General features: G+C 65.4%; 28 protein-coding genes and 1 pseudogene (2 of these 29 cut by a window edge). 11 read left to right on the plus strand and 18 right to left on the minus strand.

Features of this window, described 5'->3' with window-relative positions; all coding sequences use genetic code 11:
• Nucleotides 1-337, plus strand: partial view of an MBL fold metallo-hydrolase gene (locus EBB59_RS04870; RefSeq protein WP_122101025.1) — the 3' end only. Its footprint begins 554 nt before the window's first position; only the last 337 of its 891 coding nucleotides appear in the window; its start codon lies beyond the left edge, outside the window; it ends in the stop codon at nt 335-337.
• Nucleotides 338-737: 400 nt separating this feature from the next.
• Here the strand turns inward: EBB59_RS04870 and upp are convergent, their stop codons facing one another.
• Nucleotides 738-1,370, minus strand: coding sequence for a uracil phosphoribosyltransferase (gene upp, locus EBB59_RS04875; protein ID WP_122101026.1), 633 nt, complete (start codon nt 1,368-1,370; stop codon nt 738-740).
• Between the two features lie 106 nt (nt 1,371-1,476).
• Nucleotides 1,477-4,323: a TonB-dependent receptor gene (locus tag EBB59_RS04880; protein WP_122101027.1), complete on the minus strand. Its 2,847-nt coding sequence runs from the start codon at nt 4,321-4,323 to the stop codon at nt 1,477-1,479.
• 311 nt (nt 4,324-4,634) lie between these two features.
• Between EBB59_RS04880 and EBB59_RS04885 the strand changes: the two genes are divergently transcribed.
• The gene (locus EBB59_RS04885) at nt 4,635-5,987 is read left to right on the plus strand and encodes a purple acid phosphatase family protein (RefSeq protein ID WP_245979058.1); all 1,353 of its coding nucleotides are present in this window, start codon (nt 4,635-4,637) and stop codon (nt 5,985-5,987) included.
• Nucleotides 5,988-6,040: 53 nt separating this feature from the next.
• Nucleotides 6,041-6,634 carry an inorganic diphosphatase gene (locus tag EBB59_RS04890; protein ID WP_245979059.1) on the plus strand — a complete coding sequence of 198 codons (594 nt, stop codon included), beginning with the start codon at nt 6,041-6,043 and terminating at the stop codon, nt 6,632-6,634.
• A 75-nt stretch (nt 6,635-6,709) separates the two neighbouring features.
• Here the strand turns inward: EBB59_RS04890 and EBB59_RS04895 are convergent, their stop codons facing one another.
• On the minus strand, nt 6,710-8,197 hold the full coding sequence (locus tag EBB59_RS04895; RefSeq protein WP_122101077.1) for an aminotransferase class III-fold pyridoxal phosphate-dependent enzyme: 1,488 nt from the start codon (nt 8,195-8,197) through the stop codon (nt 6,710-6,712).
• 126 nt (nt 8,198-8,323) lie between these two features.
• On the opposite strand from EBB59_RS04895, the pseudogene EBB59_RS14205 reads away from it, so the two are divergent.
• A pseudogene (locus tag EBB59_RS14205) lies at nt 8,324-8,476 on the plus strand (AsnC family transcriptional regulator); the annotation flags it as partial.
• A 94-nt stretch (nt 8,477-8,570) separates the two neighbouring features.
• On the opposite strand, the gene EBB59_RS04905 reads toward EBB59_RS14205, so the two are convergent.
• The 13 genes from EBB59_RS04905 to EBB59_RS04965 form a co-directional block, all read right to left on the minus strand.
• Nucleotides 8,571-9,689: an acyltransferase family protein gene (locus tag EBB59_RS04905; RefSeq protein WP_122101030.1), complete on the minus strand. Its 1,119-nt coding sequence runs from the start codon at nt 9,687-9,689 to the stop codon at nt 8,571-8,573.
• Between the two features lie 3 nt (nt 9,690-9,692).
• Nucleotides 9,693-10,454 carry a thioesterase II family protein gene (locus EBB59_RS04910; RefSeq protein WP_122101031.1) on the minus strand — a complete coding sequence of 254 codons (762 nt, stop codon included), beginning with the start codon at nt 10,452-10,454 and terminating at the stop codon, nt 9,693-9,695.
• Nucleotides 10,455-10,468: 14 nt separating this feature from the next.
• Nucleotides 10,469-13,822, minus strand: coding sequence for a non-ribosomal peptide synthetase (locus EBB59_RS04915; protein WP_158601714.1), 3,354 nt, complete (start codon nt 13,820-13,822; stop codon nt 10,469-10,471).
• Nucleotides 13,819-17,817 carry a non-ribosomal peptide synthetase gene (locus tag EBB59_RS04920; protein WP_122101033.1) on the minus strand — a complete coding sequence of 1,333 codons (3,999 nt, stop codon included), beginning with the start codon at nt 17,815-17,817 and terminating at the stop codon, nt 13,819-13,821. Before EBB59_RS04920 ends, EBB59_RS04915 begins: the two co-directional genes overlap by 4 nt.
• Nucleotides 17,814-22,199, minus strand: a complete 4,386-nt coding sequence (locus EBB59_RS04925) for a type I polyketide synthase (RefSeq protein WP_122101034.1) — start codon at nt 22,197-22,199, stop codon at nt 17,814-17,816. Before EBB59_RS04925 ends, EBB59_RS04920 begins: the two co-directional genes overlap by 4 nt.
• A gap of 12 nt (nt 22,200-22,211) precedes the next feature.
• On the minus strand, nt 22,212-27,683 hold the full coding sequence (locus tag EBB59_RS04930; protein WP_122101035.1) for a non-ribosomal peptide synthetase: 5,472 nt from the start codon (nt 27,681-27,683) through the stop codon (nt 22,212-22,214).
• Nucleotides 27,680-31,069, minus strand: a complete 3,390-nt coding sequence (locus tag EBB59_RS04935; protein WP_122101036.1) for a non-ribosomal peptide synthetase — start codon at nt 31,067-31,069, stop codon at nt 27,680-27,682. The genes EBB59_RS04930 and EBB59_RS04935 overlap by 4 nt, the downstream gene beginning before the upstream one ends.
• Nucleotides 31,066-39,750 carry a non-ribosomal peptide synthetase/type I polyketide synthase gene (locus tag EBB59_RS04940; protein WP_122101037.1) on the minus strand — a complete coding sequence of 2,895 codons (8,685 nt, stop codon included), beginning with the start codon at nt 39,748-39,750 and terminating at the stop codon, nt 31,066-31,068. The genes EBB59_RS04935 and EBB59_RS04940 overlap by 4 nt, the downstream gene beginning before the upstream one ends.
• Nucleotides 39,751-39,982: 232 nt before the next feature.
• Nucleotides 39,983-40,996, minus strand: coding sequence for an AraC family transcriptional regulator (locus tag EBB59_RS04945; protein WP_122101038.1), 1,014 nt, complete (start codon nt 40,994-40,996; stop codon nt 39,983-39,985).
• A gap of 129 nt (nt 40,997-41,125) precedes the next feature.
• Nucleotides 41,126-42,319, minus strand: coding sequence for a thiolase family protein (locus EBB59_RS04950; protein WP_122101039.1), 1,194 nt, complete (start codon nt 42,317-42,319; stop codon nt 41,126-41,128).
• Nucleotides 42,312-43,082, minus strand: coding sequence for a 4'-phosphopantetheinyl transferase family protein (locus tag EBB59_RS04955; protein ID WP_158601715.1), 771 nt, complete (start codon nt 43,080-43,082; stop codon nt 42,312-42,314). Before EBB59_RS04955 ends, EBB59_RS04950 begins: the two co-directional genes overlap by 8 nt.
• A 91-nt stretch (nt 43,083-43,173) precedes the next feature.
• Nucleotides 43,174-44,409, minus strand: coding sequence for an MFS transporter (locus EBB59_RS04960; RefSeq protein WP_122101041.1), 1,236 nt, complete (start codon nt 44,407-44,409; stop codon nt 43,174-43,176).
• 10 nt (nt 44,410-44,419) lie between these two features.
• Entirely contained in the window at nt 44,420-46,504 is a 2,085-nt protein-coding gene (locus EBB59_RS04965) for a TonB-dependent receptor (protein ID WP_122101042.1), read from the minus strand.
• Between the two features lie 317 nt (nt 46,505-46,821).
• Here EBB59_RS04965 and EBB59_RS04970 point away from each other — a divergent pair, with 317 nt between their 5' ends.
• The 4 genes from EBB59_RS04970 to queA all read left to right on the plus strand — a co-directional run bounded on the left by EBB59_RS04970 (nt 46,822) and on the right by queA (nt 52,864).
• Nucleotides 46,822-47,712: an ATP-binding cassette domain-containing protein gene (locus EBB59_RS04970; protein ID WP_122101043.1), complete on the plus strand. Its 891-nt coding sequence runs from the start codon at nt 46,822-46,824 to the stop codon at nt 47,710-47,712.
• Nucleotides 47,709-51,077, plus strand: coding sequence for an ABC transporter permease (locus tag EBB59_RS04975; RefSeq protein WP_122101044.1), 3,369 nt, complete (start codon nt 47,709-47,711; stop codon nt 51,075-51,077). The genes EBB59_RS04970 and EBB59_RS04975 overlap by 4 nt, the downstream gene beginning before the upstream one ends.
• Nucleotides 51,078-51,289: 212 nt before the next feature.
• A complete protein-coding gene (locus EBB59_RS04980; RefSeq protein ID WP_122101045.1) occupies nt 51,290-51,721 on the plus strand; it encodes an Lrp/AsnC family transcriptional regulator in 432 nt (143 codons plus the stop codon).
• A gap of 117 nt (nt 51,722-51,838) precedes the next feature.
• On the plus strand, nt 51,839-52,864 hold the full coding sequence (queA, locus tag EBB59_RS04985; RefSeq protein ID WP_122101078.1) for a tRNA preQ1(34) S-adenosylmethionine ribosyltransferase-isomerase QueA: 1,026 nt from the start codon (nt 51,839-51,841) through the stop codon (nt 52,862-52,864).
• A 103-nt stretch (nt 52,865-52,967) separates the two neighbouring features.
• Here queA and EBB59_RS14070 read toward each other — a convergent pair whose 3' ends face one another.
• Together EBB59_RS14070 and EBB59_RS14075 are read right to left on the minus strand one after the other, a co-directional pair.
• On the minus strand, nt 52,968-54,230 hold the full coding sequence (locus EBB59_RS14070) for a TonB-dependent receptor (protein ID WP_211327690.1): 1,263 nt from the start codon (nt 54,228-54,230) through the stop codon (nt 52,968-52,970).
• Entirely contained in the window at nt 54,211-55,398 is a 1,188-nt protein-coding gene (locus EBB59_RS14075) for a TonB-dependent receptor plug domain-containing protein (RefSeq protein ID WP_211327691.1), read from the minus strand. Before EBB59_RS14075 ends, EBB59_RS14070 begins: the two co-directional genes overlap by 20 nt.
• A 320-nt stretch (nt 55,399-55,718) precedes the next feature.
• Here EBB59_RS14075 and tgt point away from each other — a divergent pair, with 320 nt between their 5' ends.
• The 3 genes from tgt to secD all read left to right on the plus strand — a co-directional run.
• Nucleotides 55,719-56,849: a tRNA guanosine(34) transglycosylase Tgt gene (gene tgt, locus EBB59_RS04995; RefSeq protein WP_122101046.1), complete on the plus strand. Its 1,131-nt coding sequence runs from the start codon at nt 55,719-55,721 to the stop codon at nt 56,847-56,849.
• A gap of 104 nt (nt 56,850-56,953) precedes the next feature.
• The gene (yajC, locus tag EBB59_RS05000; protein ID WP_122101047.1) at nt 56,954-57,298 is read left to right on the plus strand and encodes a preprotein translocase subunit YajC; all 345 of its coding nucleotides are present in this window, start codon (nt 56,954-56,956) and stop codon (nt 57,296-57,298) included.
• Nucleotides 57,299-57,351: 53 nt separating this feature from the next.
• Nucleotides 57,352-57,671, plus strand: the 5' end (the start) of a protein-coding gene (secD, locus tag EBB59_RS05005; protein WP_122101079.1) for a protein translocase subunit SecD. The gene runs 1,555 nt beyond the window's last position; only the first 320 of its 1,875 coding nucleotides appear in the window; it begins with the start codon at nt 57,352-57,354; its stop codon lies off the right edge, out of view.

The following is a 57,671-nucleotide window of genomic DNA, read 5'->3' on the forward strand; positions in this document are numbered from 1 at the left end:
CTACAGCCAGGGGCATACGCCGGGGCTGATGCTTGCCGAGATCGTCGGCCCCGAATGGGTGGATGGCGAGGCGCGTGGCGGCGTGGCGTTCTGCGCCGACCTGATTCCCGGCCGGCCGTGGGTACACGTGCCGATCACCATGGGCTACGACCGCAACGCCGAATTGTTGATCGACGAGAAGCGCGTGTTTCTCGAAGAAATGCTGGCGCGCGACGTGCATCTCTACTTCACACACGACCCCGATTGCGCGTTGGCGCGGGTGACGCGCGACGCGCGCGGGCGCTTCGGCACCACCCACGAGGTGGCGGAACTGAAGGCGCGTGCGCTGGCGGCGTGAAGTGATTTGCGGCAGCGGGTTCCGGTGGCCATCGGATCCTGACGGTGCGGCATGTCGCGCAGACTGGAGTGGCTCCCCACTGGGGTTTCCGAATGAGGACGCGTTCGATGTTCCGTGGCCTGCTTGCCGTCATGTGACTGCTGCTGGCGATGCCGCCACAGGCACTGGCTGGCTGCGCCGACGGCCAACGTGCCGTCGCAGGTATCGTCGTTGCGTGCCACCACGATGGCGGCCCGGGTGGCGTGGTGTAGTGTTTCCGGGCCGGGCCGGGCCGGGCATGGCGCCATGCGCCCACGATGTCGGTACCGTCTTCCTACGGCATGAATTGCCGGGTGATACCGATGCCGCGCGCGTGCTGTCGGCCCAGGATTCGGCGGAGGCGCATTGGTGGCGGGACGCTTCAGTCGCCGCGCGTGCCGAAGATGCGGTCGCCGGCGTCGCCCAGGCCGGGACGGATGTAGCCATGTTCGTCCAGCCGCTCGTCGATGGCGGCGGTATAGACCTCGACATCGGGATGCGCGGCTTCCAGCGTGCGTAATCCCTCCGGCGCGCAGACCAGGAAGACGCCCTTGATCCGCCGCGCGCCGGCGCGCTTGAGCATCTCCACCGCGGCGATGAGCGTGTTGCCGGTGGCGAGCATCGGGTCGAGGATCAACGCATCGCGTTCGTCCATGCGCCCGGCCATGCGCTCGAAATAGGGCAGGGCTTGCAGGGTTTCCTCGTCGCGTTGCAGGCCGAGCACGCTGACCTTGGCGCTGGGAATCAAGGACAGCACGCCCGGCAGCATGCCCAGCCCGGCGCGCAGGATCGGCGCCAGAGTGATCTTGGCCCCGGCGATGCGCCGTACTTCCACCTTGCCGGCCCAGCCCCGTTCGATGGCCGGCTCGGTATCCAGGTCGGCGGTGGCCTCGTATGCCAGTAGGGTGCCGAGTTCGCCGGCCAGTTCGCGGAACTCCCGGGTGGAAAGCGAAGCATCGCGCAGCAGGCCGATCTTATGCTGGACCAGCGGATGGCGGACTTCGATGACTTTCATGGGGGTACCCGGCGTTGGAATGCGGCCATTCTGCCGCAGCCACGCGCGTTTCAAAACGACGGAGGCCGGAATTTTCCGGCCTCCGCGTCGGGGCGTCGCGTCATGATCAGTATTCGAACTTGACCCCGGCCAGCCACGAGCGCCCGAAGCCTTCCATCTCCAGCACCTGGCCCCTCGCGCCCTGGAAGCGCACCTGGCGGCTGTCGGTCAGATTGTTGGCTTCGGCGAAGACCTGCCACTGCTTGTTGAAGCGGTAGCTGGTGCTGAAATCGACGCTGGCGCGTCCGTTCCAATACACGTTGAGCGCCGGCTGGGCGATATCGAAGGTCTGGATGAACTTGCTGCGGTAGGTATAGGCCAGGCGCGCGTTGAAGCCGTACTTTTCGTACGACAGCGCCAAGTTGTAGTTGTGGCGCGAGGTGCCCGGCAATTCGGTCTTGCCGCCGCCAAAGGGCAACTCGGCGCTGGACTTGGCCCAGGTGTAGTTGGCGTACACGCCAAGGCCGTCGAACGGCGAGGGCAGCTTGTCGAAGGTCTGCTGCCAGGCCAGTTCCAGCCCGTGTATGCGGCCATTGCCACCGTTCTCGGGCCGGGTGATGCGGGTGCGCGTGGCCGGTTCGGTCGGCGTGGCCGGCGTGGCGAGGGTCAGGGTGGTGACGAACAGCGGGTCGCTGATGCGCTTGTAGAAGAGCGCGGCCGAAAGCAGGCCGAGCGGGCGCAGATAGTGCTCGAAGGAGACATCCAGGTTGTGCGCGTAGGCGGCTTTCACCGCCGGATTGCCTTCGCTGACGTCGCGCAGGGCGATGCCGCCGGCATCGACTTCGCGCTCCCCGAACGTCCGGTATGGCGCGGTGTGCATGAAATCGGGACGGTTCAACGCGGTGGAGTACGAGGCGCGCAGGATGCTGTCCTCGTCGAATTCGTAGCGCAGGTGCGCGCTTGGCAGCCAGTGGCCGTAGCCGCGGCTGACGCGTTGCGGCGTGGCGGTTCCGGTCTGGGTGTCGAAGTGGCTGGCCTCGCCGCTCAGCCGGGTGCGCTCGTAGCGCAAGCCGGTGATCAGGCTGAGCGCGTCCCAGCGCGCGTCGAGGCGGAAATAGGCGCCGTGGACGTTTTCGCTGGCGCGGTAATCGCCGGTGATCGAGCTTTGGATCTGGCGCTTGCTGTTGGCGCTGCCGGTGAGCGGGCCGGCGTATCGCCGGAAGATGTCGCGGCAGAAGCGGCGGCCGGCGTGGAAATACCCGAAATTGTCGGAAGGGCCGAGATCGCTGCACAGCATGTCGGACATGCCGATGCCGAGTCTGGCGAAATCGGCAGCGTTGTCATTGCGGTAGCGCTCGTCGTCGAAGGACTTGTCGCGCAGGCGCGCGCGCAGGCCGAATTTGATGTCGCCATCATGGCCAAGCCAGGTCTGGGCGCGGGTCAGGTCGAGGCGTAGGCCGGTTTCCCGCTCGTCGCCGAATTCGTAACGGTCGTTGAGGCGGCGGAAACCGAACCAGCTTTCCGGCAGCGCCACGCCGGTGGCGGGGGCGTCGGCGCGGCCTTGGATCGCCCAGACCGGGAAGTCGGGATTGCCGTAGTCGTAGCGCATGTTCGGCCGCACGCTGGAGCGGAAGACGTACTGCATACGCGGGCTGGCCTCCTTCTCGGCCTTGCTCCGCGATGCCTGCCATTCGGCCTTCCAGTCGCCCAACCAGTGCTCGCCGCCCAGGTTGAAGGTCTTGATGGTCTTGTCGTAGGTGCGCTCGCGCAGTTCCTTGTCGAAGGTGGCGCGCGCGGTGCCGGACGTTTCGTTGGCGGCCGCGCCATGCCTGTCCATGGTGATGATCAGGTTGTCGCGGAACTCGTGGTCGCGGAAGCGCGAACTGGAGGCGATGAAATACACCAGGTTGTCCGGGTCGATGCGGAAATCGAAGCGGCCGGTCACGCCGGTGCGGGTACGGGTGCCCTCGTAGTCCTTGATCTGCACTTCCTCCGGCAGGATGCGGCCGGCATCGGTGAAATACAGTGTTTCCACGTTGTCGGTGAAGCGGCCCTGCCTGCTGTGCGAGGCGGAGACCAGCACGCCGATGTTGTGCTCGGCGCCGAAGCGCTGGCCGAGGGTGGCGGCGGCGCGCTGGTTGTCGCCGTTGCCGAGCTGGAACTTGCCGGCGCCCAGCGAGGCGCGGAGGATCGTGCCGTCGCGATCGAGCGCGCTCTGAGTCTTGATGTTGATGTTGCCGGCGATGGCGTCGGCGTCCATGTCCGGCGTCAGCGCCTTGGTGACTTCCAGCGCGGCGATCACGTCGGAGGGGATGGTGTCGAGTTCCACGCCGCGGCTGGCCTGGTCGGGGTTGGCCAACTGCACGCCGTCGATGGAGACGGTGGTGAACTCCTTCGGCGCGCCGCGCACGGTGACGTAGCGGCCCTCGCCCTGGTCGCGTTCGATCGAGACGCCGGGGATACGCTGGGTCGACTCGGCGATGTTGTTGTCGGGAAATTGGCCGAGCAGGTCGGCCGACACTACGTTGACGTAGTGGCCGCTGGCGCGCTGCTGGTTCAGCGCCAGCGCCTGGGCGCCGCGCTGGCCGCGCACCACTACGCGCTCAAGGCTGCCGGCATCGGTGGTGCTGCGCAGGGTGACGTCGGCGCGGGTGGCGGCGCTGGGGCTGATCGTGACTTGCGAACTGTGGGGCTGGTAACCCAGGTAGTCGATGGTCAGCGTGTGCGTGCCGGCGGGCAGGCCGTGGAGGCGGAAGCCGCCGTTGCCGTCGGTGCGCGCCTGGCGGCCGGCGATGTTGACGATGGCGCCATCCAGGTATACGCCGCGCGCGGCTTCCTTGACCTGCCCGAACAGGGTGCCGGCGCTGGCGGCCATGGCAAGCGAATCGGCCTGGGCGTCGCCGGCGCGCGCGAGCTGCGGGAATGCCAGGGTGGAAGCGATCGCCAGTGCGAGGGCGGAGCGGTACAGGTGCATGGAATCTCCAGGTGGATGGCGGCGGCTCCCGTGGCATCGTGTTGCGACCAGCGGGTGGGGGGCGAACGATGGGCGTGGCACGATGCGCGCGTTCCATGTGCCGGTTGAGCCGGCCAGCGAGTGTGGGGTGGCTCCATGACGCTTCGGTGATCGATTTATTGCTTTTTTCCTGCAAGCCTTCCGGTGAAAACTGCTTGCAACACGGCATCGCTAGGCTGGCGAATTCGTCGTGAGACAAGCCGCCGCCGCCATCACCGAGCCAATCCGTGAGCCGATTCCCTCTTCTGATTCCTCTTTCGTGCGCCGCCGCGCTGGCGCTGTCGATCGCCGGCGGCAACGCCTTCGCCCAACAGCCGGGCGGTAACGAACCCAATTTGGCGGTGCCGGCCGATACGCGCCGCTACGTGGCCAGCGAAATGCCCGACCGCATCGTGGCGACGCCGGCGCAGGACGCCTCCACCGGCTTCGCGGTGAACTGGCGCACCAACGACGAGGTGGATTCGCCGGTGCTGGAAATCCTCGTCGCCACCGATTCGCCCGACGTCGGCCAGCCGCGCCGCGTCGTCGCGCGCACACGCGCCTTCAGCGCCAATACCGGCAAGGCGCACGCGCATCGCGCCGATGTCGATGGCCTTCGGCCCGATACGCTCTATATGTTCCGCGTGCAGGGCGCGGGCGCCTGGAGCGGCTGGCGGCAGTTGCGCACCGCCGCCGCGGCCGGCAAACCGATGACCCTGCTGTACTTCGGCGATACGCAGAACAAGAACCTGAGCCACGTCGGCCGGGTGGTGCGTGAAGCGATGCGCCACGCGCCCGATGCGATGCTGGCGCTGTATGCCGGCGACCTGGTCAGCGAGGCGACCGACGACAACGAATGGGGCGAGTGGTTCGAGGCCGCCGGCGACCTGCCGGGCGTGATGCTGGTCGCGCCGGCGCCGGGCAACCACGAATACTGGGAGGAGTTCGAGGACACCCCGCGCGAAAGACGTGTCCTCGGCGGGCACTGGAAGCACGGCTTCGCCCTGCCGGACAATGGCGCGCGTGGCGCGCACACCCGTGAGACCACCTACTGGTTCGACGCCCAGGGCGTGCGCGTGGCGGTGCTCGACGGTACTTCCGCGCTCGATCTCGGCAGCCTGCGCGAACAGGCGCGCTGGCTCGACGGCGTGCTGGCCGCGAACCCGAATCCGTGGTCGATCGTGCTGATTCACCAGCCGATGTATTCGCCGCGCGGCCGTGGCGCCAGCGACGAACTGCGCGCGGGGCTGATGCCGGTGATCGAGAAGCATCGGGTCGATCTGGTGCTGCAAGGACACGACCACACCTATGGCCGCCGCAGCGGCGACCGGCCCGGACAAACCTTGCCGCAGTACATCGTCACCGTGGCCGGGCCGAAGCAATACCGCTTGTCCGAAGCGGCCCGGCGCGGCATGGCGCCGACCGCGGAGGACACCCAGCTCTTCCAGGTGCTGCGTATCGATGGCCAGCGGCTGCGTTACCAGGCGCGCACCGTCACCGGCCGGCTTTACGACGATTTCGAGATCGTCCGCGCCGCCGATGGCCGAAAGCGGCTCGTCGAGCACCGCGAAGGCCGCATCGCCGAGCGCGATTGCGCGCATCGCGATGCCACCCTGGGCGGCCGCAAGGATCGCTGTTGGGAATGAGCCGGCGCGGCCGCGCCCTTCATCACCGCCACTGGAACCCCCGCATGCTCCGGATGTCGACGCTTGCCTGCTGTCTCGCGCTTCCCATCGCCGCCATCGCCGCGCCGCCGGCCTGGGTGCATCCGTTCCATGCCGCGCAGCCGGAGAACGCGCCGGAAGAAGCGCGCGTCGCCATCGAGATTCCCGCCGGCGGTTTCACCAAGTACGAGATCGGTGAGGACGGCTTGTTGCACGTCGATCGCTTCATCGCCATGCCGATGGCTTATCCGGCCAATTACGGCGCCATGCCGCGCACCCTGGCCGGCGATGGCGATCCGCTGGACGCACTGGTGCTGAGCCGCGCGCCGCTGCATCCCGGGGCGCTGATCCGCTTCCGCCCGCTGGGCGTGCTGCGCATGGTCGATGGTGGCGAGGCCGACGAGAAGATCGTCGGCGTGCCGGTGGACAAGGTGGACGCCAGTTATGCCGGCATCCGCGATCTCAAGGATTTGCCGAAGGCGGAAATCGACCGCATCGAAGCCTTCTTCCGCGTCTACAAGCAGTTGCCGGCGGGTGGAAAAAAGATTGAATTGAACGGCTGGGGCGATGCGGCGGAGGCGAAGCGTTTGATCGGCGAGGCGTTGCAGCGTTTCGAAGGCCGGCGCTGACCCTTGGGGTGGGCGCTCGCGCAAAGAGGAACGCCGGGGATATCCCGGCGTTCTGGTGTCGCGGCGGCGGAGCGGTCAGGCCGTTTGCGCCACGCGCGGGCCTTCCAGCAGTGCGCGTTTGATCATCGCCACCAGCAGGTCCAGTTCGGCCTCGTCGTAGGCGAAATGCGGGGTGAAGCGCAGCGAATTCTCGCCGCCGTGGATCACGCCGATGCCCTGTTCGCGCATCCATTCCTCGGTGCTGCCCGCGCCGTAGCCCTTGAAGCCGGGCGCCAGTTCGCAGGAGAACAGCAGGCCGGTGCCCTGCACCTTGGTGATGAGGCCGTTCAACTCCGCCTTCAGGGCTTCGAGTTTGCGCAACGCCTCCGCGCCACGGTCGCGGATGTTGGCGCGCAGCGCGGGCGTGAGTTGGCCCAGCACCGTGCAGGCCACGTCCAGCGCGCGCGGGTTGGCGGTCATGGTGTTGCCGTAGAGGCCGCGTTTGTAGAGGTGGCCGGCGTGCCCGGTGACGGCCAGCACCGAGAGCGGGTACTGGCCGGCGTTGAGCGCCTTGGAATAGGTCTCCATATCCGGGGCGACGATGCCCTCGAAGCCCGGGTAATCGACGATCGAGAGATAGCCGGTCGCGCGCAGCCCCGCTTGGATCGAATCGACCAGCAGCAGCGCGCCATGCGCGGCGGTGAGTTCGCGGGCGAGGTCGTAGAACGCGCGCGGCACGCCGCGGCCGGGGTCGCCTTCGCCCATCACCGGCTCCAGGAACATCGCCTCGATGAACCAGCCGTTGGCCTCGGCATCGGCGAACACCCGGCGCAGTGCCTGCGCGTCGTATGGCGGTACGGTGATGACCGAATCCTCGCCGCGGAAGCTGGCGAGATGCTGCACGTAGGTCTTGCGGCTGGAATCGGAATACAGCGCCGGGCGCTCGGTGCGGCCGTGGAAGGCGCCCTTCACCACCAGCCGCTTGATGGTCTTGCCGGCGTGGCGCGCGCCGGGGTCGGTCAGGGTCTTGGCGTTGGCATCGACGATGCGCGAGGCCAGCGATACCGATTCCGAGCCGGAATTGAGGCACATGAAATGGGCATACGGGCAGCCATCGCCAGTCTGGCCGATTTCCTTGCGCATCGCCCGGTCGAACTTCAGTTGGGCGATGTTCGGGGTCATGATGTTGGCCATCACCTGCGGCTTGGCCATCGCTTCGAGCACGGCCTGCGGCGTGTGGCCGAAGCCCAGCATGCCGTAGCCGCCGGAATCGTGCAGCACCGCGCCCTTCAGCGTGACGACCCACGGGCCGCGCGCGGCCAGCGCGACATACGGGTTCACCGTGTCGGCGGAATAGAAATTGACGAAGCCGGTCTGGATTTGCGCGGCTTGGGCGGGTTCGTCCAGGTCGAGCAGCTCGGGGAAGCCGGCCTTGATCTCGGCGTATTCGGCGGCGGCGGCGCTGACGGCCTCGGCCAACTGCGGGTGGGATTGGGCGAAGCGCTCGATGGTGGCGTCATCGAGGCCACTGGTGCGAATCTTGCCGTGGGCGCGCAGCGGGGCGAGGGTGTCGAGCAAGCTCATGCGGACTCCGAAATCGTAGTAAACCCCCATTATCTGGATTAATTCGTCGTTCGGTAGTATGGAATCCGACGAAATATCGACTAATTTCGTCGATACGACGAAATTACCCTGTTCAGCTTCCCACCGATGAAGATCACCGCCGCCGACCAGTCACTGTTGAGCCCGCTGCGCGAGAACGCCCGCGCCTCCACCGCCGGGATCGCGCGCCGGCTCAAACTTTCGCGCACCACGGTGCAAAGCCGGATCGACCGGCTCGAGCGCGCGCGCTTGCTCGGCGGCCCGCCCGAGTCGCCCGGTATCGGGCCGATTCGGGCGTATTGGGGGCTGGCGAACTGCCCCTCTCCAGGAAACGGGGCGAAGCCGCTTGCGCCGATTAATTGACGGCGGGTTGCGGGGTATCGATGTAGCGTCGGCGCAGGCCGAGGAAGGGTTTTTCGATGTTGTGCCAGGTGAGGCCCGACAACAGCAGCGTCACGGGCAGCACCAGCAGCGCGGTGGTGAGCAGGGCATCGGCATACGGGTTGCCGGTGGGGGTCAGCCACCAGTGGTTGCGTTGTAGTGTGCTGATGACGATGAAGTGCCATAGGTAGATGGAGAAACTGATCACGCCGAGCGCGGTGAGGGGGCGATGCAGACTTTCCGGCAAGCGTGCGCCAAGGCGACAGTAACCGAGGATGAAGAGCATGCAGCAGAGCGCTTCGGCGGGCGGGAGCAGGATGCGCCAGCTCGCATCGGTTGGCCAGCCGCCATGACGATTGAGCACGGTGGCGATGAGCAGCATGCCGAGGGCGCCGGCGGGCAGGTAGAGGGCATGTGGTCTCAGCCGGCCGCGGGCCATGAGATGGCCGGCCATCATGCCTATCAGGAATTGGTCGGCGCGCCCGAGCAGCGTCCAGTAGCTCATGTCGCGCGCGTTGGCGTCATGTGCCAGACCCACGTAGCGCAGCACCCACATCAATACCAGCAATGCCAGCAATACGCGCGGGCCACGTCGGTTCACCAGCAGCATCAGCGCAGGAAACAGCAGGTAGAACTGGCACTCGACCGCGATGGCCCAGAACATGGCGGTGAACGGCCATGCCGTCAGGCGGCCGTTGATGTTGCCCATCATGGTCAGGGTCTGCACGAAGGACAGGAAGTCAAATTGCTTCGGGAAGGCGCAGATCCCGGCGATGAGGAAAAGCAGGAAGAGCGGGTAGATGCGTAGCACCCGATTGCGGAGGAACTGGCCATAGTGGATATTCCGGCCGGTGCACGCGAAGGCGAACAGAAAGCCGCTCAACGTCATGAACAGCGCCAGCGACAAATGGGCCTCGAAGAGAAAAGCCAGCAGTGGATTGTCACTGCGGGGCCAGTTTTCGAAAGAGAACGGTGCATCGAAGCGGAACTGGTAGGAAAAGTTGTGCAGGCCGTGATAGAGAAGGATCAGCAGTGCGGCGAAGCCACGCAGGTGGTCGAGTTCTGGCAGGTAATGGATGTTCTGGCTCCGCATCGCTCATCCCTCCCGGTGTGCGGGATGGGCGATGAGCGTCATGTCCCGGGTCGCCAGCGAGGCGATTTCCGCGCCGCAATCGTGGATGAAGAAATGTCCGCCCTCCAGCAGGCTCAGTCGTATGGTGGCGTATGCGTTTTCCTGCCAGCGCATCAGGTGACGGTGGTCCACTTCGGGATCGTCACGGCTGCCGATCACGTGGATCGGGGTATGAATGCGCTTGTCGCCGTCGCCATTGAGCATGCGTTCGCTCAGCGTGAAGTCGGCGCGCACGATGGGCAGCATCAGCGCCATGAGTTCGGGATGCTCGAACAGTTCCGGGGGTGAACCGTTCAAGAAACGCAGCTCTTCGATCAGCGCCTGGTCGCTCATGCACAGGCGGTTGCGGCGGCTGCCGATGATGGGGGCCTGGCGCCCCGCGACGAAAATTTGCGTGGGAGACCGGCCACGACGTTCGGCGTAATGACTCAGATGGAACGCCAACCCGCCGCCCATGCTGTGCCCCAAGAGGGCGAACGGTCGTGTGCGGCGGGCCAGAAGCGCATCGAACAGGCGTTCCGCCAGCACGGCCGGTTCTTGCTCCAGCGTTTCGCAGATGCGGGTGCCACGTCCGGGCAGTTCCACCGGATGTACGGCGATCCAATCGGGAAAGTAGCGATCCCACTGGCTGTACAGGCTGGCGTTGCCACCTGCGTAGGGCAGGCAGTAGAGGTCCAGTTCGGGCTGTGGTTTACGGTTGGTGAAGGGCAGCCAGGGAGATGTCATGATGGGTCTTCCGGTCAGAAGGTCAGGTGCTGGCCGCGCGCCCGGCGCTGGCGGTGCGCGGGGAGGTTGTCGGCGCCGTCGCGTCCTAGGGCCTGCTCCAGCGCGCGCAGGCAGGGGAAGGCGAACAGATGCGTCACCGGGAAGGTGCGTTTCAGCCGTTGCTGTAGCTGGCCATGCGCCAGCACCAGCTTGACCGAGGTGGCACCGGCCTCGAAGAAGTTGTCGTCCAGCGCGAGCGTGGGTAGCCCGGTGCACTCGCGGAGAACTTCCAGCAGGATCTGCTGGTGCTCGGTGATCGGTTGCGCGGGCGTTGCCGTGGGTTGGACGGGTGGCAGGGCCTGACGATCGATTTTGCCGTTGGCGCTGAGCGGCAGCGTGGCAAGCGGCACCAGGTGCCGGGGCACCATGTAGGGCGGCAGACGGTAGGCCAGATATTCTTTCAGGGCTTGGTCGAGCCCGTCGCTGGCATCGGCCACGATGTAGCCGACCAGCATCTTCTGGCCGGGTCGGGATTGCACGGTCACGGCTGCCTGTCGTACTTGGGGGTGTGTTTTCAGTACCGCTTCGATTTCACCCAGTTCGATGCGATGGCCGCCGATTTTTACTTGGTGATCGAGGCGTCCGAGAAATTCGAGCGTGCCATCGGGCCAATAGCGGGCGCGGTCGCCGGTGCGGTAGAGGCGCTGTCCGTCGCGGGGGTGGGTGAAGAAGGCTTCGGCGGTACGGGTCGGGTCGCGCCAGTAGCCGCGTGCCAGCCCCGCGCCACCGATGTGGAGATCGCCGGCGACTTGATCCGGGCGGTCGTGAAAATAACGATCGAGCACCCGGTAGCACTGTCGGGACAGTGGGCGGCCATAGGGGATGGAAGGCCAGTCATCGGGTACCTCGGTGGCGTCCTGCCAGTTCGACCAGATTGCCGCTTCCGTCGCGCCGCCCAGGGCGATGATGCGGGCATTGGGCGCCAGTTTGCGCAGGCGACCCGGCAGTTCCAGTGGTATCCAGTCGCCACTGAGCAGCACCAGCCTCAGGTGCTCGGGCAGTGTCGCTTGCTGGGCTTCGCACCAGGTGACAAGCATGTCCAGCAGGGCCGGCACCGAGTTCCAGATGGTGACGCCGTGGGTATGGAGTTGCCGGTGCCAGTGTTCCGGATCGCGTTCGCTGCCTTCGCTGGGCATGACGATGCCGCCGCCCCAGGCCAGCGGTGCGAACAGGTCGTAGACGGAAAGGTCGAAATTCAACGCCGACAGGGCGAATACGCGATCGTCGCCATCGCCGCCGAAGCGCTGTCGCATGTCGTCGAGCGTGTTGCGTACCGCGTTGTGAGTCATTTCCACGCCTTTGGGCGTGCCGGTGGAGCCGGAAGTGAACAGGATGTAGGCGGCATGGTCGCCGTGGATGGGCGCCGCCGTCATGGGCGTGTCGGAAGGCGCGGCCGTCGGCGCGCCCGCGTCGATACGGGGAAGCCCGGGCTGGATGGCGGGCGCTCCCGAGGATTGCATGAGCGCTTTCGGCTGGGCTTGCACGATGAGCGCTTGCAGGCGGCCGGGGGGCGTATCCATCGAAACCGGCACGTACACCGCGCCGCACAGGTGGCAGGCCAGTACCGAGGCGATCTGTCCAGCGCCCTTGGGCAACTGGATCAACACCCGGTCGCCGAGGCAAACGCTGGCCTGTCGCAGCGAGGCGGCCAGTGCCAGGCTCCAATCGAGCAGCGCGGCATAGCTCAGTGTTCGATTGTCGGCGTCGGTGACGGCTGTGCGCCCAGGGTGTCGTTGCGTCTGGCGCAGAAAGGGTTCGATCAGCGTCCGGGCGGCATCGTCGCACCGTGTGTCCATGGCATTGATGCGCGCGCGTAGCGCTGCCTGCGCTGGCGGCGGCTCACGGTCCACGCGGCGCTGCCAGGCTCGTTGGTCGCGGCAGAGCGTGCGCAACGCGTCCAGGTAGCGCTCCAGCATGCATCGCATGGCGGGAACGTCGAGCGCGGATTCGGCCAGATCCCAGTTGAACAGCAGTCGATCGCGTTCTTCGCGCAACTGGTGATCGAAGGTCACTTGTGGCGTCTGGCTCAGGCCGTAGACCTCGCGCCAGCCGAGGTCGGCGAAGGACGTGCCGGATTCGCCCAGCAGCAGGCTTGTGAACACCACCGGCATCAGCGAGCCGGAAAAATCGTGCCGTTGCCGCGCGAGCTGGCGCAATAGATCGACACCTTCCACCAGGCTGTGCTCGATATGTTCGAGCAGGCGCTCCTGGGCGGCTTGCACCTGCGCCAGGAATGGCCGATCCATGTGGTCGAAGTCCAGCAGGGTGTTGTTTGTGAATTCGCCGAGTACCCGTTGCACCTCGGGGTGAAGCGGTTGGCGGTTGAACAGCGTCATGTTCAGCGTCACCGCCTCGTTGTCGCTCCATTGCGACAGCACATTGGCGAACAGGGTGGCCAGCGCGGTGGAAGGGGTCACGCGGTGGGTGCGGCAATGCGCCTTGAAGCGCAGCCAGTCGGCGGCTTCGATTTCTCCACGCAGTCGGGTGAAGCGTGTGCTGGCGACGTGGTGGCGCCCCGCGGGCAGTTGCGGCGCGGCGGGAAGGGTTGGCAGGCGCGTGTCCCAGTAAGCCTGGGCCGAGGCGCGACGTGCGGCAAGGGCTTCGCCGTGCAGGTATTGCAGATAGTCGCGGCATTGCAGTGCGGGGGGCGCGGGCAGTGTGGCGCCATCGATCAGCGAGAACCATTCCATGAAGAAAAGCTGGCAGCTCCAGGCATCCAGTGTCATCAAATCGATGCTGACGTGCAGCCGCAGCGCGTGGGGATGAAGACTCGCGCGGATCTCGAACAGCGGCCAGCGTTCGGTGGGCCGCACCTGGGATTCCATTTCTGAGCGCAAGGCGTGCACTGCGGCAGTGTCCGTGTTGCGAAGGTCGATGCAGTCGATGGCGTAACGCGGGACTTCCCGCAGCACCCGTTGAGTGCCGTCGGCATGGATGATCACACGCAGCATGTCATGGCGTTGGATGACGGTATTGAGTGCGTCTTCCGCCTGGGCCAGCGTCGCGGTGGGGTGCTCGAGTTCAACGTAGGAATGGGCCGCGACTCCGCCGTGATGCAGCGCCCGCGAGCGGCCGACCAGATAGGCCTGCTGGATCGGCGTCAGCGGAAAGGGCGCATGCCGTGTGGCCGGGTCGGGTAGCAGTGCGGCATGGGCGGGCTCGCCGGTGTGATCGAGCCGCGTCAGCAGATGCGCCTTGTGCAGGCGCAGGGCGCTCTTGAGGGTGTCGTCGAGCGCGCCGGCGGGCGCGCGAAAGGCCAATTGGTCGCCGTTGGCGCGGATTTCGATGCCGCGCCGATCGAGATTGTCCAGCAGTTCTTCCAGTGTCACAGCATGCCTTCCTCGTCGTCGCGCTCGAAGCTCAACGCCAGCGCCTGCTCGCTTGGTGGCGCGACGCCGCCGGCGAGGCTTGCCAGTGGCAGTTGCGAGGGGCCGAGCCGCAATGCCGCTCGTAGCTGCGTGCCGTGGACATCGCCCACATGGCATAGCGCCAGACCGGCGCGGCGCGCGGACATTTCCAGCAACTGCGCCATGGCGCCGGCTTCCAACTGGGCAAACGGCAGGCTGGCTTGTTCGTACAGTGGGGCGATGGCGGCCAGTTCTACCACCAGCACGACCAGCAGCGGGGCATCGCGCAGCCAGTCGCGGTTGGCGATCGACAGTTGCGCCAGGCCGTCCGGGGCATCGAACGGGCCGACGCGTTGCAATTGATGCCGTTGCGGGTGGTAGTAGTACGTGCCAGGCGCCAATGTCGTGCGTTCATGCGGTGGCGAGAGCAGGTAGGTCTGTACGGCGTTGAGTCCGCCGGCGGAAGCGTAGTGGTATTTGCGCCGCCCCTGATGGAAATAGCCGCGCACCGCGTTCAGAAGCATGCCCAGTTGCGCGGTGGTGATGGGGGAATCGTCAAAGTGGCGTGTGCTCTGGCGAAACCAGGCGGCTTCCGGTGGCGTGTCGTCGGGTAGGGCCAGGATGTCGCCCAGGTCTTCGCGCAGTGCGTGACGGGCCTGGGTGAACAGTTGCCGCGCCTGTTTGTCGTGGATCGCTTTCTGCGAACGCAGAAACGCCTCGGCGGTGGATTGTTCGGGGAACCACTGCATCGTGTCTTGTGCCTGAGTGGGCGCAAGGTGGCGGGCGATCAGCGTCACGATGTCGCCGACCGTCGGGCTGCGAGCCAGGTCGGGCAGGCGGGGGCGAAACGCGAAACGGGCTTCGATGTGCGTGGCGATGGAAATCAATTCCACCGAGCTTGCGCCGAGCTCGATCAGCGAGTCGTTCGGCCGCACCCGGTCGCGTTTGAGTACTTCCGCCAGCAGTGCGCAGACTTGTTCGGTAAGTGCGTTTTCGTTTTCGGCTGCCGGTGCGGCGGGCGCGCCGGGGGTTGCGGCCAGCGTTTCGAGCCGGACACGGTCGAGCTTGCCGTTGGCGGTCAAGGGCCATGCCTCCAGTACATGCCAGGCGCTGGGCACCATGTAGTGGGGAAGCCGCTCGGCCGTCCAGGCGGCCAGTGCGTCCCGTGCCGTGACTTGCCCGCTCACGAACGCCACCAGATGACGCTGGTGGCGTTCTCCGGCGGCGATCACCACCGCTTCGGTGATGGCGGGATGCCGTAGCAGCGTGGCGCTGATTTCGCCGGTTTCGACGCGGAAGCCGTTGATCTTCACTTGCTGGTCGCGACGGCCGAGGAATTCGATCAGCCCGCCGTCGCGGTAACGCCCCAAGTCGCCGGTGCGGTACAACCGCACTCCGGTAACGGGATGGCGGATGAATTGCGCGGCGGTCTTCTCCGGTTGCTTGAAATACCCGTCGGCCAGGCCCAGGCCGGCGATGTGGATCTCACCTTCCTTCCAGGGTGGCTGGATGCGCAGCCGTTCGTCGAGCACATACAGCTGCTGCCCGCCGAGGGCGTGCCCATAGGGGATGCTGGTCCAGTCCGGGTCGAGTGTGGTGATTGGGAAACACACCGACCAGATGGCCGCTTCGGTCGCGCCGCCCAGGCTGTACAGATGCAGATGTGGCCAGAGTTCGAGGGCCTGGCCGGGTAGCGTCATGGGTATCCAGTCGCCACTCATCATCACCGTGCGCAGCGGGATTTCCGGGGCCTGTGTCGGGTGCAGGCGCAGGTAATCCACCAGTAGTGCGAACAGGCTTGGCACGGTGTTCCAGATATTGACGTGGTGTCTCGCGCACAATTCAGCCCAGTGCGAGGGCTCCAGCGCCCGTTCCGGTTCAGGCAATACCAGCGCGCCGCCAGCCCCCAGTACGCCGAAGATGTCGTACACGGACAGATCGAAATGCAGGGCGGACAGGGCCAGTACGCGTGATTGCGCATCGGCGCCGAAGCGGGCGTTGATCTCCAGTACCGTGTTCAGCGCGGCCCGGTGGCTCAGCATCGCGCCTTTGGGCGCACCGGTGGAGCCGGAGGTGTAGATCAGATAGGCCAGGTCGTTGGCGCGTGCTGGTGGTGTGGCGGCCAGCAGTGTCGGATCGGGCTCGGCCGCGTCGGGCACTTCGATGCACAAGTGGCCGGTAAGCAGGCTTGGTTCGGCGTTGGCCGGGTTGGCGATAAGCCAGCGTGCGCCGATTTCGTCGAGAATGGCCCGGTTGCGGCTGGCCGGTTGATCCGCGGCGAGCGGCGCGTAGGCGCCACCGGCCAGCACGACGCCCAGGCAGGCGGCGATCTGCGCCGGGCAGCGTGGCAGCAGCACGGGGACGATATCGCCAGGGCGGAGTCCGTGTCGTTGCAGATCGTGCGCAATGGCGCAGGCGAGGCCGGCCAGTTGGCGATGGTTGAGAGAGGCGTCGCCCTGGATGATCGCGGGTTGTTCCGCATGTCGCCGCCACGAGGTGCGCCAGGGGTCGTGCAGACATTGGTGGGCTGTTTCCACGTCCGGGTGTAACGCCTGTACCGTGTCGTCGGGATGTTCGACGTTGCCGGTCGGCTCTAACAGATAGCCGTCTTCCCGCGCGGCGCGGTGAATGGCGAGGACATAGTGTTCCAGCATGGCTTCGGGCAGTTTTCCGGGGAAAGCGCCTTCGACCAGATCCCACTGGATCAGCAGTGCGCCTTCCATCTCGGTCAACTGGTTGTCCAGCAGTACCTGCGCGGTCTGTCCGCGCGCATGAACGGGGCGGCCGGGTTGAAGATGCAGGTGGCGCAACAGCCGGGCGTCGTTCTGCGTCAGGGTGGAGGTGAATACCACCGGCATCAGCATGCTGCCCACTTCGCCGGCGCGTTCGGCCAGGTCGGCCATCACGCGCATTCCACTGTAGTCACGATGCTCGATGTCGCGCCAGAGCTGGTGTTGGAGTCGCTCGACCTGAGCCAGCCGGGGCGAGGCTTGGCGCAGATCGATTTCGCATAGCAGCGTGGAGGTGAAATCACCGATCAGCCGATCCACGTGGGCATGCACGGGTTTGCGGTCGAACAGCGTCATGTTGAGGCAGAAGTGAGCGCTGTCGCTCCAGCGCGCCAGGGTTTCTCCAAACAGTGTCAGCAGCAGCGTGGAGGGGGTGATGCCATGTTGCTGGCAGCGTTGTTTCAGGCTTGCCCAGGCGTCGGCGTCGACGGTCTTGCGAAGGCGCCGGAACGTTGGCGTGCCGAGTGCTTCCAGCGGTCTCGCCAGTGGCAGTGCTGGGGCGCCGGGCAGGCTGTCGAGCCGGGCGCGCCAGTAGTCGCGCGCGTTGTCGCTGGCCTGCGCGCGCGCGGTCATCTCAAGGTAGTCGCGGAAGCTTATCTCCACTTCCGGCAAGGGGGTGTCGGGATCGTGGTAGAGCCGCGCGGCCTCATCCAACAGGGTGAGGAAGCTTTGTTGATCCAGAATCAGCAGATCCAGGCCGAAGTGAATGCGCCAGTGGCCATCGGGTAGATGGCTGAAAGCCAGGCTGAACAACGGCCATTGGTCGTGCGGGCGCACGCTGGTGGCGATCCGGTGACGCAACGCGTCCAGTTGTCGTTGCCAGTCGGGCGCGTCGCGCAGGTCGTGGATATCCAGGGGCAGGGGCGGTGTCCGCGCCAGTACCTGTTGTTGCCGGTGATCCAGTACCACCGTGCGCAGCATGCCGTGGCGTTTCACCAGTTGCCGCCAGGCGCGATGGTAATTGGAAGGGGTGAGGCACGGGCAGTCCAGTTCGTAATAGAACTGGCACGGCAGCCCGCCCAGTGTCAGCGCCGGGCTGCGGCCGAGCAGGTAGCTGCGCTGGATGTCGGTCAGTGCGAAGGGTTCGTGTTGCCGGCCTGGGTCGGTATCGGCGGGGCGTGCGGAGGGTTGCCCGCGAAGCAGCCGCCTCAGCAGGGCGTCGTCGGTGGGATGGATGGATGAACTCATGCGGAAGCGTTCTCTTGGTGTGCGTTGTCGCGTTGGTCCAGGCGTTGCGCCAGGCGGTGTCGTTCGTCGTCGCTGAGTCGGCGCAGGTGCAGATAGAGGCCGGCGATGCGCCGCGCCTGCGGCGTGGAGGACAACAGGGCGGCCAGCGCGCGGGGTGTGCGGTGCTGGATGAAGTCGGCCAGGCTCATCGAGGTTTCGTAGAGGCCGCGCAGTTGTGACAGGGTGCGTACCGCCAGCAGCGAATCGCCGCCCAGACGCAGGAAATCGTCATCGGTAGAAACGCGTTCGAGGCCCAGTTGCTCGGCGAAAATGCAGCACATGCAGCGTTCCAGATCGTCATCGGCATCGATGGATTCGATCCGCGCGGGCGCGGCGTCGGCCTGGCTGCCGCCGGCCTGGCGGTAGCGCGCGGCGGTGTCGGCTAGCGCTTGGCGTCGCTGTGCCAGCCCCATTTTCGACACCAGGACGCAGGGTAGGGCGCTGTCCTCGATGCGTTGGAGCAGTGCCAGCGCTTCCTCCACGGAGAACGCGCCGTGTTGCGCGTCGTGGAACAGCCCGTCGGTTTCGCTCAAGCTCTCGCCCAGTGCCCCGGAGGGCGCCCAGGCATCCCAGGCGATCGTCTGTATCGGGGTATTCGAGGGCTGGTGGGCGAGGCTGTTGAGGAACAGGTTGGCGGCGCCGTAATCGGCGCAGCCGATACCGGAGAGTTCCGCGGTGGTGGAGGAAAACAGCACCAGCTTGCCGCAAGACAGGCTGGATAGATGCGACAGCAGCGTCCAGGCGCCTTGCGCCTTGCTGCGCAGATTGCTGTCGGGCGCGTTGGGCGCGAGGTCTTCCAGCGTCTGGTTGATGTAGCGTCCGGCCAGGTGGTAGATGCGGTCGATCGTGCCGAATTGAGAGGCGAGCCGGGTGCAGAGCCGGGCGCAGAAATCCGCTTCCGCGATGTCGCCACCGATGTAGATCGGCTCGGTGCCCGCGGCGCGCAACGTGGCTTGCAGTTCGCGATGGCTTTCCTGGGTGGCCAGGGCGCTGGCGTGGCGGCTCACGATCACCAGGGTGCGGACTTTCCCGGCCAACGACCGGGCCAGGACTTGGCCCAGGCCGCCCGTGCCGCCGATCAGTACGACAACCTGGCCTTGCCGCTCGTCGTGTGCCGGGGGCAATGGCACGGGGGTCCAATATTGCCGCCATAGCCGGCCGTGGCGGGCGGCGAAATGCGGCACGTCGGCGGCGTTGTCGCGGGTCTCGGCGAACAGCGCCGCCAGTATCCCGGTGGGGAGTGGGTCGGGCGTTTCCAGCGTGCATGCCTGGATGCCGGGATATTCCAGCGCCCAGTTGCGTACCAGACCCACCGCTAGCGCCGCCCAGGGCGAGACGGATTCGTCCCCGAGCAGCGGTTGCAGTGGCGGTGTGATGAGCAGCAGACGTCCGCGCCAGTCGTGCCGTGCCAGCGTTTTTGCCAGCCGTAACAGGGCATTGAAATGGCGGGGCGAGGCGGTGTCGGCGGGGGGCTGTCGTGCGTCCGCCAGCGGCCAGGCGAACACGATGTCCGTGACGTCGCGGGTTTGTTCGCAAAGACGCTGCCAGTCCGCATCGTCATCCGGGTCGAGGGTGATGCGCGCGCCTTCCATCCGCCAAGCGTCGCCAGGCGTCACGGTGGCATGGGCGTTGTCCGGGGCGGTGAGGTGATCGGGAAGGAAATACAGCCAGTGCGCCGGCGCGGCGGTAACGCCCGCGGGTACGGGCCAACCGCGCCATTGCGGCGCTTGCACCCATTGCCCGGCCGGCAGTACGCCGGCGGCATTTGCTGCATTGCGCGTCAGTTCGGGCAGCAGGTGGGTTTGTCGTTGGAAGGGATACAACGGCAGCGGCACGCGCCGTCCGGGCCGCTTGTCGCCAAGGGTGTCCGCAAGCGCCATATCGGTGCCCGTCACCCATAGGCGGGCCAGGCAGGCTTGCATGTCTTGCGCCTGCCGCAATGGCGAGGAAAGGGTCGGGATGGTGTCGGCATCCATGTCCCGCCAGGTGCGTCGGGCCAGGTCGCTGAGCACTTGCCCGGGCCCGGTTTCGACGGCGAGGACATTGGGGAATTGCCGGGCCAGCGTGTCCAGGTTGTCGTGGAAGCGCACGGTTTCGCGCAGGTGCCGCACCCAGTAATCCGCGGTGATCGGTGTATCCGATGCGTGCAGGCCGCCGTGGAGGTTGCTCAGCATCGGCAGGGCTGGGGCATTGAAATGGATCTGTTCGCAACAGAGGCGGAACTCGTCGAGCATCGGCTCCAGCAGATGCGAGTGGAAGCCATGCGAAACGTTGAGTCGCAATGAGTCGATGCCCTGGCCGGCGAGGGTTTCGGCGAAACCTTCGATGTCCTCGGCGGTGCCGGATACCACGCAACGTTCGGCGCGGTTGATGACCGCCAGCGACAACTCGGCGGGCAGCAGGGTGTCGAGCCGCTCGGCAGACGCGCAGACCGAGAGCATCGCCGCGCCCGGTAGCTTGGAAACCAGGTGGGCGCGCTGGTGCACCAGCCGCAGGCCGTCCTCGAACGACATGACGCCGGCGATCACGGCGGCGACGTATTCGCCGATGCTGTGGCCCAGCAGTATGTCCGGTCTCAGACCGCGGCCGATCAGGCTGCGCGCGAGCGCATGACTGGTCAGGAACAGGCTGAGTTGGGTGTGCAGGGTTTCGCGCAGCGGCGCGTCGTCGTCGCCGAAGATGAGGGGGCGCACGTCGTAGCCGAGCAGCGGCGTCAGGTATTCGGCGCCGTGGTCGAGCTGTTGGCGAAACCGGGCATCCTCTCGGTAGAGCGTGCGGCCCATGCCGGCGAACTGGCTGCCTTGGCCGGGGAACAGCAGTGCGATCGGGCGCGGGCCGTCGTCGCGCATGATGTCGCCCTGTTCGATTCGCGAAGCGGCCTCGGCGCTGTCATGGGCCAGCAGCGCCCGGCGCGCCGACAGTGCGCGCCGGCCCCGCAGCAGACTGGTTTCCGCATCGGCCAGGCGGATGTCTTGGCGCAGTGCGTCGGCGATGGATTGGCCAAGTTGCTCGGCTTGTGCCGGTGTGCGTGCCGACCAGCACAGCATGCGTGGCGAGCCATTGTCGATGGTGGCCGTTCGTACTGGCGGTGCGCCGACGATGAGGTGTACGTTGGTGCCGCCAACGCCAAAGGAGCTGACCGCCGCGAAGGCGTTGGCCGGGTCGCCGGGCCAGGGCAGTGCCTCACGGTTGAAGCGCAGCCGTGAGGATGGCGCCAGTTGCGGATTGGGTGAATGGAAATGGCACAGAGGCGCGATCCGTCCATCGCGCACGCTCAGCACCGCCTTTATCAAACCGACGACGCCCGAAACGGTGTTCAAGTGCCCGATGTTGGCCTTGGCGCTGCCCAGGTAGCAGGGCGATTCGCCTTGCCCGTAGACCGCTTCGAGTGCCTGGAATTCGATCGGGTCGCCCAGTGGCGTACCCGTGCCGTGGGTCTCGATGTAGCGGATGTCGTTGGCGTCCAGGCCACTCAGCGCCAGTGCCTCGGCCAGCACGGCGCTCTGGCCTCGTGCGCTGGGGGCCGTCAGCCCGGCCTTGTCGAAGCCGTCGTTGTTGGCGGCGCTGGCGTGGATCACGCCGTGTATGGTGTCGTCGTCGCGCAGGGCATCGTCGAGCCGTTTGAGGACGACGGCGGCGACACCGTTGCCGCCGATGATGCCGTCGGCGCGTTCGTCGAAGGGCGCGATGCGTCCGCTGGGTGACATCGGCCCGCCGGCTTCGGCCGCGTAACCCTGATCCAGATCCAGGCATACCGCCGAGGCGCCGGCTATCGCCAGGTCACTTTCGGCTTGCAGCAGCGATTGGATCGCCAGATGCACGCCCAGTAGAGAGCTCGAACAGGCGCTCTGCACGCCCACCGCCGGGCCTCTCAAGTCCAGGTGATAGGCGGTGCGGGTGGCGATGAAGTCCTTGTCGCTGGCGATCAGCATGCGGAAGTATTCCGCGCCACCTTGATGGTAGTGGCGCGCGCCGACGTGCTTCATGACGTAATCATTGAAGCCGGCGCTGGCGAACAGGCCGATGTTCAGCGCCGGGTCGCGCCGGCAATAGCCGGCGTGTTCCAACGCGTGCCAGACGGTTTCCAGAAACACCCGCTGTTGAGGGTCCATCAGACGGGCGTCGCTGGGCGAAATACCGAAATGCTCGGCATCGAAATCGGCGGCGCCGGACATGGCGAAGCAATGCCGGACATATTCCGCCGGCACATCGGCGGGAGCGTTTTCGACCGGTTGCAGGGCGCAGTGTCCGGCCAGGGAATTGCGCCAGAACTGTTCCGCGGAGTCCGCGCCGGGCAGGCGGGCGGCGAAGCCGATCACGGCGATGGCGTCGGGATGATGCATGGAAGGTTCTCCTCACTCGATGGGGCGCGCGTGGCGGCGTTGCCGCCGTTGCCGGCCACGGGCCTGCGCTTGGCGCAGGGGTTCATCGTCGTCGGGCCGGTGGTAGCTGTCTGCGAGTTGGCGCAGGGTGGGGTGCTCGAAAATCGCCGCGATCGGGCGTTGTTGTCCGGTCAGTGCCGCTAGTTCGCGGCTCAATGCCACGGCGGTGACGGAATTTCCGCCCAGATGGAAGAAGTTGGTATCCGGGGCGATCCCTTCCACTTGGAGCAGCTTTTGCCAGATCGCCGCGATCTGCTGGATCAGCCCCGTCATGGGGGCGCTCCCGGCCGGGGCGGGTGGCGTGGCGGCCGCCAGTTGCGCGGCCATCGCCTGGCGATCGATCTTGCCGTTGGCGGTGATCGGCCACTGCGGCAGCACGATGCAGCGGGCCGGCAGCATGTAGTCCGGCAGGCGTGGCGCGAGGGCGCTGCGTAACGAAGCGCTGTCCCAGGCCGGGGAGGCGCTGGCGGGATCGGGTTTGAGCACGACGCCGATCCGTGTGTGCGGCGCGTCGTCGAAAGTGAGCGCCAGGGCGTCGCGCACGCCGGGCAGGGCGCGGCAGTGGGTTTCGATATCGCCCAGTTCGATGCGTTGGCCGTGGAGCTTGACCTGGAAATCGCGCCGGCCGACGAACTGGATGGCGCCATCCGGGCGCCGGTAGCCGAGATCGCCGGAGCGCAGCAGGCGCGTTTCGTCCTCGGGCAGCGGAGGGTGAACGATGAATTTCTCCGCATCGAGCGCTGGCTGGCCGTGATAACCGGGACTCACCCCGGCTCCGGCATGACAGATTTCGCCGACCACCCATTCCGGGCATTCCTCGCCCAGCGCATTCAGCAGGTACTGGCGCGCGTTGCTGAGTGGCTGGCCATAGGGGATGCGCTGCCCCGGCGCCAGATTGGTCTCGTCGATGACGTGGGCGATGTCCATCAATCCCACTTCCGTGGGGCCGCCGACGCTCACCAGTTGCGCTTCAGCCGCGCGCCGCCGCAACCGGCCGACCAGTTCGGTACTCACCCAATCGCCGCCAAGCAGTACCAGGCGCAGCGATGCGGGGATCGCGCCGTCGTGATCGAGCAGCATCTGCATGAAGGCCGGCACCGAGTTCCACACGCTGACCCGGTGCTCGTGCATCAGCGCCAGCCAGTGCGCCGGTTCGCGCCGCTTGGCGTGCGCCGGCATCACCAGGGCGGCACCGCTGGCGAGCGTGACGAACAGGTCGAATACGGACATGTCGTGATGCAGCGCGGAGATGCCGATCACCCGGTCGTCGCCCGACAACGCGAAACGCTGGCATAGGTCCAGGATGCGGTTGCATATGCCGCCCTGGGTGATGATCACGCCCTTGGGCGTGCCGGTGGAGCCGGAGGTGTACAGCAGGTAGGCGTGATCGCTGGCGGACACGTTGGCGGGCGGTGGCGGCTGTTGCGTGCGTATCGGGTTTGGCCGTAGGCGGGTGGCGTCGTTTCGCCAGGGCAATGCCTCGCCGGCATCGTCGGCCAGCAGCAGGCGCGCGCCGGAATCCCGCACGATCGCGTCGCGTCGCGACTGTGGCTGCCCGGGATCGATCGGGACATAGGCCCGGCCCTGGCGCAGTACGGCCAGCAGGCTGATGACCGCCAGCGGCGTCTTGTCCATGCACAGTGCGACCGGGCCGTCACTTTCCTGCAATTGCGCGGCGACGTTCTCGACTTGCCGGATCAACTCGCGATAGCTGTACGCGACGCCATCGGTCGAGAGGATGGCCGGGGCATCGCCGGCGATGGCGGCGCGCTCGGCTACCAGGCGGAACAGGTCGGTGGCCGGCAGCGGCGCGGCGGTGTCGTTGATGCGCCGCCGACATGCGTGTTGCGCCGCCGGCAGCGGCAGGGTGGCGGTCGCCCGCCACTGCGCGGGATATTCGCACAGGGCCAGCACTCGCTGGCGGAAGGCATCGAACATGCTGTCGATCAAGCCTTCGGGGAACATCTCCTCCAGGACGTCCCAGCTCAGTTCGATACCGTTGAGGTCGGGCCAGTACTGGCAATCGATCCATACTTGCGGCGTCTGGGTGCGCATCTCGGTGACGTGGCCGATCCGTCGAAGTTGATCGTGCAGGCTGCTGTCGGGCTGGTCCGGCAGGGTGGTGAAGACGTAGGGCATCAACGCGCCGTTGCCGAGCTGGCGCAGCAGCGATACGCCGCTGATGAGATCGTGATCGAGGTGTTGCCAGAGCCGTTGTTGCAGGCGCTGGGCGTAGTCGGTGAAGGCGTCCTCGGCGCGGCGTTCGCAGGGCAGCAGGGTGAAGGAGGCGAATTCGCCGATGATCCGTTCCACGTCCGGGTGCAGCGGTTGGCGGTTGAAGCGCGGCACGTTCAGGGTGATGTCGCTGTGCCGGCTCCAGCGTGAAAGCACTTGCGCATAGGTGGCGAGCAGTGCGCAGGCGGGGGTGAGCTGATGTTGCCGCGCCTGTTCGCGGAAGGCGGCCCACTCGTTGGCCGACAACGTGAAACGGCGTCGTTGCATGACACATTCGCCGAGCGCTTCCACCTGTGTGGCCAGCGGCAGTGCGGGCGCCGGGGGGAGTGTCGGCAGTTGCGCTTCCCAGTAGGCTTCGCAACGGCTCATGTCCTGACGGGAGGTGTGCCGCGCCAATGCGCGCAGGTAATCGGCGAAGGTCCAGTCCAGCGCGGGAAGCGGATGCTCGGGGTGCTGGTAGAGATCGGCCAGTTCGCGGAACAAGATCTGATAGCTGGCGCCGTCGATCGACCAGCCGTCGAACAGGCAGTGCAGTACCTGGCCTTCTTCGGTGTCCCACACTCGCAGCGTATGTTGCGGCCACTGGGTCAGGTCGCGGCGCGAACGCCAGAGGCGTTCACGCTCGCTCGTCAGCCGGGCATCGAGGGCGTCGCCGGTTTCCGTCAGCCGTTCGGTGTCGATGTCGGTTGCGATGGCGTCGGGCAGGATCCGTTGTCGGCCATCCCCGGTGACTATCGCACGCAGCATGGGGTGGCGTGTTGTGAGCGCCCGCCAGGCATGTCGCAGTCTTGGGATGTCCAGGTGGGCGTTACGCAGTTCGATCAGCACCTGGATCGGCATGGCGCCGGGCACGGCTTTGTCGCGGCCCAGCCAGTAGGCCATCTGCATGTCGGTCAGTGGGAAGGGGGCGTCCTGCGCTTCCGTGCCGATGGATGGCATGAGCGTGTCGTCGTCGGCGGCGCGGACGGGGGCGGTGCGCAGCCATTGGTGTAGGCCGTTCAGGCTGCCGGCGACCAGGATGTCGCTCATCGCCACGCCGACGCCCAACCGACGCCTGAGTTCGCTGGCGATGCGGCTGGCCAGCAGCGAAGTGCCGCCGAGCGAGATGAAGCTGGCGTCGTCACGACGTTGTTCGGGGTCGATGGCGAGAGAGTCCCACCATATCCCGCTGCCAAGGCGAACGCGTTCGTCGGGGTCCGTCACCATGGTGCTCTTGGGCGCGGCCATGACGGGATCGGCGGTGATGTCGTCGGGCCAGTGGCGACGGTGCATGAAGGCATAGCGCGGGAGTCCCCACAACCGGGGCAGCCGGGCGTCGATGCGGGGCGGGGGGCCGCCTTGCAGGAAGCGCTCGGGCGAGCCGTCACCGTCGGTGTCATTGAACGTGGAGGCATCGCAATGCACGGGTTCGGCGTTGTCCAGTGCCTGCAGGGCTTGAGCTTCGTCGGGGCAATGCAGTGCGATGCGCCAGGGCAGCGCGCTGCAACGACGAGTCGCGGCGGCCAGCCATGTCGGTAAGGGATGCTGGGCGCACAGGGTGGGGAGTGCCTCGCGCCAGGCGGCGATTTGCGTCCGCAGGCTCTCGCGGCTGTGAGCGCTCAGACATAGCCAAGGCCAGTCGGGGAGGTCGTCGTTCGCTTTGGCCGGCGCGGGCGCCGCGGCCAGAACGGCGTGGGCGTTGGTGCCGCTGAAACCAAACGAATTCACCCCGCCCTGGCAGTGGGCCGGTAGCGTGGCGCTTTGGGTGGCTATTACCAGACGGCTGCCATCCAAAGCCAGATGCGGGTTGATGCCGGACATCGGCGGCTGCGTGGTCCAACGGCGATGGTGCAGTGACAGTGCCAGGCGCAACGCGCCGGCCAGTCCGGCGGCGGATTCCAGATGGCCGACGTTGGCCTTCACCGAGCCAATCAGGCAGGGCGGCTGGGTGTCGTCGCGGCGCGGGAAAACACGGGCAAGCGCGTTGACCTCGATCGGATCGCCCAGCGCGGTGCCGGTGCCGTGGCATTCGAATACCTGGATGGCATCGTCGGCGAGCGAGGCGGTGGCGAGTGCCTGGCGTACCAGGTGTTGCTGGCTGTCGCCGTTCGGAGCGGTCAGGCCGTTGCTGCGGCCGTCCTGGTTGACGGCGGTGGCGCGGATGACGGCGATCGGCGGCTGGGCGCCAGGTGGTGCCGCGCGGCTGAGGAACAGGGTCACTTGGCCCTCGCTGCGCACATATCCGTCGGCGGCGCGATCGAAGCTGTGGCAACGGCCACTGGGGCTCAGCATGCCGCCGCGTTGCAGGGCCAGGCCGTATTGGGGATCGAGCAGTAAGTTGACCCCCGCCACCAGCGCGTGATCGCAATCACCCGTGCGCAAGCTTTGGCAAGCTTGATGCAGGGCGACCAGGGACGAGGAGCAGGCCGTGTCCACCGTCCAGGCCGGACCGCGGAAATCGAATTGGTAGGCGATACGCCCGGCGATCACCGACATGGCGGTACCGGTACCGGCGTGGATGTCGCAATGACGCCCCGTCCTCAGCACATGGCGCTGGAAATCCTGCGCGCTGGCGCCGATGAACACGCCGGTACGCGAATGCTGCAACGAAAGCGGGTCGATGCCGGCATCGCGGATGGCGTGCCAGGTGGACTCCAGAAGCCAACGCTGCTGCGGGTCCATCAACCGCGCCTCGGCATCGGCGATGCCGAAGAAGGCGGCGTCGAAGCCGGCCGGGTCCGGCAGGGTGCCGGCCAGCAGCAGCGGATCGTGCGCGTCGATCCCCTGGGCGCGGCAGAGCACACGCAGCGGATGGGTTTCTGGCACCGCGCCGACGCTGACGCCGGCATCGCATAACAGTTGCCAGAAGTCCTCCACCGAACCGGCGCCAGGCAAGCGGCAGTCGGCGCCGAGCAGCAGGATATCCGCTGGCGGCGGCTCGGTGTGTCTTGTGTCTGCCGGCACCAGTGTGGGGGTGCGCTGGCATAGCGCGTCGAGCAGCGCTTGTGGGCTTGGGTGGTCGTACAGCAGCGTTGGCGAGAGTGCCCAACCGGTTCTTAGGCCGAGTTGTTCGATGAAGGCGACGCCCTGTGCCGAGCCCATGCCGAGATCGGTGAATGCCGATTGCCATGGAATCCACTCCGCCGGCACTGCCAGCAGCGTGGACAAGGTTTCTTGGATCATCTGCCTGAGCGTCGCCGGCGAGACCGGTGTGTCGACGGAATGGGTCATGGGGAGATGTCTCCGTGAGCGGGCGGTGGAGGGGCTGGTGGCGGTTGCCGCGCCAGATACGTGGCCAGTTCGGCGAAACGTCTCCGTTGGAAAACCGTTTGCAGCGGTAGGGCCAGGCCGAATCGACGTTCGATTTCCGCCACCAGGCGGACGGCCAGAAGGGAGTCGCCACCGTGTTGGAAAAAGTCGTTGTCGGGCTGAGGTGTCTTGCCGAGCAGGGCTTGCCAGATGCGCGCCAGCGGCTGGTGGATGTGCGTTGGCGCTTCCATGGCGGTTTCCTGCTCCGCGGTTAAGGCGGGGTCGGTATTGGCATCGTCTTCGGCGGCGCGGCGGTCGATCTTGCCGTTGGCGCTCAGGGGCAGCCGGGCGCGTCGCAGCAGCCGGGCCGGCACCATGTAGGCGGGTAGCCGTGCGGCCAGTTGCGCTAGGGCGCGGGATTCGAAAGTGGCGGGGTCGCCTTCTTCGCCGTCGCCGGTATACAGGCAAACCAGCGTGACGCCGCCGAGCGCCGTGCGCCGCGTCAGTGCCACCGCGCGCTGCACGCCGTCGATTCGCTCCAGTTGCGTTTCGATTTCGGACAGCTCGATGCGGAAGCCATTCACCTTGACTTGAAGATCCCGACGTCCGAGAAACTCCACCGCGCCATCGGCCAGGTAGCGGCCGATATCGCCGGTACGGTAGAGGCGCTCGCCGCTGGCGTGACGTATGAACTGGGCGGCCGTGCGCTCCGGGTCGTTCAGATAGCCCAGGGCCAGGCCGTCGCCTGCGATGTGGATTTCGCCGGCGACGCCCGGCGCACAGCATTGGCCGCGCGCATCCAGCACGTGCAGTCGTTGTCGGGAAAGGGCGAAGCCATAGGGGATCGAGCGCCAGTGATCGGCGATCTCGATCACCTCGTAATAGTTCGACCAGATCGATGCCTCGGTGGCGCCGCCGAGAACGATCAGGCGCGCGTGTTGGCAGTGGGTGCGCAATAGACGCGCCAGCGGCAGCGGCATCCAGTCGCCGCTTAGCATGATGAGACGCAGGCTCGACAGTGCCTGCGCGGGGTGCGGTGTTACCAGCGTGAGCATTTCCAGCATGGCCGGCACCGAGTTCCAGACGCTGATTCGCTCGCGTTGGCATAGCTCGGCCAGTGCGCGCGGGTCGGGTCGTTCCTCGTCGGCGGGCAGCACCAGCGTGGCGCCGGCCGCGAGGGTGCCGAAAATATCCTGCACGGAGAGGTCGAAGCTTGGGGCGGACAGGGCCAGCACTCTGTCGCCTGCGTGGATGCCGAAGCGGTGGTTGATGTCCTCGATGGTGTTGAGGGCGCTGCGGTGGCTGATCATCACGCCTTTGGGGGCGCCGGTGGAGCCTGAGGTGTAGATGACGTAGGCCGGGCTGTTGCCGTCCCAGGGGATGGGCGGATCGGCCGCGTCGTGATCCCCGGCCAGGAGCTCGGCGATGTCCAGTGCGCCGTGTGCGTCGTTGCCGCCCAGGGCGATTTCGAAGCGGGTTTCGCTGTCGGCGAGGATCTGCGCGATGCGCGCGCGTGGCCAGTGTGAGGAGAGCGGCAGATAGGCGGCCCCGCAGAGCGATACGCCGAGGATGGCGATGATCTGTTCGAAGCCGCGCGGCAGATTGATGGCGACTCGGCTCTCTGGCGTAACGCCGTGGCGGCGCAGTGAGGCGGCCGTCCGGCGCGCTTGCCGCAGCAGCTCGCCATAGGACAGCGTGCGGCCGTTCCGTACCAGTGCGCTGCGCTCGGGGTGGTGCCTGGCCTGCATCAGGAAGCCGTCGCTCAAGCGCGCGTCGTTGGGCACCCTGGGGCCGGGGGTGAGCGCTGGCAGTGTGGCCTGTTCGTCATGGCCCGGTAGGTATTGCATCCAGGTGGCGGGCTGATCGATCAAGGCGTCGATGGCCCGTGCCGATTCCGTCGCCAGCGCCTCCACCACGCCGGGGGCGAATATTTCCGCCGCCGCGTCCCAGTGGCAGGTCAGTCCTTGATGATGCTCGATCGCCTGATGGTCGAGCCATACCTGCGGTGTTTGCAGATGGCTGTCGATCAGTTCGAAACGCCACATGTCCGGCGGCGGCGGTGGCATGCTGGCTTGCAGGCCGCTGGTGAATACGAATGGCAGTACCGGGTTGTCACTGGGCCCGCGTTGGCGCTGCAATCGCCGCATCAATTCCACGCCGGGTGTCGCCGCGTGCTCCAGCCGCTCGGTCAGGGTGCTTTGCAGGCGCCGCGCCTGCGCCAGAAAATTCGATGCCGGATGGCAATCCAGTGGCACGGTGTTGCTGCAATTGCCCGCCATCCGCGCCAGTGCCGGTTCGTTAAAGGGACGAAAGTTGGCCAGGACGTTGAGCGTGAACGCGGGCTCCGCGCTCCAGCGTCGCAGCACGGCGGCATAGACCGCCACCAGTACGGCGTTGGCGGTGACGCCCCGATGGCGTGCGGCATCGCGCAACCGTTGCCAACGTTCCGGTGGCCAATGCCGGGTATGGCGCTGGAACTGGGTGCGGCGGTGCGATATGCCGGTCTGCGGCAGGGCGGGAGAGGCGGGAAGTTTCGGTAGCGTCAGCGACCAGTAGGCATCGCACACCGACCCGTGCGGACCCTCGCGCAATGCCTGTGCCGCGAGCACGTAATCGCGGTAGTCCAGGGTCTTGGCGGGTGGTTCGGGCGGGCTGGGCTGGCAACGCTCCACCAAACCTCTGAGCAGCATGGCCAGCGATGGTCCGTCCACGATGTTCAGACGGATCGTCATGAACAGGCGGGTGTCGTCGTCGGTGAGGCGTACCCGCGTGAAGCGGAATGGCTCACCGGCCGACAATGCAGGCAGGTCGCTCAGGTGGCTGGCCTTGAGCGCCGCGTGCCGAACCGCCTTTTCGCTGGCGTCGAGCGCACGCCAGTCCTCTTCGCCCAGATACCTTTTTCCCGTGTCGGGGGCGATGCACTGCCGGCCATCGTCTAAGAAGCGGGTGCGCAGAATCGGAAAATCGCGACGTAGTGCGCGAATCGCTTCTTGCAGGCGCGCCGCCTGGATGTCGTGCAGCCGATATTCGTGATAGAAGCAGGGCAGGGTGCTTTGTTTCAGCCCGCCGCATTCGCCGACGTAATACGCTTGTTGTATCGGCGTCATGGGAAACGGTTGCAGCGCTTGCGCCGGGTCGCGCTGGATCGGCGGCGGTGGCGGCAACGCGGCGTGTCGCAGCGAGATGATCAGACGCTCCCGGAAGCGGGCTATCGCGTCGCGCAATGTTTCGTCCAGCACTCCACGGGGGGCGGAAAACTTCAGCCGATTCCGCTCCAGCGACAGCCGGACGCCAAACGCGTCGAGCGATTCGCGCAACTTGGAGAACGCCAGAGCATCGTCATCGGCCTGGGTGGCGGTATCCGTCACAGGAATCCCTCTTCCAGTTCGAGTTCGCCGGGCGTCTCCCGTTGTGCGTGCTGCTGGTCGATCCAGCGGGCCTGCTCGTGCAGTACCGGCATGCGCAGCAGCTGGCCGAGCGACGGGCTGACGCCGAAGTGTTCGTGGATCAGCGCGCTGACACGGGTCATCAACAGCGAATCGCCGCCCAGCAGGAAGAAGTTGGCCTGCGCGTCATCGATGTGGCGGTTGAGCGCTTGCTGCCATAGCCGCGCCAGAGCGCGTTGTGTGTCGTCGTGCAATGCGGGATCGGTGGCGGGGGCGCTCGTCGGCTCGGGCTGATGCTGGCTCAGACTCCGCTGTAAGCGATGGCGATCCACCTTGCCGTTTGGCGACAGCGGCAGTTGTTCGATGCGGATCATCTTCCGCGGCAGGAGCTGCGGGCTGAGTTCTTCGCTGGCCCAGCGGGAAATGGGGGCCAGGTCGGGGATGGACAGGTGAGCCGGGTTCTGCGCCAGGATCAGGTGGTAATGCATGCATTCGGCCCAGTGAACGGCATCGGGGTACTGCCCACTGCGTTCGAAGCCGGCCCGCTTGAGTACGGCGTGCCAGTCGTGTGCGGAAAGCATCGGCAAATGGCTTTCCAGCCGCTGGTCGCGGTATTCGGTGAGTCCTTCAACAAATCCCAGGCTGACCATCTGGAAGCGCGGATTGCTGGTGCCTTCGATCAGTGCCAGCAGGCCGCCGGGTTTGAGCAGGCGGCGCAGGAGCCGGCTGCTGTGGTTCACATCCTGCGCGTCGTGCAACACGTTGGCGCCGATAATCAGGTCGAAGTCGCCGTCTTCCAGGCCGGACAGGCCGGGGTCTTCATTGATGTCGTAATGACGGAACTCGACGAAGGAATATCCGGCGAACTTTTGGCGGGCATGCTCGAAGAAATAATCCGACAGATCGGTGTACAGATACCGGCATCGCCCCGCGGGCAACCGTGGCAGCAGCCCGGCCGTGGCGCTGCCGATGCCCGCGCCGAATTCCAGTATGCGCAGCGGCGTGGAGCTCGGCAGACCGTCGAGCCAGGCGCTGAGCGTATCCGCCGCGATCCGGTTGAAATGACGCGATACCGGGTTGTCGCTATACCAGCTTTCGACGAAATCGGTCCGCCCCTGTTCGAACATCAGATCCAGGGGGTTGAAGCGCCCTTGCAGCAGTGCGTCGAGGCGGTCGATGCAGCCTTGGTAGAGCGCCCAGAAACGTTGGGCATGAGGTTCGCCACGATGGGCTTGCTGGTCGAGGCGCGCGCGCAGACGTTGGTACTTGTCGGCATCGAATGGTGTCAGGCATTCCAGTGCTTCGCCATGCAGGCGGAACAGTCCATCGCCGCATAATGTCCTGATCCAGCCGCGCAGGATTTTCTGATGGCGTTGCGAGACGCCGAGAGTGGCGCTCAAGGTGTCCAGACGGGCGCGATCGCCGGCCCTGTCGAACAGCCCGCTTTCGTGCAGCGCCCGGCGCATCACCAGTGTGCTGAGGTCTTCCATGTCCTGGTAATGCCGGCGGTAGTCCTCGGGCGAGAACCCGGCGGGTATGTCGGCGCCGGTTTGCGCGAGGTGGGAGAGCGTGTCTTGCCATTGCCGGTCGCAAGTGGCTGCCTCGATCCGCAACTGCCGTACAGGGGCGTGTTCGGTAGTGGCGATGAATGCGTTGAGTCGTGGTGGTTCGCCTGCGGCCACCACCACCGCTTGCGCGACGGCATCATGACGGACCAGCGTGCTTTCGATTTCGCCGGGCTCGATGCGCACGCCGTTGATGTTCAACTGGTCGTCGATGCGGCCGAGCAGGGTCATTTCACCATCCGCCCCGAGGACTGCGAGATCGCCGGTGCGAAACAGCGGGCCGTTATCGTCCAGGTAGCGTTCGCTGGTGCGCTCGGGGTCGTTCAGATACCCCAGCGACATGGCCATGCCTCCCATGTGGATTTCCCCGGGCACGCCCACTGGTACCGGCTGGCCGATGCGGTTGCGCAGTTGCAAGGTCTGGTTCGGTAGCGGCCGGCCGTAGGGGATGCTGCGCCAATGCGGGTCGATCTCGCCGATGGCGTAGTAGCTGGATACCACCGCGGTTTCGGTGGGGCCGCCGATGCTGAAGATGTCGATCTCCGCCGACAGCGCGCGCAGCCGCGCCGGGAGCGTCAAGGCAATCCAGTCGCCGCCCAGCAACACCTTGCGCAGGCTGGCGCAGGCGCGGGACGCCGTTGGTAGCTTCTCTGCGCTGTCGACCAACAGTTGCACCAGCGCCGGGACGCTGTTGATCAGACTGACCTGGTGTTCGGCGATCAGTGCCAGCCAGTGCGCGGTATCGTGCTGGCGAGACGCGTCTGGCATCACCAGCGCGCCGCCACAGGCCAGCATGCCGAACAGATCGTAGACCGACATGTCGTGGTAAAGCGCGCAAAGCGACAGCGCCCGGTGGCCGGCGTCGATGCCGAAGGTCTCGTTCATCGATAGCAACGTGTTGACCGGACAGCGGTGATCCAACACGACGCCCTTGGGCGTGCCGGTGCTGCCTGAGGTGAAGATGATGTAGGCGGGCTCTTCCGGGCGGACGTTGGGCAGGGTGCCGGTGCCGGTGGGGGCGGCCTCGCGCAGTTGGCGCATGGACAGCAACGGCGCGCGGGTCAGTGCGCGCATCCTTTCGTGCGCCACATCCGGGCAGAGCACGGCTACTGGGTCGAGGCTGTCGAGTACGCGCGCCAGGCGCGGGTCGTCGTAGTCCGGATTGACCGGCGTATAGACCAGGCCGGCGCGCATGATCGCCAAGGCGGCGATCACCGCGTCGGCGCCTTTGGGCAGCAGTACGGCGACCGGCGAGCACGCGCCATCACGACGGGGAGGCAGCCGGCGGGCGATCCGTTCGGTAATCTCGGCCAGCGAGCGATAGTCCCAGTGGCCTTCGGTCGTCATCAGGGCGGTGGCCTGTGGCGTGATCTCCGCCTGTCGCAGAAACAGCGCATGCAGGCAGGTCTCCGGGCGGGCCACCGTGTTTGCGTTGATCCGCTCCAGCAGTTTGCGGTCCCTCTCCGGGCGAGCATCGCTCGGGGGCCGCCGCCAGGCATCGGTATCGCGCGCCAAGCGCTCCAGTTCGCCGGTATAGGCGGCGAACAGTCCTTCGATCAAGGTGGGTTCGAACAGGTCGTCGACAATGAACCAGCGGTTGGCGAGGGCGCCTCCGTATTCGGTGGCCTGGTAATCCAGCCATACCTGAGGGGTCTGGTTGATCTGGAACACCTGCCGGCTCATCAACGCCCAGTCCGGCTGCGTTGGGTCGTCGAAATCCATTCCGATCATGCTGGTGAACACGACCGGCATGCTGATCCGGTCGGCGCCGCCGGCGCGGGCGCGCCCCAGCTCGCGCATTACCTGGATGCCGCTGTATTCGCGATGCGCCAGGGCGTCCCAAAGTGAATCTTGAGTGCGTTTCGCGGCGTCCAGGAAGCGTTCGCCGGCGCGGGCGTCCACCGGCAGCAGCATGAGCGAGGTGAAATCGCCGCAGATCGACATGATCTGCGGATGCAGATTCTGCCGGTTGAAATAGGTGATGTTGAGTGTGAAATCCGGCGCGCCGCACCATTGCGCCAGCGCACGGGTGAAGGCGGTGAGCAGCACGGCGCTGGGGGTCAGGCCCTGACGCGCGGCCTCGCGTTGCAGGTTCTGCCACAACAGTGGCGGCAGGCGGTGGTCCAGCGTGCGGAAGGTTGGCCGCGTCAGTGTGCCGGCGTCGCGGCGCAGCGGTAGCGAGGGCGCGGCGGGCAGTGTGGTTATCCGTTCCTGCCAGAAGCGGCGCGCCTGGTCGTATTCGGGCGTCTGGCGGCGGGCCTGTTCTGCGAGCACGCAATCGCGGAAGGCGATCTCCAGCGGCGGCAACGTGGTGTCCGGCTGCTTCAGAAGTTGATCGAGCTCGCCATAGATGATGCGGAAGCTCTGCACGTCGAACACCAGCAGGTCCATATCCAGATGGATGCGGCTGATGCCGTTGGGCAACTGCGAGACGCGCAGCTCGAACAGTGGCCATCGCGACGCGTCGAGCACTTGGTAGCTCATGCGCTCGCGTACGGCGTCGAGATGGGCTTGGCGCTGTTCCTCCGGTCGTTCGCGCAGGTCGTCCACCGCCACCCGGTAATACGGCACGGTATCCAGGATTTGCTGTTGCGCCGAGGGCAGCATCACGCAGCGCATCATGTCGTGGCGTTGGATGAGCTGATTCCAGGCTTGTTCCAGTCGGTCGACATCCAGGGCGTCGAGTTCGATCTCGATGTATTGGTGGCAGGCGACGCTGCCGAGTTCGAGCGTGCTGTTGCGGCCGATCCAGAAAGCCTGTTGCAGATCGGTCAACGGGAAGGGCTGGTGGCGGTTCTCGTGATCGTGGGACAAGGATGGGCCGCGCGCGTTGTTGCTGCCGAAGGCGATGTCCGCCTTCGGCGCTGGTTCCGGTACGGACTGGGCCAGCAGGAAGTCCGTCAGCCGCGCGATGCTGTTGTGTTGAAAGGCATCGCGTACCGAAACCGTCAGTGCGAGGCGTTCGCGTACTTGATGGGTCAAGTCCATGAGTAGCAGGGAGTCCAAGCCCAGGGCGTGAAAGTCGGTGTGTGGCTCCGGCGCTTGGGCGTTGAAAAACCCGGCCACGATCCCGGTCAATGTCTGTTCGATCAACGAACGCCGCGCATCGGGCGATGCGTCGGCCAGTGGCGTGGCCGGGACATGTGTTGCGGGCGTGGCGGATGCCGGGCCCAGCACTTTGGCGAATACCGGCATGGCGCCCGCAAGGGCGCGTATCGATCGAGCGAAGGCGGACGTTTGTGCCGCATAGGCCATGAGGCCGTGGTGCCCGGTGTGATCGAGTAGGTGCAGCAGGGTGTCGCCTGGCAAGGGCAGCAGCCCGCCGGCACGGATCCGCTCGGCGACGCTGGCGTCATTGGCCATGCCCAGCGCCCACGGCCCCCATACCAGGGTGCTGGCGGGCACGCCTTGTGCGGCCAGATGCGCGCCGAAATGTTCCTGCCAACGGTTGGCCGCCGCGTAGGCGGCGCTTTGCGGGCCGTTCATCCAGCTCACCAGCGAACCGAACAAGCAGAACTGCCGCAGGGGTTGATCGGCCACTGCGCGATACAGCGCGAGGCTGCCGTGCGTCTTGGTGCGAAGCGTCTCCAGCAATGCTTCCGGTCGTGCGTCGTGGATGCCGCTGTCGGAGCCGGCATGCGCGGTGTGGTAGACCAACGTCGGCCGTAGCGCATGTCGCGCGAGTGCTTCGCGCAGAGCATCCGTATCGCACATGTCCAGCGTCAGCAAGGCGAGGTCGGTGCCGCGCTGGCGCAACGATTGGATCGCGGCTTCTTGCACTGGGCCGGGCGAATGACGCATCACCAGCGCGAAGCGTGTGACGCCGCGTGCGAACAGGTGCTCCGCCAATGCTTGGCCGAGTGCGCCGAAGCCGGCTATCAGCGCGCAGTCCTCGGGAGTATGTCGCAGTGCCGTCAGTGTCCCGGCATCGATGGATTCCGCCACGGGCTCGTGGAGCCGGCCATCGTGCAATGCCAGGGAGGGGCCACTGCCGGTCAGGTGCGGCAGCAGACGGCAGAGTGTGTCGGCGTCCTCGGTGGAGCCGCTCGTTTCCATGCACAGGAAACGGCGTGAACCGTCCTCGTTGCACGCGGCCTGGAACAGCGAGTGCAACGCCGCCAGCGACCAGCCCTGGGCGCTCTGGCTGTCGGGCAGCACGCTTATCAACGCCAGCCGGGGCTGGGCCAGCGCGGCCTGCAATACGGGAAGCGTGTCTCGCGCCAGTGCGTCGAAGGCATCTGCGCCGTCGATCGTCATATCCAGCGGACGCAGATCCAGCAGCAGGTCGATGCCGTCGAGTGGCGGCAACGTCGTATGACGGTCAATCTGCCGTACATGATGTGGCGTATCGCCGAGTCGCTGTCGCCACAGACCTTGTTCGTCACCGAGCAGCGCCAGATTCAGCGCGACCTCCTGCCCGGTATCCCGAAGCTGGGTGAGCAGCGAGGGTTGAATGCGCCAGTGGATGCGCTGGAGTGCCGGTGGCAACGCGGGTTGGCGTGCGGGCCAGACAGGGGTGGCGCGGAATGAGCGCGCGGGTAGGTTGCACCAGGGCACGGGCAGCGCTGCGTAGTCGTCTCGCAGGGGCGTGTCCAGTCCGCTACGGGCAAGTTGCGCCAGCAGGCTGGCGTATGCCTGCTCACCGGGTGAGAGGCCCAGATACACTGTGCTTTCGTCGAAAACGTCTTGTTGTCGGGCCAGGCGTGCGAAGCTGCCATCGGGACCCATATCCCAGATCAGGTTCGGTCGTTGCTCGGCTGCGTGGCGCAACGCCTTGGCGAAGTGGACGGTTTCGCGCAGTTGCCGCCACCAGTAGCCGGTGTCCAGGGTTCCATGCGCCATCGCCTCGCCGGTGCAGGCGGAAATGAAGACGATGCCGGTATCCGGCTCGCCCGGCGCGGCATGATGCGCCTGTTCGATGAACGCCTCGCGCAGGGGCGTCATCATTTCGGAATGGAATGCACGCTGCACGGAAAGTCTGTGGCATCTGGATGCGAACGCCTCGGCGAAAGCATCGATGTCCGCTGTCGGGCCGCTCAAGGTCAGGCGCGCGGGGTGATTGACCGCGGCGACCGACAACGTTGGCCAGTGTGTGGCTTGCGTCGCGAACTCGTCCTCGCTCATCTGTACCGCCAGCATCGCGCCCGGCCCGCAGGCGTCCTGCATCAGCCGTCCACGTTGCGCGACCAGCCGCACCGCGTCTTCCAGCCGAAGTTGTCCGGCGATCACGGCGGCGGCGAATTCGCCAATGGAATGGCCGATCACCGCCCGCGGTCGATGACCCCAGTCCAGTAGCTGCTGGGCCAGCGCGTAATGGAAGGCGAACAGCGCCGGCTGTGTCATGTCGGTACGGGCAAGGTCGGCATGGCGGGCGTCGTCGAACATCACCGCCCGCAGATCCGCCACACCGTGCCGGGCGAACGATGCGGCGCAGGCATCCAGCGCCGCGCGGAAAGCCGGGCAGTGCCGGTGCAGCGTTTTTCCCATGCCGGCCACTTGGCTGCCCTGGCCGCTGAACAGCCACAGCGCGCGGGGCTCCTCGGGTACCAGGGTGATGGGCGCTTGCGCCAGCCGTTCACGCAACTGCTCGGAATCCCGGCCGCAAACGGCGATCCGCCAGCGCTCGGCCGGACGCCGCAACAGCGCGGTGCGCGCGGCAGCGCCGATGCAGTCTTCGCTCAGGCATTCAGCCATCGGCTGCCGCAGCGCCTCCAGCGTCTCCCGGCTGTGCGATTGCAGCAGCAAGGTGTGCGCGCGGTCGATGGCCGGCGCGCGCGTTGTGGCCGGCGGCTGTCCGACGATCATGTGGCAGTTGGTACCGCCGATGCCAAACGAGCTGACTGCCGCGATGCGAGGCGTGCCGGTGTTCGGCCAAGGCGCGGTGTCGTGCAGCAGGTGGAAAGGAGAATCCGCCAGTTGTAGCAGCGGGTTTGGCGGCGTGGCGCCGAGTGTGGCCGGGCGGATACCGTCGCGCACGCTGAGTACAGCCTTGAGCAGGCTGGCGATTCCCGCCGCCGTCTCCAAGTGCCCGAGGTTGCCCTTGATGGAGCCGATGCCGCAATACTGCCTGTCGGCCGTGGTTTCCCGGTAGACCGAGGTCAATGCCTCGATCTCGATCGGGTCTCCGATCGTCGTGCCCGTGCCGTGTGCTTCGACCATGCCGATATCGCGCGCCCGTACGCCCGAGGCTTCCATCGCGGCGCGCACCACATCCTGCTGGCCGGCGCGGCTTGGCGCGGTATAACCCACCTTGTCGGCGCCGTCGTTGCCGATCGCCGACCCCAGGATGACGGCGTGGATGACGTCGCCATCGCGTTGTGCGTCGTCGAGCCGTTTCAGCAACGCCACACCCAGGCCGTTGCCGGTGACGATACCGCTCGCGCCATCGCCGAACGGGCGGCACTGACCGTCCAGCGCGAAGATCGAACCCTCCTGGCGGATATAGCCCAGCCCCTGGGGAAACGATATGCCGACGCCGCCGGCGAGCGCCATGTCGCACTCGCCAAGTTGCAGGCTGCGGCAGGCGTAGTGCGCCGCGACTAGCGAACTGGAGCATGCCGTTTGGATGGTCATGGCCGGGCCGGTCAGCCCGAGCTTGTAGGCCACGCGGGTGGCGAGGTAGTCCTTGTCGTTACCCAGAAGGTGCAACAGCGTGGCTGCACGGGTGATTTCCTCGTCCTGCACGGCAGGCAGGTAGCGGGCGTAACTGCTCTGGCGCGTAGAGCCGAACACGCCGACGTGGGTGAGTTGCCATTTCGGCAGAAGCGCATGTGGATAATTGCCATGTTCCAGCGCCTGTACGCAGGCTTGCAGGAACAGTCGCTGTTGCGGGTCGATCAGCGTCGCTTCGTGGGCGGAATAATTGAAGAAGGCGTAGTCGAAGTGCGAGGCGTTTTTCACCCGTGTGCCGGCGCTGAGGTAATTCTCTCGCAGCCAGAGCGTGGGATCGACGCCATCTCGATCCTCCTCCATATGCTCGGGAAAACACGGGCCTATGGCACATATCCCTTGCTTCAGATTGCGCCAGAAGATCTCTGGATCATGCGCTGCTGGAAAGCAGCAAGCCATGCCGATCACGGCAATGGGCGAATAGGACATATCCACAGTTCTTGCTCTTGAATGGGTTTCGAAACATAGGCGGCGGGCCGGGGTGGCAGCTACTGGAAATCGGAGTCGTTGCAGGCGAATCAGGAGTCTTTATTCAGATTGTGTCGGCGCTTCGAATGGCGTCCGCGCACGGGCGTGACGCGCGCGTGAATCCAAGGATTCACGCGTTAATGAGAGGTATGTTGTGAGGTGCCGGCGGGTACCGTGAGAACAGCTTGGCGGGCTACAGGAATTGCGGTTGGCTTCTCGCCTGGCATGCCTGTTTGAGTTGCTTCGGCAATACGCCGTAATGCTTATGGAACGTGGAGGAAAAGTGGCTGACGTTGTTGTAGCCGACTTTCTGGGCGATGGCGGTGATGGAGGTATCCGTCAGGGTCAATGCTTCGTGCGCGACTTCCATCCGTCGCCGGATCACGTAGGCGTGCGGCGTGGTGTTCAGAATCATACGGAAATCGCGCTTGAGCTTGAAGTCGTTGGTGCCGATCAAGCGCGCCAACTTCGGGATCGTCGGCGGCGATTCCAGTTGTTCGTCGAGAATGTCGCGAGCCCGATAGATGCGTTTGACGTCCTGCGGATTGAGCCCCGGTGGATGCGGGTTCTGGTTCAGTAACGCCTGCACGGTCAAAGACATCAACTCGCAGGCTTTGGCGTTGAGGAACAGTTGCCCGGAGACGTCGTTTTTCGGCGCTTCCAGCAGCAGGTCGACGCACTGGCGCATGGTGGGCGTGACTGTCACGGGCAGGTAGGCGAACAGATTCCCGGAGTGCTCGGGGATCCGTTCGAATGGTGATTCGAATTCCGCCAGATAACCGCGCGGCATGCAGATCGACACCATCTGGAAGGTATCGCTGGGCATGAAGGTCGCCTCGCCGCTGAAACTTCCATGCCGCATCAGCGCACCACAGCCGGGTTCGGCCGAATAACTGAAATCGCCTTGATGGTCGCGTGTGTTGACCGCGCCATTCTTGAGAAAGGCCAGCGAGAGATATTCGCCGCTATCGCGGATCGGCATCGTCACCGGCTGGCAGACAACGCCATCGAACAGGACGATATGGAAACCGTCCTTGAACGAAAGAGTGGAGATGCTGAGCGTCGCCGAGGGCAGCTCGAGTATTTCCTGGCTTTGCGTGCCGTTATTGAATTGGCTGGTGGTGAAACGTGGCGCTTCCTGGTCGGTTGGGAGCAGCGGGTCGTCCTGTCCCCGCGCGGCGGCGATTGTTTCTCTGATGTTGGTCATTGGCAGGCAAGTTCATTTTGAGAACTCGATATTCTTCATCTGGACAGGCAGACATTCATCATTTAAATGAGAATCATTACTAAATGGAAATTTTAATGGCGATGACGCCAATGCGTCAACTCCGCCGAGTCAATTACCGTGGCGTTCGATCAACAACGCATTGCCTTGGCCGCCGCCCGCGCAGATGGCGGCAACGCCCAGTCGTCGCTCCTCCCGCACGAGTGCGTGCGTCAGCGTGACGGCGATGCGCGAGCCGGAGGCGCCAAGGGGATGTCCCAGCGCCAGTGCGCCACCCAACGGATTGACCCGTTCGTCTTCGTCTCGAATCCCCAACTCCCTGACCAAGGCAATCACCTGGGCGGAAAAAGCTTCGTTGAGTTCCAGGTGTTCGATCTCGCTGCCGTGCAACCCGGTACGCGCATACAGCCGGCGTATCGCGGGCAGTGGGCTCATGCCCATCATCGAAGGCGCGCAGCCGGCACTGGCCCAGCCGCGCAGCCGGGCCAGCGGCCGCAGGCCGTGCGCCCGGGCGTACTCGCCGGATACCAGCAACAGGGCGGCCGCGCCATCGTGGATCCCGGAGGAATTACCCGCCGTGACACTGCCCTGTGGGATGAACGCCGGTGGCAGCGCGGACAAAGCGGCATGGCTGACTTCGCTTTCCAGCAGCTCGTCTTCATCGACGAATGTCATGCCGCCTTGTCCGGGGACGTGTACCGGGGTGATTTCGGCCTTGAATGCGCCAGCGGTGATGGCCGCGCGGCAGCGCGCGTGGGTGGCCGCACTGTACTGATCCTGTAGCGCACGGCTGATCCGGTAATGCGTGGCGACGTTTTCCGCGGTGATGCCCATGCTGTGGCCGCCCAGCGCGCAGGTCAGCCCGTCGCGAAGCAGGCTGTCCACCAATTTGCCGTCGCCGAGCCGATAGCCTTGACGCGCGCGCTCCAGCAGAAAAGGCGCGCGCGACATGCTTTCCATTCCACCGGCGATGGCGACCTGCACCTCGCCGCTGGCGATGGCTTGCGCCGCCAGCATGATGGCTTGCATTCCCGAGCCGCAGACCTGGTTGACCGTCAGCGCGCTGGAAACGTCCGCCAGCCCCAGCGACAGTGCCACTTGGCGGGCGGGGTTCTGGCCCAGGCCCGCTTGAAGCACGTTACCGAAAATCGCCAGTTCGGCTTGCTCGGGGGGCACGCCGGCTTGCGCCAACGCCGCGCGCGTCGCACCGATCGCCAGTGAAACCGCCGGCACCTGGGCTAACCGGCCCTGTAGGCGTCCCATCGGCGTTCGGGCCGCACCCACGATCATTACCGAATCAAGCATGCGGCGTTTCCATATGGCGGCGGCCGGGGAGCGGGTATGCCGATTTCATCAGCCGTGCCGGCTCCACCTCATGCAGGCGGAAACCGCGGGTTGCACCACCGGCCTGGTAGCGGCAGGCTCCGGCAACGCTGTAATCCGGCAGATCCTGGTGAAAAAGTTGCCAGTCATGGTGGCGCAGGGCATTGTCCGCCGTGGTGATCCGGAGGCGATCCAGGTCGATGCTCAGCGTGTGGAGCGGGTAGGCCAGGCCCATGCCGATGACCTTGGACACCGCCTCCTTGAGTGTCCACATCTGTGCCAGGCGGTGAGTGTGGCGTTCCGCGGGCAGCCGCCGCAGCGCGGTGATTTCGGTATTGGACAGGATCGTGCGCAGGTTTTCCGGCGAGAGTGCCGGATGCGCTCTTTTCTCGATGTCGACGCCGATTTCAGAATGCGCGCAGATGGCCACGGCGACATGCCCGCGCGTATGCGAGAGACTGGTGAACCAGCGAGGCTGCTCGGGAGAAGCGATCAACGATGGCTTCCCGTGACTGTCCACGCGGAAGCGCCATTGCCTCGGCATGACTTCGGGAACCTGTTCGGACAAGGTCAGGCGCAGTAGCGAGTGGGCGCTCAGGTAGGCGAGACGATCCGCCGTGAAGTGGAAGCGCGCCGCCTGCGCTTGTTCGTTGTCGCTCACCAGCTTTGTTAGCCCGGCGATGCAGCCGGGGTCGAGTTTGTCGACGTCCAGGCAGTGGATCGTGATAGGGGCGAGTGCGTCCATAGGGGTTGCCGCGCGCGGTGGCTGAGTGGCCTGCCCAAGAAGCGGATTGCCGGGCGATGTGGGGGCGCTGCCGTCTCGCATGCATCGCCCTTCAGCGTGACTCGGCATTGTCGTCGGTGGCGGTTGGCGGTGATGGCAGCCGATGCCGACGCGACAGCACCGCAAGCAGCAGGCCGGTAAGCACAACGCCGCTGATGACGAATGGCAGCGATGGCCGCGTCTGGTAGAGCAACGAGGCCAGCAGCGGGCCGATCACATAACCACCCGCCTGGGTGGAGACGGCAAGACCGGAAGCCGAACCCAACTCGGCGGGCGATACGGCCAGTGTCACGGCGCTGTTGAAGCCGGGCGCGAGAAAGCCGATGGACATGCCGGTCAACGCGAACAGCGCGTGCATCTGCCAGATGCTGACGTTTGTCGCCATCGGCAGAAAAGCGGCCGCGCCCAGCGCGCAACCGAGCGCGATCTGCGTGGCGGGCGTCAACCGGATGCGGGTGACGATGAGCAGTTGCGTGAGCAGTGTGGCCAGGGCGCAGAACAGAAAACCGATGCCGGTGCGCGAGGCGGCTTGGGCGGAGCTGAGCTGGAACAGATCCTGGTAGCGGAACGCCGCGATCTGCTGCAAGCCGGATAGCGCGATGAAATACAGCAGCCCAATGCCAAGCAGGAAGACCAGACGTGCATCCGTCGGGCGCAGGTGGCCTTGGGGCGGGCGCGCGACATGTCCGCCGGCCGGCATGACCCGCGAGACGACCAGCGCGGCGATGGCGCAGATGGCGGCCGCGGCATACAACGGCAAAGTGATTGCTAGGGTCACGAGCAATGCGGCGATGCCGGGGCCGCCGATCATGCCGATACCGTAGGCGGCCTGGATCGAGGCCATGGCGGCGGAGCGCTTCTCCGGCCCGGCCGCCTCGGCGATGGCGGCTTGGGTGGCGGGAAATACGCCGCTGGAAAACAGCGCGTAGCACAGCCGGGCCAGCGTCATGAGCACGAACGTGGCGAACGCGCCGAGTATCCCGGCGCGGCCGAGATCGCCAAACACGCCGAACAGCGCCGTGGAAATGGCATAGCCCAGAAAGCCCAGCAGGATGATTCTGCGCCGGCCCCACTGGTCGCTTTTGCGCCCCCAGTAAGGCGCGCTCAGCATGAATGCCAGCGCGGCCAGTGTGAAAATCAATGCGATCTGGTAATCGGCCATGCCGATTTGCCGCCCCAGGGGCGGCAGTACGGCGAAGATGACCGATTGTCCGGCGCCGACGGTGGCAAGGCCGACCAGCAGCATCCATCGTGTCAGGCGTGGCATGTGCGGTGTTTCCTCGCTCATGGGGCGGGTATTAGAAATACGCCGTGATGCCGATGCCCAGCGTGCGTGGGCGCCCGGCGCTCATGATGGTCTGGGTGCCGGAGAATGGCAGGCTGTAAAGGTTGGTGGCGTATTTCTGGTTGAACAGGTTTTCGCCGTATAGATATACGTCGTAACCTTGCAGTCGGTAGCCCAGGCGGCCATCGAACACGCCGTGGCTGTCGATCTTCAGCGTATTGGCCGCATCGGTGTAGCTGGCCGTGCGATAGCGGTAATCCATCACGCCGTACAGGCCGTAGCCTTGGTCGTAGCTCATCCCCAGCGCCGTGGTGAAGCGGGGCGCGTTGGTCATCTGTTTACCGCCGAACACACCGCTTGCGTATCGGGTCCGGTTGATGCCGAATGTGCCGTTCAAACGCCAGCCGCCGCCGAACAACCAGGAAATGTCGGCTTCGGCTCCATGGCTGTATGCCTGCTTCACGTTGAAGACCTGGATGCTGTTGAGCGCGCTAATGCTACGGCCGTGGGCGTCTTTGATGTCAAGGTAGAACAGGTTGAGGTCCAGCCAAAGACGATTTCCCAGCCAGGCCGATTTCACGCCCAACGAATAATCGGCGGTCTTTTGCGGTGAAAATCGCGCTTTGTCGGCCGACGTCTCGGTGAAGTTGAAGCCGCCGGACTGGTAGCCGCGCGACACGCCGGCATACCAGAGCGTGCCGTTTTCCTGGGTGTAGCCAAGGCTGAACTTGGGAAGCCAGATGTCCCAGCGGTCGCCGCGGCTGTAACTCGTGCGGGTTTCCATGCCGCCGATGATCACGTGGTCCTTGTAGTCGATTCGTTTGTCGTCGCGTTGCCAGCGCAAGCCAATCGTGCTCTCCAGACGCGAACCGAGCGGCACGGTCAACTGCCCGAATGCGGCGACTTGTTTGCCTCTCACGTCGGTCATGTTGTGCGCCTGCATGTGGCCGAACAACGAGTTCGGCACCACGGAGCCGTTGTCGAGGGCGTCGTAGAGGTTGTTCTGGTAATAGAGGCCCGCCACCCAGCGCAGCGCTTTCTGTCCGGCGAAACGCAGTTCATGAGAGCGGTTGGAGACGATGGAATGATCGATGAAGCGGGCGCCGTCGAGGCTGCCGATGTTGGGCGAGAAACTGCCGTTGGTGCGATCCATGTCCGACTGGTGTCGCGCGTCGGTGCGCTGGTTGGTGCCCAGATAAGTGGTGATGAAAGGGCCGAAATCATGTTCGACTTTCAGCGATTGCTCGTCGAGGGCGACTTTGTTCCAGGTTTCGACTTCCTGTCGGGTATGTCTCCGGAAATCACGGCCGGCGTAGAGGGGAATGCCGCCATTGTTCTTGTTTTCGTTGTTGAAGCTCAACACGGCGTGCGTTTGCCCGGACAGGCGCCACAACAGACTGCCTTTGTATTGGGCGCTGTTGATCTTGTCGTAGTTTTTATCCACGCCGGGGAAGCGGTTTTCCAGATAACCGTTACTGTGTCGATAGCGTGCGGACAGGGTGAGGCTGAGCGTTTCATCGATCAGATCTCCGCTGAAGGACGCCGTGGCGAAACGTCCACCGTATTCGGCCAATTCGGCGCCAAGCTGGCCCCGTGGCGCGCCCGATTCCTGGCGGGTGATGATGTTAATGACGCCGCCCATGCTGTTTTGCCCGTACAGCGTGCTCTGCGCGCCACGCAGCACTTCGACCCGTTCGATGTTCAGAAGTCCCAGATCCATGCCATAGACGGAGGAGTGCGGCACGCCGTCGATGTAAATCGTGATGGCGGATTCCTGGGTGAACGCGGAGGTGGTCAGGCCGCGGTAGCTGGGCGATGCGAATACGCCGTAGTTGTTGGACACCGTCGTGTTGGGGAGTCTTCTCAACAGCGGCTCCAGCGAGTAGATGCCGCTTTGTTCGAGTTGTTCGCCGGTAATGACCTGTATCGAAGCCGGAATTTCACGGGCGTTTTCTTCCAGTTTGTTAGCCGTCACGGTGATACTTTCCAACACCGTTTTTTCGGGTGGCGGAGCCTCGGTGCGTTCGTCTTCCGCGGCTTGCGCCAGCGGCGCGCATAGCAGCAACATGGAACCGAATAAAGTCAGATGTGAACGCATTGAGGAATTCCTTCGGAACACGGCAAACAAGAATGAGAATGCTATCCAATGTATGTCTACCGGCACTGACGAATCGGGAGTCTTTACGACAAAAAATCCCGATCCGGGTGGTGTGACTCCCTTTGTCGGTAGTTACTTCCGATATATATTTTTCCAGCACTGACGAATCGGGAGTCTCTGCGACGAAAAATCCTGATCCGGGTGGTGCGACTCCCTTTGTCGGTGGTTCCTCTCCAGAAGGCTGCTCCACCATGCCATGCCGTTGCGGGCGATTTACCTGGAGCCGCGCGCCAATACACATGGGAGAGTAAGACACGATGGGTGAGATTCACTCGGGGCTGCGGCTGGCCGGCCTGACCAAGACCTATGCCAATGGGGTTCACGCGCTGCAAGGCGTGTCGTTGGACGTGCGGCCGGGGCTGTTCGGACTGCTGGGGCCCAACGGCGCCGGCAAGAGCACGCTGATGCGCACGTTGGCGGGCTTGCAGCGACCGGACGAGGGGGGAATCCATCTCGATGGTCACGACGTACTGGCCGATCCGCATTACCTGCGGCAGCGCCTGGGATATCTGCCGCAACAGATCGGCGCCTATCCTGGCGTGAATGCCTGGACGTTGCTGGAACGCTTCGCTTGGTTGAAGGGGCGCGCGCAACGTGCCGAGCGGCGCCAGGAAGTGACGCAACTCTTGGAGCGGGTCAACCTGCTGGATGCGGCGGATCGTCCGGTGGCGACTTATTCCGGGGGCATGCTTCGCCGTTTCGGTATCGCTATCGCGTTGCTTGGGCGGCCGCGTCTGTTGATCGTGGATGAGCCGACCGCCGGACTCGACCCGGCCGAGCGGAATCGTTTCCATCGGGTGCTGGCGGAAGTCGCCGACGATGCCATGGTGCTGCTTTCGACCCATATCGTCGAGGATGTGGAGCACCTCTGTCAGCACGTGGCGATTCTCGCTGGCGGTCGTATCGTTGCCGAGGGCGCACCGGCGGAATTGGTACGGCCGTTGGCTGGGCGGCTCTGGTCGCGGATCGTCCCGCGTGGCGAGGCGTTGCCGGAGCGGGAGGTGCAGCTGGTTGCGGTGGCGACTGGCACGTTGGCGGTGATCGAGGCGGCATCGCCACCACCGGGCTACGTGCCGTTCCCGCCACGCCTGGAGGAGGCTTATCACCTGGCGCTGAAGGCGGCCGGAGCGGAGGAACGCTCGGCATGAGGTTCTGGCTCAGAGAAACGTTCGATGAATTCCGTCAGGGGCTGCGCGGCGTGCTGGTGCCGCTGGTGTATTTGCTGCTGACCGTGCATCTGCTGACGGTGCTGACCAGCGCCGATTATCTGCGCCAGATGGGGGCGGTGGACATCCCGCGCAATGCTCCGGCGATCCTGTGCCTGATGGCGGCCGGCAATGCGTTCTTCCTGTTTTTCATCTGGGCTTGGTTGTTCGCCCAGCCGATACGCCGCGACCGGGTGGCCTGTCTGCATGAAGTGATCTACGCCGCGCCGTTCGGTTTGCGGGGCTGGCTACTGGCGCGGTTCTGCGGCGCGCTGGGTGTGGCGGTGCTGGTGGGGTGCACCTACGTGGCCGGGTTCCTGCTGGTGCCTGTGCTGGGTACGCTTGGCTGGGTGCCGGCCGAGGCCATCGGGCCGGTGCCGGTGCGGGCACTGTTGTTCAGTTTCTTCGTCTACACCCTGCCTTTGGCGATCGGCGCGGGCAGTCTTTACATGGTGGCCATGTTGCGCTGGCGCGGCCTGCTTGGCCCGTTCGTCCTGGCCGCCCTGCTGGTGGTGTGCTGGATGAGCGCGATGATGCTGAAGGATGCCCAGTCCGGCTCGGTGTTGCCGTTGCTGCTGGATCCGTCCGCCTATGCGTTGACCGAAGCGCAGGTCGAACAATGGACACCCTGGCAGAAAGCCACGCAGGTGCCCGGACTCGATGGCGTATTCCTGCTCAACCGCCTGATCTGGTGCGGTGCGCCATTGCTGCTGCTGGCGGTGACGTTGTGGCGTACCCGGCGGGAGCACCTGGTGGGAGAGGGGGTGCCGAAACAGCGCCGTATCCACACCGGGCATCGCCGTCCGCCGTCCGTGTCAAATCTGGCCTTGTCCGCGCCGGGGCGCGTCGGCCCGCTGGGCTGGACCGGGGCCGCGCTGAAGGAAGCGGGCTGGCAGATTCGCCGCGTCGCGCTGCGTCCCTGGTTCTGGGGAATTTGTCTGGCCTTGGTGTTTGCACAGAGCGCTTCGGGGCTGATGTACATCGTGCAGCATGCCGAAGGTCCGCTCTTGCCGAGCCCTGAGTTGGTCATGCCGCTGTTGAACCAGATGTTCTATCTGGTACTGGCAATGCTGGTGGTGGCATTGACCGGCGTGCAGTGGCGGAGAGATCAATTGCCGGGCTTGGACGAGATGCTCGACGCCACGGCCGCCCCGCTGTCCGTGCGTCTGGTTGGACGCGCGCTGTGCGTGTTTTCCCTGACCTTGGCGTTGTGCCTGACGGTGGCCATTTCCGCCGCGCTGGTGGCTGTGTCTGGCGGACAGGGAATGGCCTGGGCAATGCCATTGGCCTATCAACTGGCGTTGATATTGCCGTCGTTCCTGGAGTTGGCCGGGCTGACGATCCTGCTGCACGCCCTGATTCGGCATACGGGAGCGGCACATGCCTGCGCCATCCTGCTGGCGTTCGTATTGTTCGTCAACGACAGGGTGGGCCTTGTAAGTTATCCGCCCATGCGCTTCGCGATGCCGATTTATCCGGCCATCTCCGGGCTCTCGGGGTTGTCGCCGTGGTCGGCCAACTTGTTTTGGCTGATCTCGTTCAAACTGCTGTTGGCATTGTTGTGCGTGGTGCTGGCGATGTGGGTGAGCCCGGCCGGTACCGAGGAGCCGGGGCGCCGCGCGCTGGGCGAACGCTTACGTCTTCGCTGGCGACAGGGCGTGGGGCCGGTGGCGGCGGTGCTTCTGCTGGGGTGGCTGGCGGTGCTGCCGGTGCTGCACACAGGCTACGTAAGCCGTGGCGACTACGCGGCCCGGACGACCACCATGGCCGAACAGGCCGCTTGGGAGCGTGAGTGGTGGGCATCGTTCGGTGCCTTCTCGGTGGCGGGGGGCGAAGTCGATCTGCGACTGGACTCGGCCTTGCCGGGATTGACCGGGCAGTGGCGTTTGCATGGCGTGCGTACCGATAGCGGCCATCTGTTTTTCCGCCTGCCGCCAGGCGTTAGCGAGATAAATGCCGTGCAAGGGGAGGATGTCCTGCACGGCGCGCGCATCGGCGAACAATGGGTGCTGCCCCTGCACGGTTGCAAAGAGGCCGTGTCTTGTGAAATCACACTGCATTGGCGGCTCGATGCCGGCGGCTGGCATACCCGCGAACGGGTTGCGCGCACCGGTGTCATGCCGCAGTGGATGGATGGTGACGACATCTGGCTGCTGGCGGCCGATGTGATGCCGAATCTGGGCGTGGACAACGATGCCTTGTTGCGTCTGCCGATGGAACGCGAAACCCACGGTTTGCCGGCGCAACCGCGACTGGCGCCAGCGGTGGCCAGTGCGGTATTGCAGCACGCAGCGCCTCCGGCGGACTGGCGCTGGACATTGCGCGATGCCGGGGGACGGATGCTGGCGAGCGGAAATACCGATGGCGCATTGAATTTCGCGTTCACCCGGATAGCCTCGCTGAAGGAGGCCAAGGTCGGGGGCCTTGACATGCGCTATGACCGCCAGCGTGCCGGTATCGCACCGCAGGTCGCCAAGGATGTGGCGGACATGGCCCGTTGCGTGGCGGCTCATCTGGGCGAATCGCTGCCGGTGCGCGAAGTGGTGCAATGGCCGCGCGGTCTCCAGGAAAGTCGCTACGTGGATGGCCGCCTGCTGCTGGCCGAGGCCCCCAACTGGGATGCCGGAACAACGGGTATGGGCCGCTGGCTGCGCCGCGCTGAAATTGCCGCGACGCTGGTCAGGGGACAATTGCTCTCGCGCAGTGGCATCCGTCATGCCGAGGGCAGCCAGGCCCTGACACTGGCGCTGCCCGAAGCACTGGGCTTGCAATGCGTCGGCGAGACCGATGGCATGAGCGCTTTCGCGGCGTTGATCGGTCACTCCAGTGAAGCCGCTGGTCAGGCGCTGGTGGAGAGCGAAGTACCGGTCGGCCCGTTGGCGCAAGCGCGCGCGGCCGATTGGGTGCGGCCTTATGGCGCGCAGGCATCGTTGTCCTGGCTGCGTCAACACGGCGCGACCGGCCTTCTCTCATTGGCCCGGCGCGTGGCGGCCGGCGAACAGGCGATGACCGTGCTGCCGATGGCGGGCATGGCGGCATTGCTGGGGCCACCGCAGGCATACGACATTCATTTCGATGCATCCGCGCGCAAGGCGACGGGGAAACGCTGGCAATGGGCGCGGGGCAATTGGGAAGCGTTGCCGCAACCTCCATCCGCGCAGCGCTGGCTGTTCCCGCCAACGGCGCGCGAGGCGTTGGCGCCATCCGTCGCTGGCCAGGCCGTGCCGGAGGTGCTGTATTTAGATGTCGCCCCGGGTTTCGAACGTACTCCGGAGGACAATGCCGTTTTGTCGGCGAAACAGAAATGACGCGTTAGGGAGGGAAGCGCCGGCGGCGGCCACTCGTCGCCGGCGAAACCTCGGGCCGTATTTCCATGCACCTTGTCCGGGATACCCGATGGATGAATGGCAGGCTGCCGGAGCGGACTGCGTGGGATATCCGGCTCAAGTAGTGCGGAATCCGGGGAAATGCCGGATTATTTCGTCGATCCGACGAAATCGCTCCGTTTGGCTTCCCACCGATGAAGATCACCGCCGCCGACCAGTCACTGTTGAGCCTGCTGCGTGAGAACGCCCGCGCCTCCACCGCTGAGATCGCGCGCCGGCTCAAGCTCTCGCGCACCACGGTGCAAAGCCGGATCGACCGGCTCGAGCGCGATGGCGTGATCACCGGTTACGGCGTGCGGGTCAGCGATGAAGCCGAACGCGGCCACGTGCGCGCCCACATCATGGTCACGCTGGCCCCGCGTCAGATGCCGACGGTGATCGCCGAGTTGAAGGCGATACCGGAAGTGCGAGCGCTGCATTCGGTCAGCGGCCCGTCCGATTTGATTGCCTTCGGCGTCGCGTCGGATGTCGAGGCGATGGACGCGCTGACCGATCGCATCGGCATGATCGAGGGCGTGGAGCGCACCACCTCGGCGATCATTCTTTCCACCAAATTCGAGCGTTGATCGTCGGCATGGAACCGCGCGCATCCACGCCGCCGACGGTAATCGAGGACAATGGAAAGCGTGTCCATTTCCGATAGCCGATTGGCCGCGCCAATCCCGATCACGACCCGGCCCGTCATGAAAAAATCCGATTTCCGTTTCGACTTGCCGCCCGAGCTGATCGCCCAGGCGCCGCTGCCCGAGCGTTCCGCCAGCCGGCTGCTGGTGGTGCCGGCCGGCGAGTGCGGGTTCGCCGATCGCGGCATCCGCGAACTGCCGGCGCTTTTGCGCGAGGGCGATCTGCTGGTGTTCAACGACACCCGGGTGATCCCCGCGCGGCTGTTCGGGCGGAAGACCAGCGGCGGACGGGTGGAAATCCTGATCGAACGCCTGCTGCCGGAAAACGAGGCGCGCGTGCAGATTGGCGCCAGCAAGGCGCCGAAGCCGGGCAGCCGCATCGAACTGGATGCCGGGGGCGAAGTCGAAGTGCTGGGCCGCGACGATGCGTTCTACCACCTGCGCTTCCATATCGGCCAGCCGCTGGAGAAATGGCTGGTCGATGCCGGCCGTCTGCCGCTGCCGCCCTACATCGAGCGCATGCCGGACGCCGCCGACGCCGAGCGCTACCAGACCGTGTTCGCCCGGCATACCGGCGCGGTGGCCGCGCCGACCGCCGGCCTGCATTTCGACCAGCCGTTGCTGGACGCGCTGCGCTCGAAGGGCGTCGAGTTCGGCCACGTCACGCTGCACGTCGGTGCCGGCACCTTCCAGCCGATGCGCGCCGAAAACGCGCACGAGCACGTCATGCACAGCGAATGGCTGAACGTCGGCGCGGAGTTGGTGCGGCAGGTGCGCGAAACCCGCGCGCGCGGCGGCCGGGTGATTGCGGTCGGCACCACGGTGGTGCGCGCGCTGGAGAGCGCGATGCGCGACGGCCAGCTACAGCCGTTCGCCGGCGAGACCCGGATATTCATCTTTCCCGGTTATCGCATCGAGAGCGTGGACGCGATGCTGACCAACTTCCACCTGCCGGAAAGCACGCTGCTGATGCTGGTTTCGGCTTTCGCCGGGCGCGAGCGCATCCTCGTCGCCTATGCGCACGCGGTGGCGCGCCGCTACCGCTTTTTCAGCTATGGGGATGCGATGCTGCTCTGGGGCCGGTGAGAACGATCACGCCTGGTATTACCCCGGGGCGCGAATGACGAATGCGCCGGCAAGCAAGAACCCCGCAGCCAGGCCGCGGGGTTCGGGACTGCGAGCCGATCGCTCACCTGAACTTGTAATCGATGCGAAGTGCGACGCTGCGACCTTCGCCATAGATTTCATACAAGGCCGCGCGGTTGGATGAACGCGAACTCGCCGATTTGTAGGTGACGTATTTCTCGTTGAGGACGTTGTTGAGGTGCAGACTCATGGTGATCTGGTCGTTCAACTCCATTCGGCCTGACAGGTTGAGGGTCTTGTAGGCCGGCGAGCGATCCGCGTCACGCACGTTGAAGTGCGATTTGTAGGCGCCATAGGCGGCGATGTCGGCACGGATGAACGTGGGCTTCTGGAACATCTCAAGCTCATGGTCGATGGACAGATAAGCGTTGTATTTCGGCACCATCGTCATGTCGTCGCCCTTTTTCGCGCCCAGCACGGGTACGGCGCTGAGCATCTTCGAATCGGTATACGAGGCGTTGAAGGTCAGCATGGTGCTGGCGCCGAGATATATCGAGCTTTCCAGTTCAACGCCGCGCGAGCGGGCGTTGGCGGCGTTGGCGGTGTAGCTGAAACCGCAACTCGGCATATAGATGCTGGTACGGACATCGGTCCAGTCGATGTTGTAGATGGCGGAAGCCAGCCGCAGGCGACGGTCGAGGAATGCGCCCTTGAACCCCACTTCGTAGTTGTCGATGCGGTCGCTGGTGTAGCGGGGCGTGTGTTGGGGGGCATATTCGTCCTTGAGGCAAGCGTTCGGCAATGGCCCGTTGTTGCCGCCAGGACGATAACCTTCGGAGTACAGGGCGTAGATGTTCATGTCCTCGTTGGGCATCCACGAGACGCTGAACTTCTTCCGGTTGCCCGATTCCTTGCCGCCGAGCCATGCGGTATCGGTCCGCGGGCCGACCCAGATGCCGCTGCGGGAATAGCCGGAAACGTCTTCCAGCTTGAAGTAGCGCAGTCCGCCGGTCAGCTCGATCTTGCCGATAGAGGTGTCGAACTGATAGCTGGCCTCGCCGAATGCGGCGAACTCCTTGGTCATGGAATATAGGTTGGTCAGGTTGTAGTTCTTGGATGGGTCGCCGTACAGCACGCGACCCAGATCGGCCACGTTGTGGATGCCCTGTTTCGCCCAATCGGGCCCCCATATTCCTCCCACGCTTTTATCGGCCCAGTCCGAGAACAAGGCGATGCCGCGTGGCGTGTTCTCGTGATATTGCCACTGCTGGTCGGGCTTGTAGGGTTCCCAATAGCGGTCCTGGAACATGCCGACCGTCCAGTCGAAGCCGCCCATGCGTTCGTTGTTATTGCAGGCGAATCTCATGGGTGATGCGCTTGCTGCGTTCTTGGGTGACGATCCAGGTCTTCATCATGTCGTCCATATCCAGGCGCGACCAGTTGTCGAGCGAAGACCCGGTGTATTCGCGGTAGGAGCCGACATAGTTGAGCGAAGCGAAACCGAACAGGTTCTCGTGGCCGGCGCTTATCGAGGCCAGGTTGGTGCGGCCTTTGCTCCAGTTATCCATCAATTCGTGCACGGTGTAGCGCGAAGGCGCCTTGACCCGGGTATTGGCGCCCGAGAGGCAGGCCGGGCGCTCCCAATTGGGGTCGCAGGTCACTTGGTCATAGTTGACATCGAATCCCCAGGGAGAGCCGGGATTTTCGCTGAACCTGGCGACTCGGTAGAAACCGGGCTTGGAGCGGTCCGCCAGGCGGGTGCCGACGTTCTTGCTCTTGCTGGTGATATAGCCGAAGTTGAAAAACATCTCTTCCGTCGGCTCCCATTGCAACTGGGCGCGGAGGAAGTCGGCCTTGCCGTTGGCTTGCACGCCGGTGGCGGCGTTGACGATCTTGCCGGGGGATTCGGCGGTGCTGGCGACGATGCGGGCGGCCAGACGGTCATTGACCAGGGGGATGTTGAGGCCCGCTTCGATGCGGCGATTGATACCTGCCACATCTTTTTCACTGCCCAGGCGATAAGTACCGAAGACCTCCCACTCGTTCATTTGTGGCTTGACCGTCACGATCTGCACCGTGCCGCCGATGGCGTTGGAACCCCACAGCGTGCCTTGCGGGCCGCGCAAGACTTCGACGCGTTCCACATCGAAGATGTTGGCGAGTCCGAGCGGGATGCCATCCACGAATTGGCTGGTGGTGCCTGGGGAGGCCGTATTGCCGCCGCTCAAGCCGCGCAGGATCAATTGTCCGGTGGGGCTGGCGCCGCCGGCGATGGTGCGGTAGATGTCCTGCACGCTGCTGAGGTTGCGCTCCTTAAGCTCGCTGGCCGAGATCGCCGTGATGTTCATCGGCACTTCGAGGATCGTCTCGTTACGCTTGCGCGCGGTGACTACCACCTTGTCCAGGGTGTCGGCCGAATGATGTTCGTCGGCGGGTTGGGGCGCGGGCTGTTGGGCATGGGCCATGCCGGCGATGAGCGGCGTGGTCAATAGCGTGGCGAGTACGGTTTTCTTGAGCTTTGGGAGCTTGGGCATGGCTGACTCCAGAAATGGGGTGTTGGATGCGCTGGCTGGCCACGATGCGAAGCACCGTGACCTTGGCGGACATTAACCCGTGCTTCACGAAACAGCAACGAAGCCTTAACGATGGTGCGGTGCATCGGTCCGCTGGTCATGGCTTGTCGGGGCGGTAGGTGTTGGCGACGTTCTCTCATCCCCCTGGAAGCGGGCGGCGTCAACGCAACAAGGGCTGTCTGTGGATGAAGTCGTGATGCCGGAACGCGCGCGGTGTTCGGCGCCCATCGGCGGGCAACGTCCCGCTTCGTGGGCGTGGGGCATCTGCGATAATTCCGCCGATGTCACGCATGTCTTTTCAACTCATCGGCCGCGATGGCGCCGCCCGTCGCGGCCGCTTGCATTTCCCGCGCGGAAGCGTCGAAACGCCGGCCTTCATGCCGGTCGGCACCTACGGCTCGGTGAAGGGCGTCTTCCCCGAGCAGATCCGCCAGCTTGGCGCGGAGATCATCCTCGGCAACACCTTCCACTTGTGGCTGCGGCCGGGGCTGGAGGTGATCGAGGCGCATGGCGGACTTCATGGCTTCGGCCGCTGGGCTGGCCCGATCCTCACCGATTCCGGCGGTTTCCAGGTGTTTTCGCTGGCGCATCGGCGCAAGATCGACGAGGCCGGCGTCACGTTCGCCGCGCCCACCGACGGGCGCAAGGTGTTTCTCGGCCCGGAAGCGTCCATGCATATCCAGAAAGTGCTGGGCAGCGACATCGTGATGATCTTCGACGAATGCCCGCCGGTGAACATCGACGGCAAGCCGGCTGACAAGGGCTTGATCGAACGCTCGATGCAGCTCTCCCTGCGCTGGGCCGAGCGCAGCAAGCGCGCGCACGCGGGTAACGACGCCGCGCTGTTCGGCATCGTCCAGGGCGGCGTTCATCACGATCTGCGCACGCGCTCGGCGGAGGGGCTGAAAGCGATCGGCTTCGATGGCTACGCCATCGGCGGGCTGGCGGTCGGCGAGAGCGAGGCCGAACGCAATGCCATGCTCGATCACACCGCGCCGCAACTGCCCGCCGACCGCCCGCGTTACCTGATGGGCGTGGGCCGGCCGGAAGACTTGGTCGAGGCGGTGGCGCGCGGGGTGGACATGTTCGATTGCGTGATGCCGACCCGCAACGCCCGCAACGGTCATTTCTTCACCTCCACCGGCACGGTGCGCATCCGCAACGCGAAGTACGAGCGCGACCTCCGGCCAATCGAGGAAGGCTGCGATTGCTACGCCTGCGCGAACGGCTTTTCCCGCGGCTATCTGCGTCACCTCGACCGCTGCAACGAGATGCTCGCGCCGATGCTCGGCACCCTGCACAATCTGCGTTATTACCAGCGCCTGATGGCGGGGATGCGCGAGGCGATCGAACAGGCGCGTTTCGCCGATTTCCGCGCCGCCTTTTATGCCGCGCGCGGGCGCGATGGCTGAGCACGCCGGGCATTCCGCGGCCGCTTTGCGCTTGAATCCGGGGGCTCCCGGCCACATGGCATAATCTCCCGTTCGCTCAACGACAAAGACTCAGGTACAGACCGATGAATTTCCTCGATCTCCTCATCCCGGCCGCGCATGCTCAAGCAGCGGCGGGCCAGCCGGCGGCGCCGGGCATGATGAGCACCATGCTGTTTCCCATCGCGCTGATCGCGATCATGTACTTCCTGATGATTCGTCCGCAGATGAAGCGCGCCAAAGAGCACAAGGCGATGTTGGGCGCGCTCAACAAAGGGGACGAGGTCATCACCAATGGCGGCCTGGCCGGCGTCGTTACCGATATCGGCGACAACTTCGTCACCGTCGAGATCGCCGAGAACGTGCGCGTGCGCGTGCAGAAAGGCGCGGTCGCCAATGTGCTGCCCAAGGGTTCGCTGAAAGCGTCCTGATCTTCCTTCAACCCTGATCGCGCGGCGCGCATGGCGCCGTGCGGGTGATCGTCATGCTTGAGTTTCCGCGCTGGAAATACGCCGTCATCGTCCTGGTGTTGCTGGCCAGTACCTTTTATTCGTTGCCCAACCTGTACCCGAAGGATCCCTCGGTGCAGGTGACTGCCAACCGCGGCGCCGCCACCGGCGTCGTACTGCGGCAGAAGGTGGAGGCGGGTCTGGCCGATGCCGGTCTCAAACCGAAGTCCGTCGAGATGGATGGGGACGACACGGTGATGGTGCGACTCGCCTCGCCCGACCAGCAGACCCAGTTGCAGGACGCCCTGCGCGACACGCTGGGCCAGGATTATTCGGTGGCGTTGAACCTGCTGCC

Source organism: Solilutibacter pythonis, from assembly GCF_003697345.1.
Classification (GTDB): domain Bacteria; phylum Pseudomonadota; class Gammaproteobacteria; order Xanthomonadales; family Xanthomonadaceae; genus Solilutibacter; species Solilutibacter pythonis.

What these genes read in the sequence shown, in the direction of transcription:
- upp (WP_122101026.1), bottom strand. Translation starts at nt 1,370, where the DNA reads ATGAAAGTCATCGAAGTCCGCCATCCGCTGGTCCAGCATAAGATCGGC.
- EBB59_RS04880 (WP_122101027.1), bottom strand. Translation starts at nt 4,323, where the DNA reads ATGCACCTGTACCGCTCCGCCCTCGCACTGGCGATCGCTTCCACCCTG.
- EBB59_RS04890 (WP_245979059.1), top strand. Translation starts at nt 6,041, where the DNA reads ATGTCGACGCTTGCCTGCTGTCTCGCGCTTCCCATCGCCGCCATCGCC.
- EBB59_RS04895 (WP_122101077.1), bottom strand. Translation starts at nt 8,197, where the DNA reads ATGAGCTTGCTCGACACCCTCGCCCCGCTGCGCGCCCACGGCAAGATT.
- EBB59_RS04905 (WP_122101030.1), bottom strand. Translation starts at nt 9,689, where the DNA reads ATGCGGAGCCAGAACATCCATTACCTGCCAGAACTCGACCACCTGCGT.
- EBB59_RS04910 (WP_122101031.1), bottom strand. Translation starts at nt 10,454, where the DNA reads ATGACATCTCCCTGGCTGCCCTTCACCAACCGTAAACCACAGCCCGAA.
- EBB59_RS04920 (WP_122101033.1), bottom strand. Translation starts at nt 17,817, where the DNA reads ATGAGTTCATCCATCCATCCCACCGACGACGCCCTGCTGAGGCGGCTG.
- EBB59_RS04925 (WP_122101034.1), bottom strand. Translation starts at nt 22,199, where the DNA reads ATGCATCATCCCGACGCCATCGCCGTGATCGGCTTCGCCGCCCGCCTG.
- EBB59_RS04930 (WP_122101035.1), bottom strand. Translation starts at nt 27,683, where the DNA reads ATGACCCATTCCGTCGACACACCGGTCTCGCCGGCGACGCTCAGGCAG.
- EBB59_RS04940 (WP_122101037.1), bottom strand. Translation starts at nt 39,750, where the DNA reads ATGTCCTATTCGCCCATTGCCGTGATCGGCATGGCTTGCTGCTTTCCA.
- EBB59_RS04945 (WP_122101038.1), bottom strand. Translation starts at nt 40,996, where the DNA reads ATGACCAACATCAGAGAAACAATCGCCGCCGCGCGGGGACAGGACGAC.
- EBB59_RS04950 (WP_122101039.1), bottom strand. Translation starts at nt 42,319, where the DNA reads ATGCTTGATTCGGTAATGATCGTGGGTGCGGCCCGAACGCCGATGGGA.
- EBB59_RS04955 (WP_158601715.1), bottom strand. Translation starts at nt 43,082, where the DNA reads ATGGACGCACTCGCCCCTATCACGATCCACTGCCTGGACGTCGACAAA.
- EBB59_RS04960 (WP_122101041.1), bottom strand. Translation starts at nt 44,409, where the DNA reads ATGAGCGAGGAAACACCGCACATGCCACGCCTGACACGATGGATGCTG.
- EBB59_RS04965 (WP_122101042.1), bottom strand. Translation starts at nt 46,504, where the DNA reads ATGCGTTCACATCTGACTTTATTCGGTTCCATGTTGCTGCTATGCGCG.
- EBB59_RS04970 (WP_122101043.1), top strand. Translation starts at nt 46,822, where the DNA reads ATGGGTGAGATTCACTCGGGGCTGCGGCTGGCCGGCCTGACCAAGACC.
- EBB59_RS04975 (WP_122101044.1), top strand. Translation starts at nt 47,709, where the DNA reads ATGAGGTTCTGGCTCAGAGAAACGTTCGATGAATTCCGTCAGGGGCTG.
- EBB59_RS04980 (WP_122101045.1), top strand. Translation starts at nt 51,290, where the DNA reads ATGAAGATCACCGCCGCCGACCAGTCACTGTTGAGCCTGCTGCGTGAG.
- queA (WP_122101078.1), top strand. Translation starts at nt 51,839, where the DNA reads ATGAAAAAATCCGATTTCCGTTTCGACTTGCCGCCCGAGCTGATCGCC.
- EBB59_RS14070 (WP_211327690.1), bottom strand. Translation starts at nt 54,230, where the DNA reads ATGAGATTCGCCTGCAATAACAACGAACGCATGGGCGGCTTCGACTGG.
- EBB59_RS14075 (WP_211327691.1), bottom strand. Translation starts at nt 55,398, where the DNA reads ATGCCCAAGCTCCCAAAGCTCAAGAAAACCGTACTCGCCACGCTATTG.
- tgt (WP_122101046.1), top strand. Translation starts at nt 55,719, where the DNA reads ATGTCACGCATGTCTTTTCAACTCATCGGCCGCGATGGCGCCGCCCGT.
- yajC (WP_122101047.1), top strand. Translation starts at nt 56,954, where the DNA reads ATGAATTTCCTCGATCTCCTCATCCCGGCCGCGCATGCTCAAGCAGCG.